Source organism: Aeromonas sp. Y293-4, from assembly GCF_027705905.1.
In the GTDB taxonomy this organism is placed as follows: Bacteria; Pseudomonadota; Gammaproteobacteria; order Enterobacterales; family Aeromonadaceae; genus Aeromonas; species Aeromonas veronii.
This window is the reverse complement of the sequence record NZ_JAPDCI010000003.1, coordinates 259,163-299,862: the sequence shown is the minus strand read 5'-3', so window position 1 is coordinate 299,862 and position 40,700 is coordinate 259,163. Positions and strand designations below refer to the sequence as shown.

Below are 40,700 nucleotides of genomic sequence, written 5' to 3'. Positions count from 1 at the left end.
GTTGGGGTATCGCCAAGCGGTAAGGCAGCGGGTTTTGATCTCGCCATCCCTAGGTTCGAATCCTAGTACCCCAGCCATTTTTCTGTTCTCTTCCACATCAGTGGTCGATAACAAACGGCTATGTAGCTCAGTTGGTTAGAGCATCGCACTCATAATGCGGGGGTCACAGGTTCGAATCCCGTCATAGCCACCATTAATATTGCGGAAGTGGCGAAATTGGTAGACGCACCAGATTTAGGTTCTGGCGCCCTAGGCGTGAGAGTTCGAGTCTCTCCTTCCGCACCATTAATAGCAGTACCAAACAGACCAGCTCACGCTGGTTTTTTTGTATCTGAAATTTGCCTCTCCCCAGTTTTTCTCTCGCTCCTCTATTAACCCAGCTCCACGTTAATTCCCGTTCACGTCACTCTTCACTGATTCCGATCACGCCTTGCCACTCTTGTCTCCCGGCCATAAAAAAGCGGCCCGCAGGCCGCTGGTGCACACATTCATCATCCCGGTTATCAGAACGGGAAGAACCAGGGGATCGCTACCACGCTCACCGCCATCACCAACAAGGTGAAGGGCACCCCGATACGGATAAAATCGGCAAACTTGTAGTTGCCCGGCCCCAGTACCAGGGTATTGACCGGTGACGAGACCGGCGTCATAAAAGCAGCCGAGGCGGCGATGGCAATGGTCATGGCAAACGGATAGGGCGATACCCCCATCTGCTGGGCCGTGCCCAGCGCAATGGGCGCCATCAGCACAGCAGTCGCGGTGTTGGAGATAAAGAGCCCGATCACCGCGCAGAGGGCAAACAGGCTGGCCAGCATGACCCGCGGCCCCATCTCCCCTACCGCATTGATCAGACCACCGACGATCAGATCCACCCCGCCGGTTTTTTGCAGCGCCAGCGCAAAGGGGAGCATGCCGACGATGAGGATCAGGGTCGGCCAGTGGATCGACTTGTAGGCACTCTCCATATCGATGCAGCGAAACTTGCCCATCAGCAGACAGGCGATCAGCGCCGCAATCACGTTGGGCACAGGATCGGTCACCATCAGCAGGATCATTACTCCAAGACAGAATAGGGCGTGAATAGCTTGGCTGCGGGCGGGGGCCATCTCGTCCACTTCAGCGGGCAACCCCATCAGCAGAAAGTCGCGGCTATGGGTCTGCAACTGTCTGATGTGGCTCCAGTTCCCTACCACCAGCAGGGTGTCCCCCATCTGCAGCGGCTCGTCCACCAGCTTGCCTGCCAGCGCTTCACCGTCGCGGCGCAGCCCCACCACGCTCAGACCATAGCTGGAGCGGAAGGTCACCTCACGCACGCTTTTACCCAGCAGCTTGGACTCGGGGATCAGCGACACCTCGGCCATCCCCACCTCCCGCGCCTGATCGGAGAAGTACTCCCCGCGCAGGATCATGGGTTCGAGCCGCGCTTCGCTGCAAAACGCCCGCACATCCACCTCGGGATCTGACATGTCGATCAGCAGCACATCCCTGGCCTGGAACTCACTGATCCCCGACACCGGCACCATCACCCGGCGAAACTTGCGCCAGCGCTCCACCCCGATGACGTGGGCACCATAGCGGGCACGCAGTTGCAGCTCGTCCAGGGTGTGACCAATCAGCGGGGAGTCAGGCCGCAGCGCCAGACGACGGGCCCGACCGGCCAGTCGGTAGTCTCGGATCAGATCGCGCAGAGTGCGGCGCCCGGCCGGCTTGCCTTTGCCCTCTTCCCCCTCGCCCACCAGGGAGCCGCGCACCAGCAGCATGTAGAGGATGCCCAGCCCCAGGATCAGCACGCCCATGGGGGTGAAATCGAAAAACCCGAAACCGTGAATGCCATGGCGCATCAGCTCGCTGTTGACCACCATGTTGGGGGGCGTAGCCACCAGCGTCATCATGCCGCTGATAAGGCCGGCAAAACCGAGGGACATCATCAGGCGACCGGCCGGGATCCCCATCCGGTTCGCCACGCTCAGCACCACCGGGATAAAGATGGCCACCACTCCGGTGCTGCTCATCACAGCCCCCAGACTCGCCACCGCTACCATCAGCAACACCAGCAGCTTGGTCTCGCTGCTACCCGCCACCTTCACCAATGCATCCCCCACCTGATAGGCGATGCCGGTGCGCACCAGCCCCTCACCCACCACAAACAGGGCGGCAATCAGGATAACGTTGGGATCGCTAAAGCCCGCCAGCGCCTCCGGCAGGGTGAGGGTGCCGCTCAGCACAAAGAGGATAATGATCAACAGGGCGACCACATCCATCCGCACCTTGTTGGTCATGAAGAGATAGATGGCGCCAGCCAGCAGACAGAGCACCCAGACAAGCTCGGAATTCAATACAACCTCCTTTTATCACGTGATTCTCCTCCCGGAGAGTGGACTCTATCAGACCACAGCCACGGAGCTATCATCTTGCTACATATCAATAAAGTCCGGCCCGCCGGGGCCCCATAACCCATCACTGCTGGAATAACCGGGCACCAGTGGCAATTTCTTTGATATGGGCCAAGTACGGGACGGACAAAAGTCCTGCCCCTCCTCCCCCTCACCCCTTAGAATGGCGCCCTCGCATACTAACCCTCATGTCCAAGGATCAGAAAATGAGCATATTCGAGCTGTTCAGCATCAATAACACGCTAGTGACCATACCGCTGGGTGGCGGCTATGCCATGTCATGGATTGAAGCCATCGGCACTCTGTTCGGGCTGGCCTGTATCTGGTTCGCCAGTCAGGAGAAGACCATCAACTACCTGTTTGGCCTGATCAACGTCAGCCTGTTTGCCATCATCTTCTTCCAGATCCAGCTCTACGGACTGTTGATGCTGCAGCTGTTCTTCTTCTGCGCCAACGTCTACGGCTGGTACGCCTGGACCCGCCCGGCCAACGATCAGGGAGATACCCTGCAGATCCGCTGGCTCAGCAGATCCAAACTGATGGTGACCGCCGCCGTGAGCGTGCTGGCCATCGCCCTGCTGACCCGTTATATCGACCCGGTCTTCGCCACCCTGGCGCGCACCTCGGTCTCCCTGCTCAACCTGTTTGGTGCCAACCTTGCCATCCCCGAGCCCTCCCCTGATGCCTTCCCCTTCTGGGATGCCAGCATGACGGTGCTCTCAGTGGTCGCCCAGATCCTGATGACCCGCAAATACGTGGAGAACTGGATCCTCTGGGTCGTCATCAACATCATCAGCATCGGTGTCTATGCCGCGCAGGGCGTTTACGCCATGTCGCTCGAATACCTGATCCTGCTGTTTATCGCCGCCAACGGCACCCGCCTCTGGGTGATTGCCGCCAAGCGCAAGCCACAAGGTCTATAAGCCATGACTCTGTTACCCCATCTTCAGTGCCGCCCCGAGCAGATTGCCGAGCGGGTGGTACTGTGCGGCGACCCGGCCCGAGTCGATCGCATCGCCAGCCAGCTCGAACAGTGTGAAGTGCTGGGGCAAAACCGGGAGTTTCGCCTCATCAACGGCCGCTATCAGGGGCTGCCCATCACGGTCTGCAGCACCGGCATCGGCGGCGCCTCGGCCATCATAGCGCTAGAGGAGCTGGTGCAAGCCGGTGCCCGCTCGCTTATTCGGGTCGGCTCCGCTGGTGCCCTGCAACACGACATCGGGCTGGGCGACCTTATCGTGGTAGAAGGCGCTGTGCGCAATGAGGGGGCCTCGCAGGCCTATCTGCCCCCTGAGTACCCCGCCTGCGCCGATATCTGGCTGCAAGCGGCCCTGCTCAACCATGTAGCGACCGGCAGCCAGCCTCATTGGCACGGGCTGGTGCGCTCCCACGACAGCTTCTATCGAGATGACGAGCAGGAGGTGTGCCGCTACTGGCATGCCCGTGGCGTGCTCGGCGCTGACATGGAGACTGCCTCCCTGCTGACGGTGGGTCGCCTGCGCAAGGTGCGGGTCGCCGCCGTGCTCTGCAACGTGGTGCTGTTCGAGCAGGATGTGCAACAAGGGGTGGCGGATTACGCCAGCGCCGAACAGGCGATGATGGTCGGTGAGCAGCAAGCCATCGCCGCCGCCCTCCACGCCCTGGTGCAATAAACCGCAAACCGTTAACTGCGGCACATCCGCTACCGTGCGGGCTGGTATCCGGCCCGCACTCTTGCTAGCCTCATGGCCCTCGTCATCCGGTGCGACAGGCAAGTCATGCAGCAACAGCCCTACCCCCTCGGCCGTTTTCACGCCGAACTCCAGCAGCTTGAACCCCGCTTTGCCGCGGCGCTCGACGCCTGCACCCTGTTTCTGCGCCGCTACCTGCCGGACGAATTGATCATGCGCCAGGGGGAGCAGAGCGAGCAGCTCTATCTGGTCGAACATGGCCGGGTCTCCCTCAACAGTACGGTGCACTCGGGCCGCATCTTCCAGCTCGGCGAGATTGAGTGTCACAGCCAGATCTTCGGTGAGATGGAGTTCTTCAGCGCAACCCCGGTGCAGTGGAACGTGGTGGCCGAGACCGAGCTGGATGCCCGGGTCATCTGTGCTCACAAACTGGCCCAGCGCCTGCTGACCGAGCCCGAGCTGACCCTCTTCTTCGCCGCGGCGCTGGCCAGCGACTATCTCGATACGCTGGAGATCACCACCAGCCGGCTGCTCCACCCCATCGCCTACAACATCGCCTACGAGTTGTGGCGAGAACGCCAGCGCACCCCCATGCTGGGGTCACGCAAACGGGCCCATGAAGCGGCGCGCTTCGGCACCACCGAGCGGGTTTACCGCCGCGCCCTCAAGGAGCTGGTCGAACAGGGCATAGTTGCCGACGGCAGCGACGGCCCCGTTATCGCCGATCTGGCCAAACTGCGCGCCTATCTCGACCTTTGATTTCCATTCATCCCATTTCGATTCACCCTGTCAGGAGTCACCATGTCTACTCACACCTATCCAGAGTTCACCTTCTTCAGCCGCTTCGTTGCCGACATTCAGGCGGGCCGCAAGACCATCACCATCCGCGACGAGAGCGAGGCCAACTGGCAGCCCGGCCAGCGGCTGGCCCTCTTCACCAACCCGGAGCACCAGCCCTTCGGCACCATCGAGGTGCTCTCCGTCAATGCTGTAGCCTTCGATGAATTGAATGACGAGCACGCCCGTCAGGAGAACATGACCCTCCCCGAGCTCAAACAGGTGATCCGCGACATCTACCCCGATCTGCCGCCGCTCTATGTTATTGAATTCAAACTGATTGCCTGAGCCGGATTTGGCCTTTGCCGAGCGATGTGTTAATAGTGTCCTCTTTTGAATCAGGGAGGTGACCCGAGTGTTTGAGATAGCGAGCCTGAAAGAGGGGATGATGCACGGGGTCGAGCTGTTCCAGCTGCTGCTGGAGACCATCTCCATCGCCTGTGTGGTCATTGGCCTTGGCAAGACCCTCTGGCTGGCGGCAAGAGTGCGGGATCACCAACCCGGCTTTCCGCGCATTCGCCTCTGTTTTGGCAGCTGGCTTATTCTGGCGCTGGAGTTCCAGCTGGCCGCCGACATCCTGGCCACCACGATCGCGCCGAGCAAGGAGGAGCTGATCCGCCTCGCCATCATTGCGGTGATCCGCACCTTCCTGAACTACTTCCTCGGCAAGGAGCTGGAAGCACAAGCGGAGCGCCAACAAGAGAAGGCAGAACGCCAGCAGGAGCAGCGCAGCGAGCAGGCCAAGGCTGCTCAATAACCTGTATTCCTGCATAGCATCAACGCTAAGTGCCGTGCCATCCCGACCACAGCCGTGGCCCGGGATGGCACCTTTGTGACCCTTCCCGCACTTTTGGCAATCAGCCAACTATGGAACCCTTTTCAAGGTTTCCCCTGCCCTGTCGAGTACCCGTTCATCTGCGTAAGATAGAAAATCTTCTCCCCTAACCGGCCACGCTGATGAATACGCACTCCCTTCACACGCCCGATATCGACCTCGATAGCTGCGTCATCTACCAGATCTACCCCATGAGTTTTCAGGACAGCGATGGCGACGGCATGGGCGATATCAACGGCATCCGTCAGCGCCTCGACTATCTGGCCACCCTCGGGGTCGATATGCTCTGGCTCACCCCCATCTATCGCTCCCCCAAACGGGACAACGGCTACGATGTGGCGGACTACCGTGCCATCGACCCCGCCTTCGGCACCCTGACCGAGATGGAGCTGCTGATAGCCGAAGCGGCCGCCCACGGCATCGGCATCATGATGGATATCGTCGCCAACCACACCTCCACCGAGCACGAGTGGTTTGTGCAGGCGCTGGCCGGCGATCACCATTATCAGGACTATTACGTGTTTCGCGACCAGGCCTTCGTTGATGCTCACCCCATCACCTCGATTTTTGGCGGTAGCGGCTGGCAGTATGTGCCAGCGCTTGATCGCTACTACCTGCACAACTTCGATCCCAGTCAGGCCGATCTGGACTGGGATAACCCGGCGGTACGCGCCGAGATGGCGGCGGTGATCAACTTCTGGCTGGGCAAAGGGATCAAGGGATTTCGCTTCGATGTTATCGACATGGTGAGCAAGGAGTGGGACCGACTGGCCATGAGCAATGGCCCGCGCCTGCACGACTATATCCGCAAGCTCAATGCCGCGAGCTTCGGCGGCAAGGGGATCATCACGGTGGGGGAGACCTGGGGGGCCGATCTCGCCCATATGCAGAACTATTCGAACCACGATGGCAGCGAGTTCAGCATGGTGTTCAACTTCGAGCATCTGGGGCTCGGCAGTGACAAGTGGTCATCCCGCTTTGATCCCCTCGCCTTCAAGCGAGCCATGGCCCGCCACCAGCAAGGGCTGCACGGGCGTGGCTGGAACAGCCTGTTTCTCGGCAACCACGACCTGCCTCGCGCCGTCTCCCGCTTTGGCGATGACAGGCCAAAGTGGCGGGAAACCAGCGCCAAGCTATGGGCCATGGTGCTGCACCTGATGCAGGGCACTCCCTTCATCTATCAGGGGGAGGAGCTCGCCATGACCAACCGCCACTGGCAGCCGGGCGAGCTGCGCGATGTGGAGGCCATCAACTACCGCGCCAGCCAGTCAGGGCTGGATCCTGCCGAGCTGAGTCGGCGGCTCGATGCCATCGGCCGCGACAACGCCCGCACCCCGATGCAGTGGGACGCAGACCCCCACGCCGGTTTCAGCACGGCCACACCCTGGATCGCTCTCAATGCAAACCACGTCGAGATAAATGCTGACGAGCAGCTGACCCGTCCCGACTCGCCGTTTCACTGCTATCGCCAGCTTATCGCCCTGCGCAAGGCTCACCCGGTCATTCGCCACGGCAATTTCGAGCTGCTGGATGGGGACGACCCCGAGCGCATCAGCTATCGCCGCCACTGGCAGGATCCGGCCAGCGGAGAGCGGCACACCCTGCTGCTACTCGCCAATCTCACGGCCAATCCCTTGACGATGCCCCACTTCGACAAGGTGGCAGACGAGATGCGGTTGCTGCTGGCCAATTACCCAGGTGAACCACTGCCGCTCTTCGCCCCTTATCAGTGCGCCATCTGGCTGCAAGTGGAGCAGGGTTAACCCCGTGCTGACGGGCCATACCAATGGCCCGTCAATCGCCCCACGTTGGCTACCAGCAGAAAATCACGCTCCCACGCAACGGGATTAAATTAACCACTATTACTGACTTATTAATTGATTATTTATCTCGTTTGATACGCTCTCATTGCCCCTCTTACTATGCCAGCGACCTATCCATTGCCGATGCAACTATCGGCCTTCAAACTGGCATAGCAAAGTGGAAAACAGATGATCACCACAGACGGGAATAACGCAGTCGCCTCGGTGGCGTACCGCACCAGCGAAGTCATCGCCATCTACCCCATCACCCCCAGCTCAGCCATGGCTGAGCAGTCGTCGGCCTGGTCGAGCGAACGGGGCAAGAACCTCTGGGGGGATGTGCCCCGGGTTGTCGAGATGCAGTCGGAAGGGGGCGCCATCGCCGCCGTCCACGGTGCCCTGCAGACCGGAGCGCTGGCAACCTCGTTTACCTCGTCGCAGGGTTTGCTGCTGATGATCCCCAACCTCTACAAGCTGGCGGGTCAGCTGATTCCCTTCGTGCTGCATGTGGCGGCGCGTACAGTGGCGACCCACGCGCTATCGATCTTTGGCGATCACTCGGACGTGATGGCGGTGCGCCAGACCGGCTGTGCCATGCTCTGTGCCAGTAATGTGCAGGAGGCGCAGGACTTTGCCCTGATCTCCCAGATAGCGAGCCTCAACAGCCGCCTCCCCTTTATCCACTTCTTCGACGGCTTTCGTACCTCTCACGAGATCGCCAAGATAGCGCCGCTCGCTGATGACACCCTGCGCGCCCTGCTGCCCGCAGATGCCATCCGTGCTCATCGTGACCGGGCGCTCACCCCCGACAAACCGGTCATTCGCGGCACCGCCGCCAACCCGGACACCTATTTCCAGTGCCGGGAGGCGAGCAACCCCTGGTATGACGCAGCCTATGGTCATGTGAGCGAGGCGATGCAGGCTTTTGGCAAACAGACCGGCCGCCACTACCGGCCGTTTGAATACGTCGGCCACCCGCAGGCGGAGCGGATTGTGGTGCTGATGGGCTCGGCGATTGGCACCTGTGAAGAGGTGATCGAGCGCCTGCTGGCCCAAGGGGAGAAGGTGGGGTTGGTAAAGGTGCGCCTCTACCGCCCCTTCTCGGCCAAGCACCTGCTGGCCGCGATTCCCGAGAGTGCCCACACCATCGCCGTTCTGGATCGTACCAAGGAGCCGGGCGCACAGGCCGAGCCCCTCTATCTCGACGTGATGACGGCGCTGGCCGAAGCGGTCAGCCGGGGCGAGCGGGCAAGCCTGCCGCGGGTCATCGGCGGTCGCTATGGTCTCTCCTCCAAGGAGTTCGGCCCCACCTGCGCGCTGGCGGTGTTTACCGAACTGGCGCAGGAGAACCCGCGCCCGCGCTTTACCGTCGGCATCTTCGATGACATCACAGGTCTCTCGCTACCGCTGCCCGCGCTGAATTCGCAAAGCCCGATCCACGGCCAGCAGCACAAGCTGGAGGCGCTCTTCTACGGCCTTGGCAGCGATGGCACCGTCTCGGCGGCCAAGAACAGCATCAAGATCCTCGGCAACCACACCGACCTCTATCCGCAGGGCTATTTCGTCTACGACTCCAAGAAGGCGGGCGGACTCACCGTCTCTCACCTGCGGGTGGGCGAGCGGCCGCTGCAATCGGCCTATCTGGTGGAAGAGGCAGACTTTATCGGCTGCCATCAGTGGCAGTTTGTCGACAAGTACCGGATGGCGGAACGCTTGAAAGCGGGCGGCATCTTCCTGCTCAACACCCCCTACAGCGAAGCGGAGATCTGGCAGCGCCTCCCCAGCGAGGTGCAGCATGCCCTGCGCGAGAAAGAGGCGCGCTTCTACATCATCAACGCCGCCAGGATTGCCCGCGATTGCCAGCTCGGCAACCGCATCAATACCGTGATGCAGATGGCCTTCTTCCAGCTCAGCGCCATCATTCCCCCCGCAGAGGCGACCAGCCTGCTGAAGCAGGCCATCGCCACCAGCTATGGCAGCAAGGGACAAGCGCTGGTCGAACGCAACTGGCAGGCACTGGAGGCAACCTGCGCTGCCCTGACCTGGGTGCCACTTGGCGAGCTGGATCCCGCCAGCCGCCCCCGCCCGCCGGTGGTTTCGGCCAAGGCCCCCGATTTTGTCCAGACCGTCACCGCCGCCATGCTGGCGGGACTGGGTGACAGCCTGCCGGTCTCCGCCTTCCCGCCGGATGGCACCTGGCCGGTCGGCACCACCCGCTGGGAAAAGCGCAATATCGCCAAGGAGATCCCCATCTGGGAGGCGGAGCTCTGCACCCAGTGCAACTACTGCGTCGCCGCCTGTCCCCACTCGGCCATTCGCGCCAAGGTGGTGGAAGCGGATGCGCTGGCCGCTGCTCCCACCACTCTCGATGCGCTGGATGTGAAATCCCGTGACATGCGCGGCCAACAGTACGTGTTGCAGGTGGCACCGGAGGATTGCACCGGCTGCAATCTCTGCGTCGAGGTGTGCCCGGCCAAGGATCGCAGCAACCCAGCTCGCAAGGCGATCAATATGGCTTCACGCCTCGATCACCTCGATGAGCAGAAGGCCAACTACGACTTCTTCCTCGACCTGCCAGAGCGCAGCGCCGAGCAGCTGGAGCGCATCGACATCCGCACCTCCCAGCTCATCTCGCCGCTGTTTGAATACTCGGGCGCCTGCTCCGGCTGTGGCGAGACGCCCTACATCAAGCTGTTGACCCAGCTCTATGGCGATCGGCTGCTGATAGCCAACGCCACCGGCTGCTCGTCCATTTATGGCGGCAACCTGCCTACCACCCCCTATACCACCAACGCCGAGGGGCGCGGGCCGGCCTGGGCCAACTCGCTGTTTGAAGACAACGCCGAGTTCGGACTGGGCTTCCGTCTTACCGTCGATCAGCACAGGGAGCGGGTGCGCCGTCTGCTGGCGAGCCTGGGCGACACCATCCCGGCAGCGCTGCGCGAGGCGCTCGGCGATGCCACCCTGCCGGTTTCCGAGCAGCGGGCCCATATCCAGCAGTTGCGAGTGCTGCTGCAGGAGAGCCCGATCCCGGCAGCCCAAGAGCTGGCTCGCGATGCGGACTATCTGGTGGAAAAATCGGTCTGGCTCATCGGCGGCGATGGCTGGGCCTACGACATCGGCTTTGGCGGGCTCGACCATGTGCTGAGTCTCGGGGAGAACCTCAATGTGCTGGTGCTCGACACCCAGTGCTACTCCAACACCGGCGGCCAGCAATCGAAGGCGACGCCACTCGGGGCCATCACCAAGTTTGGCGAGCAGGGCAAGCGTAAGGCACGCAAGGATCTCGGCGCCAGCGTGATGATGTATGGCCACGTCTATGTGGCGCAGATCTCCCTCGGCGCCCAGATGAACCAGACGGTGAAGGCGATTCAGGAGGCGGAAGCCTACCCGGGGCCGTCGCTCATCATCGCCTACAGCCCCTGCGAGGAGCATGGCTACGACATGGCCGAGAGCCATGAGCAGATGAAACAGCTGACCGCCACCGGTTTCTGGCCACTCTACCGCTTCGACCCGCGCCGCGCTGACGAGGGTAAATTGCCGCTGGCGCTCGACTCGCGGGCACCCAATGCCTCGCTGGCCGAGACCTTGCGCCATGAGCCCCGCTTCCAGCGGCTGGAACGCCAGCTGCCGGAGGTGGCCAGCCAGCTCTATGAAGAGGCGGAGCAGGAGGCCAATCGCCGCTTCGCCTGGCTGAGCCAGCTGGCAGGCAAGGAGAGTCCGGCGCAGGAGTAACTCGCGCATGGCTTGATGGCAACAGCCACTCTATTCGCCAAATAACAATCAGGGCTCCCCACGGGGAGCCCTGATGCTATCTATGGTGAGCCAATGTCGGCGCAGGCCAAATCAGGCGCTGATGGAGGCCAGCTCATGGCGCTTCAACGCCAGCAGGGTGATGAGCAGCGCCAGCGTGGCGATCAGTGCCATACCGATATAGGTCGCGCTGAACCCCGGGGCCAGCAGATCGGGGGCGAGCCGGCTCAGATCGCCATCGCTGCCGGCTGGCAGGCGGAAGTGAAACAGCATGGAGCAGATGGCCACGCCGACGGCACCGCCAAGCTCCCGCCCAAAGTTGAACAGCGACATACCGATGCCGCGATCTTCCCGTGGCAGGGCATTTTGCACCACCACCGAGAGGGCAGGCAGCACCAGACCGAGACCAATACCGGCAAACCCGAGTGCCAGCTTGACCCAGGCATCGAAGTGGATCTGCCACAGCGCCACTGCCGCCAGCGCAAACCCGACCGCAACAAAGCTTTTGTAGTGACCGGTACGGCCAATCAGCTTGCCGCCGACAAAAGCGCCGGCAGTGATGCAGATCATGAAGATGACCATGATGGCGCCGCTCTCGCTGGCGCTCATCCCCTTCTGCCACTGCATCTGCAACGGCAGATAGACCAGCACGGCAAACATCAGCAACTGGGAGAGCATCACCAGCAGCACGCTCACCAGATAGCCGGGCAGCCGCACCAGATGGGCGGGCAATATGGGGTCGTGGGCACGCCGCTCAATCAGAATGAGCAGCAGCGCAACACCCAGCGCCGCCGAGAGCCAGACTGCAGGCAGCGCCGCTTCCGGCGAGAGCAGCAACAGGGTGAGCGTGGTGACGGTAATCAGCAGACCCGCCCCCTTCCAGTCGAAGCGACTGTGGCGACGTACGTTGAGCTGCTTGAGGTTGCGGTTGATGAGAAAGACCGCCAGCGCCCCGAGCGGCAGATTGATCCAGAAGATCCAGCGCCAGCTGAGCTGCTCGGTGAAATAGCCGCCAAGCAAGGGGCCAGCGATGCTGGAGACCGCATAGACCGCCGAGATGTAGCCCTGATACTTGCCCACCTCCCGCGGCGGAATGGTGTCGGCAATCACGGTAAACGCGAGGGCAATCAGACCTCCGCCCCCCAGCCCTTGCAGCACCCGCGCCGCCAACAGGGTCGGCAAATCCTGAGAGAGCGCGCAGGCCACCGAGCCCGCCAGAAACAGGCCGATGCCGATATTGAGCATCCGCACCCGACCAAAGAGATCGCTCAGCTTGCCATAGAGGGGCAGCACGGCGGTGGCGGCCAGCAGGTAGGCGGTGACCACCCAGGTGAGGGCGGCACCGGCATGCAGCTCGGCGCCAATCATGGGCAGCGGGGTGGTGACTATGCTCTTTTCCAGTGAACCGAGCGCGATCACCAGCGCCACGCTAGAGAAAATGGTTTTGGGGGATATTTTCGAGGTCATAAGCGGACTCGCTGATCTGATATGCCAAAGTATCCGGCAATGAACGGATTATTGTCTCACAAATCAGCAAGAGATAGAAAAAACGGCGGCCACAATCTGCCCAACCATGAGGCCGATCCCACAAAACGCCGACCGTTTCTGCTAGCCTGCTCTATTTGATTCGAGGAGCCCCCATGAGCGAGCGTGAGCAGTACGGGTTTGATCACTACGATGCCCTGATTTTCGATATGGATGGCACTTTGGTAGATTCCATGCCCCTTCATCTGGATGCCTGGGAGCTCACCTGCGCCGAATTCGGCATCCCCTTCGAGCGGGATCAGCTCTATCAGTACGGCGGCATTCCCACCCGCAAGATCATCGCCATGCTGGCCGAGCAGCAGGGGCTGACGGTGGATGTCGAGGCTTTTACCCGTCGCAAGATTGCCCTCTATATGGAACATATCGACAAGGTCAGCGTCTTTCCCAAGATGTGGGAGCTGGTCAGGCACTATCACGGCAAGGTCAAGATGGGGATTGGCACCGGCTCACCGCGCAATCAGGCGGACTCCATCCTCAAAAGCACCGGACTCGACGCCTATATCTCTGTGGTAGTGAGCGCCGATGATGTCACCAACCACAAGCCGCATCCCGACACCTTTTTGCGGGTGGCCGAGCTGCTCGGCGCCAATCCAGCCAACTGTCTGGTGTTTGAAGATACCCGGATCGGGCTTGAGGCTGGCAAGGCGGCAGGGATGGATACCGTGCTGGTTATCGAAGGTGACCTGCACCAGCGCTAAACGGCTCAGGGGCAAGCAGGCAAACCGATAAGATGGTGCCATCACAGTGGCACCATTTTTTATTCAGGTGAGCATAGCGGCAGCGTCAGTGCCCGGACAGAGTTGCAATCACCGCCGGAATGCTGGCAACCGTCAGACAAAGGGCGTTGGCCTGCGCCTCATCCTGTAGTGCCTGATGAGTGCGAAGCAGCTCAAGGGCTTCGGCCGGAGTATCTGCAAAGGTGGGGGCGGCGATGGCGGCAAATCCCTGTTCGACCAGTTGACGACGCTCATCGCTATAGCTGGGTGCATTGGCATCTAGATAGGTAAGCGCCTGACCCTGCTTGAAAAAGTGATAGTTAGGCATCGATTGGCCCCGCAAAAATAAAGCGCCATTCTACTCCTTTTTGCTCCGCCGCCCGCGTCAATCTGTGTCGTCTAAAGTGATCTAGTTCACATTTTTATCAACAAATTTTCACCTGTTAGGCGCCGTCCAAATCCCCTCTTCACGCGGCGTCAGACAACACCCGATACCGTCACTCTGCGCCAAACAAAACGCCTCCACAAAGGAGGCGTTGCGACTGAAACAGGGTGGCTCCCGTTACATGGCATTCGTCGATTCGAAGATCTTGTCCGCCGAGGCCTCGACGAAGCCCGGATAGAGCACGCCATCGGCTTGCGGATAGCGCAGGGCAAACTCGTAGAAGCAGCTCGGGATGGTACGCACCCCATCGCTGAACGGCACCTCTGCTTTGTCGGCCATGGTGGAGGATTGCTCCAGCATCACCTGCGGATCCCCCTTCACCTCGCCACCCACACTGTTGAGGACAAAACCCGCCGCCTTGAGCGCCGCATTGACCTGATGGATGGTGTCGAAATCCTTCAACTTGTTGATATTGACCGTGAAGTGGTTGGCACGATAGCCCCAGGCTGCCATCCAGGCCGCATACTCGCTCTCCGCCAGCAGAGTCTGATAATCGGCATAGGAGACCTGCCAGGGGGCGCCGGTGTAGAGAAATGCCGAGGTATCTGTCAGATGATCGGGCACCTGATCGGCCAGCTTGTGGATGATGGCCTGCGCCGCTGGGGAGAGCTCTTCCACCTTCAGCTCGCTGATAAACACCTTGGGAGCGTCCGGATCCTGATGCTCGAAGTGCTTGGCATAGAGCTTCTTGGCCTTGAAAACGTACTCGCCCTTCTGCTCGTAACCGAGCGCCAGAAAGTGGGCCGCCAGCTTCTCCAGCCCCAGCTTGGGCAGGTTGTAGGTACGAAACGCCACGTGATCGTTGACGATGGGCTCGCCGCCACCCAGCAGGGTGTGCACCTTGAGGGCGCTCGGGGTCACCTTGATGTAGTTGTCCCACAGATGGCTGAACAGGGTGTCGATATCCTTTTGCATCTCTCTTTCCTTTGATTGCGGGTACAGATGGGGGCACCGCTGGATGCCCCGTGTCGTTATTAGAAACGCAGGCCGGGCGACAGCTGCTCCGGCATGGCGGCTTTGCTGTCTTCGACGGAGGCAACCGGATACGCACAGTAATCAGCGGCATAGTAGGCGCTCGCTCTGTGGTTGCCGGAGGCACCCACGCCACCAAACGGCGCGGCACTGGAGGCACCGGTAATAGGCTTGTTCCAGTTGACGATGCCAGCGCGGATCCGCTTGAAGAAGTGGTGCCAGTCCGCCTCCTTATCCCCCAGCAGACCGGCCGAGAGACCGTAGCGGGTGGCGTTGCCCTGATCGATGGCGGCATCGAAATCATCATAACGAATGAGTTGCAGCAGCGGGCCGAAGTACTCTTCGTCAGGCAGCGCGCTCACTGAGGTCACGTCGATAATGCCCGGGGAGACAAAGCCTGTGCCCGCTTCCAGGTGCTTGAGGGTAAGCAGGCTCTCGCCACCGAGGCGCTGCAGGTTGGCTTGCGCCTCGACCATGCCAATCGCAGCCTTCTCGCTTATCATCGAGCCCATGAACGGCTGCTCGGCTGCGTCATAGAGGCCGACCTTGATCTGGCTAACCACCTCGACCAGTCGATTGACCAGCGCATCGCCCCGCTCGCCGCGCTCGACAAACAGGCGGCGGGAGCAAGTACAGCGCTGACCGGAAGTGATGAACGCCGACTGGACGATGGCATGGACGGCGCCGTCGATGTCGCTCACGTCTTTCACGATCAGCGGATTGTTGCCGCCCATCTCGAGGGCCAGAATTTTGCCCGGCTGGCCGGCAAACTGTTGATGGAGGAAATGGCCGGTGCGGGAGGAGCCGGTGAAGAAGAGGCCGTCGATATCCGGGTTGCCAGCCAGCGACTTGCCGGTCTCGACCTCCCCTTGCACCAGATTGAGCACGCCCTTGGGCAGCCCCGCCTCCTGCCACACCTTGACCATGGCTTCGGCCACCATGGGTGTCAGCTCGGAGGGTTTGAACACCACGGCGTTACCCGCAATCATCGCCGGTACGATATGACCGTTGGGCAGATGACCCGGGAAGTTGTAGGGGCCGAACACCGCCACCACACCGTGAGGCTTGTGACGGACAAACGCCTTGGCGCCCGGCATGGCATTTTCAACGGTGCCGGTGCGCTCTTCGTGCGCCCGGATGGAGATGGCAATCTTGCCCTGCATGGCGGCCACTTCGGTGCGGGTCTCCCACAGCGGTTTGCCTGTTTCGCGGGCGATGGTCAGGGCCAGCGCCTCTTTCTGCTCGCCGAGCAGGTCGGCATAACGACGCACTATGGCCAGACGGTCCTCAAGGCTCATGTCCGCCCAGTGGTAAAAGGCGGCACGGGCGGCCTTGACGGCGGCATCCACTTGCGCCGCGCTGGCGGCAGCCCCCTGCCAGATCACCTCGTTCTTGGCCGGATCGGTTGACTCGAACGGCTTGCCTTCACCGGCAAGCCACTGACCGTCGATAAATTGCACTAACTGGCTCATCCATTCACTCCCTGTCGCTGGCAGGCAGCCTCGGCTGCCTGTCTGATAATCGGTTTGCTTGTCCTGTTTACCTCAGTCGAGGTCAACCACCCGCACCATGTCGCCATCCTGCACCTTGAGTGCCGCCGCCATCTTGGGCGGAATGATGGCTTCGTGCTTGTCGAGATCGACCCGGATATTGCCGTAGCAGGCGCGGTAATGTTCGAAACGGCTGTTGCAGATAAGGTGGGTCTTGCCACCGATGGGCTCGCCCACCAGCACCCGCAGTTTCTTGCTGCGGCGCACGCTGCGGATATTCTTCACGTCACACTCAACGGTGGGGCCCGCATCGAAGATATCGACATAGCCGCGATTCACGAATCCCTCGTCCTGCAGCATCTTGATGGCCGGGCGGGTCTTCTCGTGGGTCTGGCCGATAACGGCCCGCGCCTCTTTACTCAACAAATTGACGTAGATGGGGTACTTGGGCATCAGTTCGGCGATAAAACGCTTCTTGCCGATGCCGGTCAGATAGTCGACGGTAGGAAAATCCATCGAGAAGAAGTGGGTTTGCAGCCACTCGTAGAAGGGACTGTGGCCGTTGGCATCGGAGACGCCGCGCATCTCGGCGAAGACGGTCTCGTCAAACAACTCGGGGTGCTCGGCCATAAACAGAAAGCGGTGCTTGGAGAGCAGGCGGCCGTTGAGCCCCTCGCGGGCACATTCGCGCAAGAACAGGGTGCAGAGCTCGGAGTTGCCGGTGTAGTCGTTGGAGAGGGTCAGGGTTTCAACGACGTTGTAGATGCCGAGCTTGGGGGAAGAGTGCACCACTTTGCCGATGTGGTAGTTGTAAAACGGCTGGGAGAGGCCAACCGCAGCATCGATGGCACAGGTGCCGACCATCTCGCCGGTCTCCAGATCCTCGGCCACGAAGAAGTAGAGGCAGTCCCCCTTGCCGGCGGGCTTGTCGGAAAAAGTCTGGGTAGAGGCGTCAATCTTGCGCTGCAGCAGCTCATCGTTGACGGGCAACGAGGTCATGCCGGTGCCGGACTCGATGGCGCAGGTCTTGAGCCCGGCAAAATCTTTTTGCTCGATGGGACGGATAACCAACATAAATGACAACTCCCTTTCATTGACGACAGGTGGGGTCCCGGCTCCTGCCGGGAGAGCTCCCCACCTCAATTTGGAATCAGGCGTTAACCACCTGGGCAACCGCCTTCTCGAAGCGGGCCAACCCTTCCTTGATGTCCGCTTCCGGGATCACCAGTGAAGGGGCAAAACGAACCACGTTGGTACCAGCCACCAGTGCCATCAGCCCCTGATCGATGGAGGCCAGCAGGAAGTCACGGGAACGCCCCTTGTAGGCATCGCTCAGGGCGGCGCCCAGCAGCAGACCCTTGCCGCGGATCTCGCTAAAGCAGTGGTATTTGGCATTGATGGCTTCAAGGCCATCGCGGAACAGCTGTTCGCGCTGCTTGATGCCCGCCAGCACCTCCGGGGTATTGATCACGTCGATCACCGCCTCGGCGACCGCACAGGCAAGCGGGTTGCCGCCGTAGGTAGAGCCGTGAGTGCCCACTTTCAGGTAAGAAGCGATTTCGTTGGTGGTCAGCATGGCGCCGATGGGGAAACCGCCTCCCAGGGCCTTGGCGCTGGTGAGGATGTCCGGCGTGACGCCCAGACCCATATAGGCATAGAGATCACCGGTCCGGCCGACGCCGGACTGCACTTCGTCATACACCAGCAGGGCATTGTGTTTGTCGCACAGCTCGCGCACCCCTTTGGCAAACTCGTCGGTAGGACGAATGATGCCCCCCTCCCCCTGCAGCGGCTCCATCACCACGGCGCAGGTGTTGTCGGAGATCACTTCGGCCAGTGCCGCCAGATCGTTGTAGGGAACATGGGTAATGTCACCGGGCTTGGGACCGAAGCCATCTGAGTAGGCAGCCTGGCCACCGACGCTGACGGTAAAGAAGGTACGACCGTGGAAGCCCTGATTGAAGGCGATGATCTGGGTCTTCTGCTCACCAAACTTCTCGATGGCGTAGCGGCGAGCCAGCTTGAGGGCCGCTTCATTTGCCTCGGCGCCGGAGTTGCAGAAGTAGACCTTGTCGGCAAAGGTGGCGGCGACCAGCTTCTTGGCCAGACGCAGGGCCGGCTCGTTGGTCATGACGTTGGAGAGGTGCCACAGCTTCTCGCCCTGGGTTTTCAGGGCCTCGACCAGCTTGGGGTGACAGTGACCCAAACCGTTGACGGCGATGCCACCGGCGAAGTCGACATACTCGCGCCCTTCCTGATCCCAGACACGTGACCCTTCACCACGCACCGGGATGATCTTGGCGGGCGCATAGTTGGGAACCATCACTTCATCAAACACTTCACGTGTCACTGCCAACAACTCTGACATATAGCTCTCCTTCGATTCGGCGACAGAATAATCCACCGCCCAAAAGTTAAATCCGTGTAAACGTGACGGGATTATCACAGAAATAAAGTAAAAAGTCTGTAACAAGACGGCCTATAAGGAACAATGTTCGATTGCTCTTGAGATTTTAGGCAACCGCATTGCATAACGACTCAGGGGGGCTTGGCAAGAGATAATTTGGGCAGGAGAGGGGGTGAATAAAGTGTCAGGGAAATTTTTTTTGCCTTCTCTCGAACTTGAGAAGGCGATCACAACTTTTTATGAACGCGCCAGAAAGTTGGCCAGCAACTGATGGCCCTGCTCGCTCAAAATGCTCTCCGGATGGAACTGAACGCCCTCGACAGGGAGCGTCTTGTGGCGCAGCCCCATGATCTCGTCAAACGAGCCATCGGCATGCTCGCTCCAGGCGGTAATGTCGAAGCAGTCGGGCAGCGTGTCGCGCTCCACCACCAGCGAGTGGTAACGGGTCACCCGAAGCGGGTTGTTGAGCCCCTTGAACACCCCCTCATTGCAATGGCGGATGAGCGAGGTTTTGCCGTGCATTACCTGACGGGCACGGACTACGCGGGCGCCAAAGGCCTGCGCCAGCGACTGATGACCGAGACAGACGCCGAGAATGGGCAGCTTGCCAGCAAAGTGGCTGATGGCATCGAGAGAGATCCCTGCCTCATTGGGCGTACAGGGACCGGGAGAGATCACCAGAAAACGGGGGGAGAGCTGCGCTATGGCATCAAGCGTCAGTTCATCATTGCGCTTGACCACAACCTCTTGTCCCAGGGCGCCGAAATATTGCACCAGGTTCCAGGTAAAAGAGTCGTAGTTATCGATCAACAACAGCATGAGATAACCAACAGCGGAGAATTAACGATCGAGATAACGACCCTGTTCCATTTCCCGTTCACGCTGACACTCGGCCAGATAGATGGCGGCAGCAACGGCAGGGGTTTTATGGTGCTTGTCGATGGCATTGGAGACCATCAACTGCAGGGTATTGAGGTTTTTCGCCTTGCGAAATTTACGTAGCCAGTGACCTTTGTCACTCAGCTCTTCAGCAGAAATAGTTGGTTGAACAGGCATGCTTTCTCTTGGGGATATTACCCAGGTTGAAATAAAGAAATTAAACAAAATAGCCGGGCAGAAAATAAAGAAAGCCAGGCAAATACCCAGCTCTCTTCTACTACACCTTCCCAGTATGTCAGGCTCGAGGAACGAAGCCGACTACATCATATACGCTGGTCAGGGTTTTTTCAGCTCTTTCGCGCGCCTTTTGTGCGCCTTCTGCCAGAATCGCGATCAGATGGGCCTCATCCTGACGCAACTCGTGGAAACGGGCCTGGATCGGTTCCAGCAGCGCAACCACGGCTTCGGCGGTTTCGGTCTTGAGGTGACCGTACATCTTGCCTTCGAAGTGCTGCTCCAGCTCGGGGATGGAGCGACCCGTCACCCCGGACATCAGGGTCAGCAGGTTGGAGACACCCGGTTTGTTTTCCGGGTCGAAACGCACCACCGCCGGCTCGTCGGAATCGGTCACCGCACGCTTGATCTTCTTGACGATCTGCTTGGGATCTTCCAGCAGGCCGATGAAGTTGGCCTCGTTGTCATCCGATTTGGACATCTTCTTGGTCGGATCCTGCAGGCTCATCACCCGTGCCCCTTCGGTCGGAATGAAGGGCTCCGGCATGGTGAACACCTCACCATAGAGGTTGTTGAAACGGGTGCAGATGTCGCGGGTCAGCTCCAGATGCTGCTTCTGGTCGTTGCCGACCGGCACCTGATTGGCCTGATAGAGCAGAATATCAGCGGCCATCAGCACCGGATAACCGAACAGGCCGACGTTGACGTTGTTCTCGAAACGGGCGGACTTGTCCTTGAACTGGGTCATGCGCGACAGCTCACCCATCTGGGTATAGCAGTTGAGGATCCAGCCCAGCTCGGCGTGCTGCGGCACGTGAGACTGGATGAAGACGGTGCTCTTCTTGGGATCGATACCGACCGCCAGATAGAGGGCGGCTGCGTCCAGACAAGCCTTGCGCAGGGCAGCCGGGTCCTGACGAGTGGTGATGGCGTGCAGATCGACGATGCAGTAGAGGCAGTCGAACTCATCCTGCATGTTGACCCACTGACGCAGGGCCCCCATGTAGTTGCCGATGGTCAGTTGACCGGAGGGTTGCGCTCCGCTCAATACGATTGGTTTAGTCATGAGAGTGTTAATCCTTGTTATTCAGCCAGCCCAGCTGCGCTATTAGACCAAAAGTGCATCGAGCTGGGCAAACTGCTCGAATACCCAGTCTGGATGGGAGTCGGCGATGGGGCGGCCATAGTTGTAGCCGTATGTAAGACCCACCACCTTCATGCCGGCCGCCTTGGCCGCCAGCACGTCATTTTCGGAGTCGCCCACCATCAGGGTGCGAGCCGGGCTCACCCCCAACTCCTGGCAAGCGTGCAGCAAGGGCTCCGGGCTCGGCTTCTTGACCGGCACGCAGTTGCCGCCAAGCCAGAGTTCGAAGCAATCGCTGATGCCAAGGGCATCGAGGATAGGGGCCACGAAATCGCTCGGCTTGTTGGTGACGATCGCCTGCTTGTAGCCCAGGCTTTGCAAGCGACGCAGACTCTGGGCAACTCCGTCATACATAGCCAGCCCTTGCAGCAGGCAGGCGTTGTAGTGCTGGAAAAAGATCGGTCTGGCCTTGGCAAACAGCTCGGGATCGGCCTCGCGATAGGCGAGCGCCCGCTGGATCAGCTTGTCGGCACCATTGCCGACCCAGGTACGGATCACCGCTTCATCAGCCTGCGCCAGACCGAGGTCTGCCAGAGTCAGATTGACTGCCAGCGCCAGCTGGGCGGCGCTGTCAATGAGGGTGCCGTCCAGATCGAACAGCACCAAATCAAATGCGCGCTCAGCGTGTGACATGAGCCAGCTCCGCACGCATCTTGTCGATCACCGCCTTGTAGTCAGGCTGGCTGAAAATGGCCGAGCCAGCGACAAACATGTCGGCGCCCGCTTCGGCGATCTCGCGAATGTTGTCGACCTTCACCCCGCCATCGATCTCGAGGCGGATATCGCGGCCGCTCTCGTCGATCAGACGACGCACCTGACGCAGCTTGTCGAGGGTGCCGGGGATAAAGCTCTGGCCACCGAAGCCCGGGTTGACCGACATCAGCAGGATCACATCCAGCTTGTCCATCACATACTCGAGGCAGGAGAGCGAGGTAGCCGGATTGAGCACCAGACCCGCCTGGCAGCCCATCTCCTTGATGAGGCCCAAAGAGCGATCAACGTGATCGGACGCTTCCGGATGGAAGGTGATGAGGGAAGCACCGGCCTTGGCAAAATCGGGAATGATGCGATCCACCGGCTTGACCATCAGGTGCACGTCGATGGGGGCCTCGATACCGTAGTCACGCAGCGCCTGACAGACCATGGGGCCAATGGTCAGGTTGGGGACATAGTGGTTGTCCATCACGTCGAAGTGAACCACGTCGGCACCGGCAGCCAGTACCTTGGCTACATCGTCACCCAGACGGGCAAAATCGGCAGAGAGGATCGAGGGGGCAATCAGAAAGTCTTTCATCAGCATCATCCATTGGCAGCCAGGGAGAAAAAGCGGCGCAATTTTAACGTAAAAGGCGGGCGAAAACGACTCGAATGCGGGGTAAATGGGGCAATCACCTCCCCTCCCCCAGCCACCCGGATTTTGCGGCATCGGCACGGGCCCAGGGGCGCCCATAAAAAACGGCGCCCTGGGCGCCGCATGGTCTGTTACGTCAGTGGCAGCAGTTCACTGTCGCTGGGATAGTAGCCCTGCTCAGGTTCGATTCCGGGGGGATAGAGCGCCAACAACTCGGCCACCTTGTTGCGGGTGCCGCCGTTGCGACTGATGGTGCGCTTGACCAGGATTTCGTCGAGGCGGGCACCGCGATAAAGCTCACGAGTCAGCTCGATATCGTGGTTGCTGATCAGCACCGGCACTCCTTTGTGAGCGGCTGTGTGGCGGGCCAGCCGCGCCAGGATCGCCTGATCATCCAGGGTAAAACCGCCGGAGGCATAGGTAGTGAAGCTCGCCGTAGTGGAGAGCGGCGCATAGGGTGGATCACAATAGATAACCCAATCCTCTTCGGCACGCTTGATGGCGTCGGCGTAGCTCTCGCAGATAAAGGTCGCCTTCTGCGCCTTTTCGGCAAAGGCCCACAGCTCTTTTTCCGGGAAATAGGGTTTCTTGTAGGAACCGAACGGCACGTTGAAGCCGCCCTTCTTGTTGTAGCGGCACAGTCCGTTGAAACCGTGACGGTTGAGAAACAGGAACAAGAGTGCCCGCTCGAAGGTGGTCTCGGTCTGATTAAACTGGGTACGCAGCCGGTAATAGGCCGCCTTGTGGTTGTGTTCTGCCACAAACAGCTTTCGCGCCTCGGCAATGAAACTGTCCGGCGTCAGCTTGAGGTGGTTGTACAGGCAGATCAGATCCGGATTGATGTCGTTGAGCACATACGCGTCGTAGTCGGTGTTGAGAAACACAGACCCGGCCCCGACGAAGGGCTCCAGCAACACACGCCCGGCCGGCAGGCGCTCGGCAATCTCTTCAACCAGGGAGTATTTTCCCCCGGCCCATTTTAAAAAAGCGCGTGTTTTTTTCATGGAAATCCGGTGTGTAAGAAGGCAAGACCCAAAAAGGGGGACGATTCTACCCCCTTATCCGGTATCAAGGCTATTGCTTCAGCTCTTTTTGTACCTGTGCAAACGACTTGGGCCAGGGCTGGCCTTTCAGCAAGGCTGGCGGAAGCTTGCGAATGGCACTCTTGGCCTGGGTCAGACCGGCATAATCCCCTTGCAGCACCACATACCAGGGGCTGCCACGGAATTTGGTCTGATAGACCCATACCTTGCCCGCCAGACCATGCTCGGCGACAAATTGATCCACCGCCTTGGTGTTGCTCGCCCCCATCAGCTGGACGCTGTAGTGGTTACGCGGCTTCTTGTTCAAGGTGGCGACCGGTGTCAGGGCCACCTTGGGTGCTGGCGCGGCAACCGGCTCGTTGCTGGCGGTTTTGGTGGTGGCCGCAGGCGTTGCGGTTGTCGCCGGATTCAGTGCTTTGGAGGTACTGGCTGGCGCCGTAGTTGCAATTGCACCACTGGGGGCTGTGCCACTCGGGTTCTTGCCGGTCAGCTCGTCCACCACGTCAGTAGGCAGTGCGCCGCTCACCTTGGGTTCGGTCATCAGCTTTTGCACGACTTCGTCAGAGATCACCACCCGACGCCCTTCGTAATTGGTTGATTCGGTAGTCACAGTTTCGCTCTCCACCGATTTGGGCAGCACTTTCGCCTCCGGCTGCCAATCTTTCACAACCCCGTTGGGATTGCTGGCTGCATCGCTGTTTTGCGCGCCTTGTGCAGCGGCATCGGTATTCGAACCGCCTGCGGTGAGGGGATCGCCTCCCGCTACCGGGATCGGCAATGCCGTGTTCTGCGCCGGATCCGGCAGTGCCGGTTTGCTTTCATTGTCAAACAGCGCAGGCAGCAGGTAGCTCAACGCCAGCAGGCCGCCAGCGACCAGCGCGATAGCGGTGGCAATCTTCTTGACAGGCAACTCCGCCTGACGCTTCTTGGGCCTTCTGTCGGTCATGATATCCTCCAGTAACTGCATGATGGTGGACGGATGTCCGTTCGCCGTTTTCAGGATCTCCTCCACTTGCGGCTTGGGCAAGAGGGTCGCCGGGATCTTGAGCTCTTTGGCTTTCTCATACAAGAAGATGCGCTGCTCGGGCGGGCTCAGTGGCGGCACCTCCAGCTCAAGGGCTGGCATGGCACGCCCTTTGAGCTGCGGTCGTTGGGTACGACACCAGACGTCACTGCCCGAGACAATAATGGCCAGCTGATGGGGCGCCGCCAGGGTATCGTTATGACGTATGATCGCCCACAACTCTCCCAGCAATTCAGCTGGCAACTGGTCGGCCCGCTCTATCAGCAGCAACAGGGTGACTGGCTTGCTCCCCTCCAGCATGCGAAAGAAGCTCTCCGCCAGCGCATCCTGTGGATTGAAGAGCGGGCGCGCCACCACCTGTGGCAGCAACAGCTGACGCACATCCACCATCTTCATGGCAGGCGTACCAATCAGGCTTACCACCCGCACTTTTTCCGGCAACACGCCGAGCAGGGATTCGCACAGGGTACCGCGACCACACCCGGGTTTACCGGAGAGAAAAATGAAAGGGTGATTGAATTCAATCAGATGCAGCAGCCGGTCAACCAGCTGCCGCTGGGAAGGAAGTTTTAGCAGTTTATTCGTCACGACCAGACTCGATCACCGCCAGCAACTCGGCATCGGACACATCCCCCACCACCTGCGCATGGCCGATGCCAACCGGCAACACCAGACGCAGCTTGCCTTCCAGCACCTTCTTGTCACGGCGCATATGGCGAATAAAGGCGGCGAAATCCATCTCGGCAGGCGCATGAATGGGCAGATTGGCGGCCAGCAGCAGGGCGCGCACTCGCGCAACGTCCGCTTCGCTCATATCGCCACGGGCCTGCGCAGTCCAGGCAGCCAGCATGGTGCCAGCGGATACTGCTTCACCGTGCAGCCAGTTGCCATACCCCTGCTCGGCCTCGATAGCATGACCAAAGGTGTGACCCAGATTGAGCAGCGCACGGACGCCGTGCTCGGTCTCATCCTGACCGACCACATCGGCTTTGATCTCGCAGCAGCGTTTGATGGCGTAGGCCAGCGCGGCAGGTTCCAGCTGTTGCAGACGCACCATGTTCTGCTCCAGCCAGCTGAAGAAATCAGCATCCCAAATGATGCCGTACTTGATCACCTCGGCCATCCCTGCGGCAAATTCGCGGGCGGGCAAGGTACTCAGACATTCGGTATCGATAACAACTTGTTTGGGCTGATAAAAAGCCCCAATCATGTTCTTGCCGAGGGGGTGGTTGACAGCAGTTTTACCGCCAACAGAGGAGTCAACCTGGGAGAGCAGGGTGGTCGGGATCTGGATAAAAGGAATGCCACGTTGATAGCTTGCTGCCGCAAAGCCCACCACATCCCCGATCACGCCGCCCCCCAGAGCGATCAGTGTCGTATCGCGCCCATGGTTGGTTTCAAGCAGAGCAGACATGATCTGCTCAAAGGTCGCCAGGTTCTTGTACGCCTCGCCGTCAGGCAGGATCAGGTGTTCAACCTGAAAACCCGACAGCAGAGCGGTTACCCGTTCAAGATAAAGCGGAGCAACGACCGTGTTGGTCACTATCATCACCCGCTTGCCCTTGATGGTCGATACCAGCGCCTCGGGGCGCTGCAACAACCCAGCAGCTATCTCGATGGGATAGCTGCGTTCACCCAGTTCGACCTTCAACCGTTCCATGGACGTCCTCTAGATTACATACCGATCAGCTTTACAATTTGATTGGCAACGATTTTTGCGCTCTGGTCATCGGTGTGCACAACAAAGTCGGCAACCTCTTCATACAGGGCATTGCGCTCTTGTGCCAGACGTTCCAGCACTTCGCGTGCCGGTTCTTCGGTCTGTAGCAGAGGGCGGCGTTTGTCTCGCTGTGTGCGCGCCAGCTGCTTTTCGATAGTGGTTTCGAGGTAGACCACGATGCCACGAGCAGACAACTTGTTGCGGGTTTCGCGACTCTTGATGGCACCGCCACCCGTCGCCAGCACGATACCCTGCTGCTCTGACAATTCGCCGATCACCTTCTCTTCGCGAATCCGGAAACCTTCTTCGCCTTCAACATCGAACACCCAGCCGATATCAGCACCACTGCGGCGCTCAATCTCATGATCTGAGTCGAAAAACTCCATATGCAGTTGTTCTGCCAGATGTCTACCTATGGTGCTCTTGCCCGCACCCATGGGACCTATCAGGAAAATATTGCGTTTCTCAGCCATGTCTTTTCGTTAGTAATTACAAACTGTACGACCCCGATGAATACTGGATCGGGGTACCTATGAACCTTATCTTGCGATGGATCAGGAGGGGGATTATCTCAATAGATATCGGGACTGGCAACCGCAGCCCTTACGCCCCAGCCTCATTGGGGCGTAAGGTTATATGTGTTTTACCCTCACATGTAAAGCATTCAGAAGGCGTCGGTGACTATCTTGGGCGTCACGAAAATCAGCAACTCCCGCTTTTTGTTCTCGCTGGTGGTCTTGCGGAACAAGGCCCCCAATCCGGGAATGTCACCGAGCAACGGCACCTTGGTCACATCGCTCTTGATGGTCTGCTGATAGATGCCGCCCAGCACCAGGGTCTCGCCATTGTTCACCAGCACCTGAGTGGTGATGGACTGGGCGTTGATGGAAACAGCATCACCGGTACCGGTCGGTACCGTTTCACCCTTGGTATCCTGGGTCACGGTCAGGTCGAGAATCACCCGGTTGTCAGGGGTGATCTGCGGGGTAACCTTCAGGCTCAATACCGCCTTCTTGAAGGTGACCGAGGTGGCGCCACTGGAAGATGACTCCACATAGGGGATCTCGGTCCCCTGCTCGATCAATGCCGGTTTCTGGTTCGCCGTGGTCACCCGCGGACTGGCGATAATCTCGGCCTTGCTCTCTTTTTCCAGCGCCGACAACTCGAGATCCAGCAAGGTGCCATCAGCCAAACGGGCAACCTGGAAGGCCAAAGTACCGGCCGCATTGGTCACCGGCAGATTGACGTTCAACCGATCGTCTGCTGATGGCCGCGGGCTGGGATTAATCGCAGAACTGCCGTTGTTGTTACCAGAACCATCATTCCCCTCGATGGAACCGGACGTACTGTTGCCATGACCATCGTTTTTGGTCACTCCCCACCGTACCCCGAGCGCTTCATCAAAGCCGTCGTCAATGGTCACCATCCGCGCCTCGATCACCACCTGCTTGACCGGAATATCGAGGATATCGAGCATCCGTTTGATGCTGCTGATGACATCGGCGGTATCCTTGACCACCAGCACGTTGGTTCGCTCGTCCACGCTCACCGCACCACGGGGTGACAGCAACTTGGTACTTTCGGAAGAGAGCAGGGCAGCCACTTCCGAGGCCTTGGCATAGTTTATCTGCAGATACTCGGTATAGAGCGGAGCCAAATCGGCAACCTGATTTCGGCTCTCCAGCTGTTGCTTCTCGCGTGTTGCGATCTCTTCTGCAGGCGCTACCAGCAAGATGTTGTTATCCAGCCGCTTATCCAGACCCCGCACCTTCAAAATAATGTCGAGCGCCTGCTCCCACGGCACCCCATCCAGACGCAGGGTAATATTGCCTGATACCGAATCTGTGGTTACCAGGTTAAGGTTGTTGAAATCGGCAATAAGCTGCAATACGGTACGGACTGGAATATCCTGAAAGTTCAATGAGATGGGTTTGCCCTGATACTGCTTGGATGCCGTGGCCGTCGTCCGCTTTTTTACCTCGATAATGAAGAGCTTGTCCGCCTGATCGTAACGGTAATCAAACTGACCATTGATCGACAGTTCAAACAGGGTATCACTTGCCCTGCCGGGAGACTTCAACCTGAGAGACCGGCGTTGCGAAATCCTGCACATTGATCAGATTAAGCAAGCCATCCGGTACCCGAGTGCCATGAAACTTGGCCAGTACGGTCTGGCCTCGGCTGCTCACATCGACGGCGGCCGAGCTGTTATCCAGCGTGACCAGAAACTCCCCCTGACCATCCTTGCCACGACGAAAATCCACACCGGTAACCGAGTTGAAATAGGCGCCACCCCCACTGCTTTGATAGTTGTTGAGCACCGGCTTGCTGGCAGGCTGTGTGGCTACCGGCGTAGTCACGGGCGCAACAGGCATCGACCGGGCGACGACCTGAGGATTGAGCAGTGCCGAAGGAGAGGGTGTGGCCACCATCGCAGAGGGCGCTGGCACAGGAGTAGCCGAGGTTGCGGGTGCAATCAGGGCGCTCTCACCATTGATGAGCCCGGAAGAGGCCCCCTCGCCCAATGACACCAGTAATTTGTTCCCCTGTTGCTGAACCTGATAGGGGGCCAGCTGATCGAGTGAGATCTTGATATCCAGACCTGCGCCCTTACCCTCAACCTTGATATTATCTACCCCCAGGCGCTGGATCGGCAGCGGGTTCACTTTCAGCGCCCCTACCGCACCGGGAACATGCAACAACAGCTGATTGGGTTGGTAAGAGAGACGATCGGTAAAGCCTGTGACCGGCTCACTGAAACTGAGCTCCACCAGCAATTGATCGGCAAGCAGCGGATTGACCTTGATCTCCTGCAGGGTTGCCACTGCCCACGCCTGACTGAGGGCGCTGGCGCAAAACAGCAAAGCTACTTTGGATACACTCTCTATTGTTGTTCTCATTGCTGTTCGTCCCTGATTATTGTTTTTCTTGCACATTGGCCATCGCCAACTGGGTTTCTCTTGTTACCCAGCACCCCTTCCCGTCCGGAATGGTTTCCAGCAAATCCACGGCAGTGTCAGTGATCTTGATGACTCGACCCTGATCAAGCCCCATATACTGGTTGAGTCCGACCCGCATCGATTTGCCATCCGGGGTGCTGATCAAGGCCCACAACTGACCTGCCTTACCCAAAGAACCATGCATCGACAGACTGGCCAGCGAATAATTTTCCAGCACCTCTTTCTCACGATCCATCAGGGTCTGAGCACAATCCGGCTGGGCCTTGGCAGTGCTTGTACTTCCGACCGTCGCCTCAGGCTGAGGAACCATGAAGGGGCTGCGCAACTCGCGTTGCTGGTAGTGCATGGGGGCAAAAGGCTTCAGCTCGGGCAAGGGCTCGATAGGTATGGGCGGCCTTGCTTTGGTCTGGGCGACATAGCTATCCATGTCCTCCTGACCACCACACGCCGCCAGCAAGAGGGCAGGCAACAACCAGCAGATGCGTCTCATTGTTTCGGCTCCACTGTTTTACCGTTGTACTTGTAGGTCTTGGCCAGCATCGACATCGAAATCAGCTCCCCTTCATCCTTGCTCTGGCCCAGAGTGAAGGAGTCAAGGATGACGATACGGGGCAAGGCAGCCATGTCAGCGGTAAACTTGCCAATTTCATGGTAAGTGCCCACGACTTCGATACGCATCGGCAGCTCTGTCGAAAACTCGTGCTTGACCTCGGGTTCCCAGTTGATCCGGTTCAATTTCAAGCCATTGTCGGTAGCAATAAAGCTGATATCGTCCAGCAGACCGGCGACCTCATGGGTATTGGGCAACTGCTTGAGCTGGGTATCAACCAGTTGCTCAAGCTGAACCATTTGCGCCTTGTATGCCCCCAGGTTGGCAGCCAGCATCGCCTTGCTTTCAAACTGGGCTTTCAGTTCGGTCTCTTTCCCCGCTTCCTGAGTCAAACTGGTCAGTGAGTTGGCAATCACGTAGTAGTAGATGGCGCCGCCGGTCAACACGCAGCAGAAAAAGATGAAGACCCCTTTTGCCCATTTTGGCCAGCTTGCTATGTCATTGATATCCAACTCGTTGAGTTGCTGAAGGTTCATTGTTGCTCCTTGGCCACATTCCCTGCAGCCGCAGCATTGTTGGCGATCAGGAACATCATGGAAAACTGGCTCAATGACACTGGCGCAACATCAGCCGCAAAAATAGTGCTTATCTTTGCCTGACCCAACCAACCGGAACCATCAATCCGCCGCATCATGCTGGCCACCCGACCATATGCTTCAGTCTTGCCATTAACATCAATAATATTGTTTTGCATCGAAAGGGTGTTGAGGTAAACCCCGTTGGGTACCAATGAAGGCAGTTGATTAAAGAGGCGAACGGGCACATTGCGGCGCATCTGCAACTGCTCGATGAGCTGCATCCGATCGATCAGTTCCTTGCGACGCTCTTTGAGCAGACGGATCTCCCCCAGCTGGGCATCGAGAATAGTCATCTCCTGAACCAGCCGCTGGTTGCGCTGCTGCTGGGCGACGATCTGGCGATCAACCAGCCAGTTGGCAAAAAATCCCAGCGCGACCGTGGCCAGCACAAAAATCCCCAGCAAGGCCCCGAACTGTTTCTTTTGGCGCTGGGCCCGGGCTTCACGCCAGGGTAAAAGGTTTATATTTGACATGGTGTGAAACTCCTCAGAGCCAACCCGAATGCCGTCATATATTTAGCACCATGTACCAGCTCGGCCTCCCCTTTCGGCTTGCCAAACAGGGCGAACAGATCCGGGTGCAACACCTCGCAATTGACCTCTTCTTTTACCTGTACCAACAAACCGGGTAGCAGACTGCCTCCCCCCGTCAGCACCAGTTTTGCGATGTCGCGATAACCGGATGAACTGCAAAACAGCTGGATATTGCGCCGCACTTGCTGCAGCAGCGAGTTGATGTGGGGCATCAAGACATCCAGCTCATGGTCAACAGGCAAGGTACCTTTGGTTTTAGCCTGCTCAGCCTCATCCAGCGTCATGCCATAAAAGGAGGAGAGCGCCTGGCTGTACTGATCGCCGCCGAAGTTTTGCAAGCGGGAGTAGATCACCTCTCCCTTGACCAGCGCCGCAAAGGTCATAGCACTGGCACCGATATCTATCACCCCGATCGGCCGTTCACTCTCCTGCAATTCGGGCAGACAGGCCACCACGGCACGGCCCAGCGCATGGGCGCCCACATCCACCACCTTGACGGCAATACCGGCTTCGGCAAGGGCGCTGACCCGGCCGTTGACACTCTCGGTGCGGGCTGCGCTCAGCAGCACATCTTGACGATCTTCGCTATTGTTGGTGCTCAGCACCTCAAAATCGAGACTCACTTCATCAAGGGGGAAGGGAATGATCTGCTCGGCCTCCAGCTGCACCTGACTCTCCAGCTCCTTGTCGCTGAGGCGGGCATCAATCTGGATCACCTTGGTTATCACGTTGGAGCCGGTCACCGCAGTGGCGGCATAGTCGCTGTGAGCAGGGATCAGGCGCTTGAGGCTCTTGAGAGATTGGCTGACACGCTCGATATCCTGCAATTGATAGTCAACCAGCGTCCCTTTCGGGGTGGCAATATCGGCGACCGACTCGAGATGAAGCTTGCCAGGTCGGCCACTGAGGGTAACGGCCTTGATGGTCTGGCTACCAAAATCAATGCCCACCAGAGGGAGGAGGGATCCCTTGTTAAAAAGCCCAAACATATACACATCCATGCGTTATTTGGTTTTATTCCTGAACAGAGTGTAGGACACCCGATCAGAGGAGTGCTTCACTCATCCTAAATGCTCTAACTATCAATGTCATAAAGTTTATGCCGAAAAGTGACCCATCTCGCTTTCTTCATGGCAAGTGGCCCTCCTTGGTTATTGCTCCCCGTAGTGCTAACCTCTCGCATCCTTTTGAGGTGGGTGGCTCGCCACAGGAAAACCTCGAATTCCCGATGGCAAAAGGGCTATACTCTGCGCCCGTTGGCTAATTTTAAGACGATTGGTAGTTCTTCCATGCTGAAATGGCTCGTTCGCCTGTTTATTGTCATGATGCTGGGTGCTGTGCTGGGTGTTGCCAGCCTCATCGGTATCTACTTCTATATCAAACCCCAACTGCCCGATGTCACCGCACTGCGTGACGTCAAGCTGGCAACCCCGATGCGGGTTTACAGCCGGGATGGGGAGTTGATCGCCCAATATGGCGAAATTCGTCGCATTCCGCTGCGTCTGGACGAAATTCCGCAACCCATGATCGATGCCGTACTGGCGACCGAAGATGCACGTTTCTATGAGCACCCGGGCATTGACCCGATTGGTATCATTCGAGCCGCATCCGTCTGGGCTGTTTCCGGCCATGCCCGTCAGGGGGCCAGTACCATCACCCAGCAGGTTGCCCGCAACTTCTTCCTGAGCAATGAGAAGACCATCATCCGCAAGATCAAGGAGGTCTTCCTGGCCTGGCGGATCGAGCAGAATCTCTCAAAAGACGAGATCCTCGAACTGTACCTCAACAAGATCCCCCTCGGTTATCGCTCCTTCGGGATCGGTGCTGCGGCACAGGTTTACTTTGGTAAAGAGGTCAAGGATCTGGGACTGGACGAGATCGCCATCATTGCAGGTCTGCCGAAAGCCCCCTCCATGCTCAACCCCATCCGCTCCCCCGAGCGCGCCTTTGCGCGCCGCAACGTTGTGCTGGGCCGGATGCTGGAAACCGGCAAGATCACCCAAGCCCAGTTTGACGAAGCGTCCAAGATGCCGATCAAGGCCCGTTTTCACGGCGCCGAAGTGACCCTGCACGCCCCCTATCTGGGGGAAATGGTGCGCCAGAAGATGGTCGAGCAGTTCGGTGAAGATGCCTACACCATGGGCCTGCACGTCTACACGACCGTCTCTGCCGAACGTCAGCGGGCGGCAAGACAGGCACTGCTGGATGGCGTTTTTGCCTATGACATGCGCCACGGCTATCGCGGCCCGACGGCTCAGTTGTGGAAGGCTGGCGAGACAGCCTGGGATTACGAGCAGATCGTCGCTCACCTTGGCAAACAACCCACTTACGATCCGCTGATGGCGGCGGTCGTGACCAAGCTCGGTGATCGCAGCGCCACGCTGGTACTGAAGAATGGCAAGGAAGCAGAGCTCGGCTGGAACGGCATTAAATGGGCTCGCTCCTTTATTACCGACGACCGTCAGAGCTATGCCCCGAAATCGGCGCGAGATGTGCTGAAAGTCGGCGCCCAGATCTGGGTGCGGGAAGAGGGCGAAGAGTTGCTGCTGGCCCAAATCCCGGACGTCAACGCCGCGCTGGTTGCCATGAACCCGAAAAATGGGGCTCTGGAAGCACTGGTCGGTGGTTTCAGCTTCGAACTCTCCAAATTCAACCGGGTCGATCAGGCGCGTCGCCAGATCGGTTCCAATATCAAGCCTTTCCTCTATGCGACCGCTCTGGAACATGGCTATACCCTGGCGTCGCTCATCAACGATGCGCCGATCAACCAGTGGGATCCATCCAAAGGGCCCATGTGGCAGCCCAAGAACTCCCCGGCCGTTTATGATGGCCCCACCCCGCTGCGTCTGGGTCTGGCCAAGTCCAAGAACGTGATGTCGGTTCGACTGATGCGCGCCATCGGTCTGGATACCTATATCGACGGTCTGACCCGCTTTGGCTTCCCCCGCGACTTCATCTCTCCCCATGAGTCGCTGGCACTGGGCGCTGCCGAATTCACCCCTCTCGAAGTGGTGCGTGGTTACTCGGTACTGGCCAACGGTGGCTTCCTGGTGACCCCATACTTCATTGACAAAGTGACCGACAGCCTAGAGAACACCCTCTATCAGGCCAATCCTGCTATTGCTTGCACCACCTGCGAGCAGCAGGCCGCGCCCGAGCAGAGCACACTGCCAGAGCCAACTGTTGATGGAGCCGCACAAGATGGCACGCAGACCCCTCTCGCGCCAACCATCGCCCCGCATACCATCAGTGCCCAGAGCGCATTCCTGATCACTGACACCCTGAGCACGGCCATCTGGGGGGGCAACGGCTGGCGTGGTACCGGCTGGCGTGCAGCCCGCGACCTGAAACGTCACGACATCTCCGGTAAAACCGGTACCACCAACGAATCGCGGGATGCCTGGTTCTCCGGCTACACCCCGGACATCGTAGCTACCTCCTGGATCGGTTTTGACAACCACCAGCGTGGTCTTGGCCGTGCCGAATTTGGCGGTGGCGCCGCGCAGCCTATCTGGATCGACTTCATGAAAGTCGCCCTCAAAAAGCTGCCGGAGCACAAGATGCCGGTTCCCGAAGGGATCATGACAGTGAAGATTGATAGCGAAACCGGCCTGCTGGCAACCAGTGGCGGCACCGACGAATACTTCAAGGAAGGGACCGAGCCGACCCGCTATGCAGCACCGAGCTCGGATGGCAATCAGGTCTACGGCGGTGACAACCCCGATGTGGAAGGGCCTGTCTCAACCGACGATATCTTCTAAGCTGCTCTTACGGCAGAAGCAAAACCGGCAGCCTTGGCTGCCGGTTTTTTTATTGGGCCAACTGCTTGCTCATCAGCGTGGCGATCGAGGCCGCCAGCTCATTGAAGCAGGGGCGACGCACCGAGTAGTGGCGATAGAGCAGCGAGATGGTACGCCCCGGCACAGGGTCAACCACAGGTCGATAGCTCACCCCGCCTTCATCATGATCGGCAGGTACGGCCAACTTTGGCACCAGGGTCATGCCGCTACCGGCGGCCACCATGTTGCGCAGCGTCTCCAGACTGGTCCCCTTGAAGCGTTGATCCTCACCTATCCCGCCGGCGAAACAGAATCCCATCGCCTGATCCCGCAAACAGTGGCCATCGGCCAGCATCAGCAATTTCTTGCCCTTGAGATTACCGAGTGGCACCTGTCTGGCCTGTGCTTCGGGGTGATGGCAAGGCACAGCCAACCACATCGGCTCATGATAGAGCTGGATTGAACCAAACCCTTCCATCCCCGGCATCTCGGCCAGAATGACGCAATCCAGCTCCCCCTCTTCCAACCGCTTGAGCAGGGTTTGGGTCTGCTCCTCATAGAGGTAGAACTCCAGCTGGGGGAAACGCTCACGCAGGGTCTGGATAATGCGGGGCAACAGGTAGGGGCCCACGGTCGGAATGAAACCGATATGGATCTCCCCGGACATCGGCTCGGAGAAGTGCTGACCGATGCTCTTGAGCTCGCGCACCTCCTTGAGCACCCGACGCGCCTGATGGGCCATGGCATCGCCAGCCGGAGTAAACAGCACCTTGCGCGAGGTACGTTCGATCAGAATGACCCCGAGTTCATCTTCCAGCTTGCGCAGCTGGCCGCTCAGGGTGGGTTGACTGACAAAGCAGCGTTCAGCGGCTTTGCGAAAATGTTTTTCCTCATCCAGCGCCACCAGATATTCGAGATCGCGAAGATTCATACAGCAAGAGTCCTGCCTGGAAAATGGGCCATCAGCATGCACAATATCGTCCGGCGGGACAAGTCATCCACTTGCAGTGAGCCTCTCTGGCTGCCCCTCCAAAACAGAAAAGCCCGACCACCTTGCGGTAATCGGGCTGTTTGACTCGCCGATGGATTACACCCTGAAACGGCGCACCATATCCTGCAGTTGGGTAGCCAGGTGGTTCAACTCGTTGCACGCCTGAGCCATCTGGGTGGCACCGGCGGCCACCTCTTCGGAAGCATGGCTGATATTGACCACGTTACGGTTGAGCTCCTCGCTCACCGCTCCCTGCTCTTCGGTGGCCGTTGCAATCTGGATGTTCATGTGGGAGATGCTGCTGACCGAGCCACTGATCTGGGAGATAGACTCGCCCGCTTCCCGCGCGGTAGCAACTGTGGTGTTCATCAGCTCCTGACTCTGTTGCATGGTACTGCCGGCCTGTTCGGCACGCTGCTGTAACTCGGCAATAATGGTGTTGATCTGGGAGGTGGAATCCTGAGTGCGCTTGGCCAGAGTACGCACCTCATCGGCCACCACCGCAAACCCCCGCCCCTGCTCACCGGCACGGGCCGCTTCAATGGCTGCGTTCAATGCCAGCAGGTTGGTCTGTTCGGCAATGCCACGGATCACCTCTAGCACCATACCGATATTGCGGCTGTCATCGCCCAGTTGGCGGATCACCACCGCAGTGCTCTCGATAGCACCGGCGACCCGCTCGATGCGCAGAATGGAGTCATTCACCGTTTGCGCACCAATCTCTGCCGTTTCGCTGGCCGAGGTGGCGGCACTGGCCGCATCGCTGGTGTTGCGAGAGACCTCCTGCACCGTAGCCTGCATCTCGTTCATCGCCGTCGCCAGCTGGTTCAGCTCATGTTGCTGAGCATTCATATTGTTGGCTGACTGGCTGGCAACAGAGCTGATCTCCTCCGCAGCGGAACTCAGTTGAACCACAGAGCCCGACACTTCACTCACCAGAGTGCGCAGATTGGTCTGCATCTCACCAAACCCTTTGGCAAGGGTTCCCAGTTCATCATTGTTGAACTGCTGCATATCGATACGGGAGGTAAGATCACCAGAGGAGACACGACGGGTCTGTTCCAGTAACGCCATCACGGGGTTGCGGATCTGACCAGTCAGCAGCCATGCAATTGCCACCACAAAACCCAGCGTCACCAGACTGACGATGACGCTCATGGTTCTGGCACTGCTGTAGAGCGCCTCCACATTTTTTGTCATCTGGGCCGCAATCTCGTTATTGATTTCCCGCAAGCGGAAGGATTTTGCTCCCACCTCCTCCAGCGCGACCCGGGTTTCGTTTTTGCGCAGACTTCTGACTCGCTCCAGATCGCCAGCAGCGAAGGCGCTCAACAGTTGGTCATGCACCGCAAAATACTTGGCCCCCGCCGCAACCACCTGCTCATAAACCTGTTTCTCTTCACCAGTAGTGAAAGGTAAAGCACCGTATTTTTGGGCGGCCTGTTCAAATTCCTGCCTGGCCTTATTGAAGGTCAGGGTGCGCTCGCTTACCTCTTGATCATCTTTGTTTAGCCCCGCAATCACCTGAGACAGCTCGGAGCGGCGCGCATCCAGAATGGCCACGTGCATCTGGCTGGCATAGCGGGTTGACGGGAGCAGGTTGTCAGTAATGGTTTCGGTATCACCATAGAGCTTTGCCAACTGGCTGATGGAGAACCAGGCCAAGCCCAGTACCAGCAGTGCCAGGATGGCGAATCCGGCACTCAGTTTCTGGCCGATAGACATGTTTTTGAACATATGGGGGCTTCCTTGAAATGAGTCTGCACTCCCGCAACATCCGCCGGGAATGGTCACATAGAGCATAGTCTGCAAGCAGAAAGTCGAAGGCTTTCATATCGCTTCTGCATACAGGAATATCGGCCCATTCACTCCACTTCTAAAGAGACCTTGTCCGTTCACATTCTAATAACTATTCCATCAACTCAAGAAGATGCTGACGCAACCCGGCAGGATCGCCCAAAAAGTCAGCCACTCGCACAGCACTCACCTTACCGTTGTGCATCAACCCAAGGGTGGGATAACCCTGACCGCCCAGCCGTTTCATCCAGCCCTGGCTATCTGCCAGATGTTGCAGCAAGGGGGCCTGCAGATAAGCTTGCTGAAATGCCTCGGCTGCAATCCCCTGCTCTGCCGCTAGCGTGGCAAGAAACGCAGGCTCACCAATCCAGATCCCGTCCCGATAGTGGGATTGCTGGATCCGGTGCAACATGACCAGCCCATCGCCCCCCAACGCCGTGACGGCCAAAACCGCACGGATCGGCGGCTCGGAGTCCAGCAGACACCCTTCCCGCAGCAGCAGTTCGTTAAAGTAGCGTTCGCCAAAATGCTGGCCGGTCAGCGCTTCGATCCGCTGATCATGGGGTCGCACATAATCACGCAATGCCTCGCCCATCGGCTGACGGCGACTACCCAGCCAGAGACCGCCCGCATGCAGCTCGATCTTGAGTCCGGCAATAGTTGCTGCCGCCTGCAACAGGGGGGCGGCACCGTAGCACCAGCCACAGAGCGGGTCATAGACATAATGGAGGGTGGTTTGTTGTTCGCTCATCTTCATTCTCACTTCGATCTCGGATAAAAAACCGGGCCCTTAGGCCCGGTAAAAAAACACAGGGAAAGCAGGCTCAGTGGCTTACCACTTCATCTCGCCGGTATTGACCTTGGCACCGATGGCCAGACCATCGTCAACCGGCAGTGCCGGATAGGCCTTCTTCAGAGCCTCAATCAGCTCACCGGAATTTTTCGCCTTGGCCAGCTCCTGTTCGAAACGCTCTACATAGTCACGGGTAAAGGTCACAGCAGCAGTGCCTTTGGGAGCAGTGCCCAGGAAGTGGCCCGGTACCACGCGCTCGGGTTTCAGGGCCAGCAGGTTGTCCAGCGCCTTGACCCAGTTACTGCGGGCCGCCTTGGTCTGGCTATCCGCCATCCAGACATGCACCCCGTGGTAGACCGGCACACCACCAAAAGCAGTCTTGATGGAAGGGGCCCAGAGGTAGGCATTCGGGGTATTCATCTCTTTGATTTCAATCTTCTCGCCATCCAGCGTCAGGTGGCTGGCGGTCATCACTTGCGGCACGGTCAGGCTCTTCGGTGCGCCCTTGCCGAGGATCGGGCTCCAGTAGCTCAGCTTGGCATCCTTGGTCTGGTTGATGTGGTCAACCACGTGCTGATCGGCCAGCACTTTGACATCCGGGAACGCCGCCATGACCGGCTCCAGACCGAAGTAGAAGTCGGGGTCACCGGCACTGATATAGACTGTGGTCAGCTTCTTGCCACTCTTCTTGATCATGTCGACCAGCGCCTGACCATTTTGCACGTCGAACTGGGCATCGATCAGGATGGCCTCTTTGTCACCGGTCACCAGTGAGGAGGAGACCGGGAAGATCGCCTTCTCGCCAGGGTTGTAGACGGTCACGCTCAGGGGGGCGGCCAGTACGGCGCCACTCAACAAGGTAGTCGCCAGAGTCAGGTTGCGGATCAGGGTGTTGTTCATCATCTATTCCTCATTAAGTATTCGGGGGTTCATTTGATGGACACAGTGTATTGGATCACTTAAGGTGCAAATACAGCATAAAAAGCGCATCACTGTTGCACATATCGAACATATAGAGAGCCATACATGGATCGACTGACCGCCTTGCGGGTCTTTGTCAGCGTAGTCGAACAAGGGAGCCTGAGCGGCGCCGGAGAGAAACTGGATATGTCGCGCGCCATGGTGTCGCGCTATCTCGCCGAGCTGGAGAGCTGGATGGGCGCCCGCCTGCTGCACCGCACCACCCGTCGTCTGAGCCTGACCGGTCCAGGAGAGGAGGCGCTGAACCGGGCCCGCGCCATGCTGGCGCTCGGCGAAGAGATGGAGCAGATCGCCGTGAAGGGGGATGACGCCCCAAAGGGGCAACTGCGGATCACCAGCAGCTACTCCCTGTCGGAAGCCTTGCTGGTCGGGGCTGCCAACGACTATCTGGCGCAATACCCGGGGACGGCCATCGACATTCTGCTGCTCGACAGAACCGTCAATCTGGTGGAGGAGCGGATCGATCTGGCGGTGCGCATCACCAACGACCTCGACCCCAATCTGGTGGCGCGCCGTCTCGGCACCTGCCACTCGGTAGTCTGTGCCAGCCCGGCCTATCTGGCCCGTCATCCGATGCCACACAAGGTGCAGGATTTGGCGCTGCACAACTGCCTCACCTACACCTACTTCGGCAAGAGCCTGTGGGAGTTCAATGGACCGGACGGTCCCGAGTCAGTGCCGGTCAGTGGTAACCTGAGCGCCAATATCTCCAACCTGCTGCTGGAAGCAACGCTGGAAGGCGCAGGGATCAGCCTGCAACCCCGCTACTCAGCACAACCCTATCTGGAGCGCGGGGAACTGGTACCCCTGCTGACCGACTGGCAGCCCAAGCGGCTCGGCGTATACGGGGTATATGCCACCCGCAAGCAGATGTCGCCACTGCTGCGCAGCTTCCTCGATTTTCTGCTGGCTCGCATGGCGGCGGATCCCATCTGGCAGGAGTGAACACACCTCAAACCCGATCATGAAGAAGGGGCCTCTGCGGGCCCCTTCTTCAATCTGATCCCTTGATCAGGCTTCAAATCCGAATGGTTCTGAGTGCGGCGCTTCCGGCTGCGCACTCTCGTCCAGGAAAATATCCCGATAAGCCACATAGATGGAGTAGTTGAGCGCCGGGATCACCACCAGCAGACCTACCAGTAACAGCACAGCGCCAAACAGCAACAAAATAGCTGAGAGCAGCCCCCACCAGAAGAAAGGCCACATATTGCGCCAGCAGCCAGCGAAGCTCAGCCGTACCGCCTGGATGATGCCGATATCGTGGTGGTAGATCAGCGCCGGAGCAAAGGTGACCCCCATCAGCACGGGAATGATGAGCAGCATCCCTACCAGCAATACCAGCAGCAGTTGTTGCAACTGGCTGGCTGAGACCACCATGCTTTCGGGATCCTGCGTCAGCAGCGGGAGTAGCCCCCACA

The 40,700-nt window shown here is 58.9% G+C and carries 35 protein-coding genes, 3 tRNA genes and 1 pseudogene (1 of these 39 cut by a window edge); 13 read left to right on the top strand and 26 right to left on the bottom strand.

Features of this window, described 5'->3' with window-relative positions; translation table 11 throughout:
* Positions 1–2: 2 nt before the first annotated feature.
* The 3 genes from OKC31_RS05320 to OKC31_RS05310 all read left to right on the top strand — a co-directional run bounded on the left by OKC31_RS05320 (position 3) and on the right by OKC31_RS05310 (position 285).
* A tRNA-Gln gene (locus OKC31_RS05320) sits at positions 3–77 on the top strand.
* 39 nt (positions 78–116) lie between these two features.
* Positions 117–193: transfer RNA gene (locus OKC31_RS05315), tRNA-Met, on the top strand.
* 8 nt (positions 194–201) lie between these two features.
* Positions 202–285: transfer RNA gene (locus OKC31_RS05310), tRNA-Leu, on the top strand.
* A gap of 218 nt (positions 286–503) precedes the next feature.
* On the opposite strand, the gene OKC31_RS05305 is transcribed toward OKC31_RS05310, so the two are convergent.
* Positions 504–2,336 carry an SLC13 family permease gene (locus OKC31_RS05305; RefSeq protein WP_270656446.1) on the bottom strand — a complete coding sequence of 611 codons (1,833 nt, stop codon included), beginning with the start codon at positions 2,334–2,336 and terminating at the stop codon, positions 504–506.
* Positions 2,337–2,599: 263 nt separating this feature from the next.
* Here OKC31_RS05305 and pnuC point away from each other — a divergent pair, with 263 nt between their 5' ends.
* The 7 genes from pnuC to nifJ all read left to right on the top strand — a co-directional run bounded on the left by pnuC (position 2,600) and on the right by nifJ (position 11,272).
* Positions 2,600–3,316, top strand: coding sequence for a nicotinamide riboside transporter PnuC (gene pnuC, locus OKC31_RS05300; RefSeq protein WP_021229812.1), 717 nt, complete (start codon positions 2,600–2,602; stop codon positions 3,314–3,316).
* A 3-nt stretch (positions 3,317–3,319) separates the two neighbouring features.
* On the top strand, positions 3,320–4,045 hold the full coding sequence (locus tag OKC31_RS05295) for a nucleoside phosphorylase (RefSeq protein ID WP_158109813.1): 726 nt from the start codon (positions 3,320–3,322) through the stop codon (positions 4,043–4,045).
* A 105-nt stretch (positions 4,046–4,150) separates the two neighbouring features.
* Positions 4,151–4,822, top strand: a complete 672-nt coding sequence (locus OKC31_RS05290; RefSeq protein WP_201932433.1) for a Crp/Fnr family transcriptional regulator — start codon at positions 4,151–4,153, stop codon at positions 4,820–4,822.
* Positions 4,823–4,864: 42 nt separating this feature from the next.
* Complete coding sequence (gene yqfB / locus OKC31_RS05285) at positions 4,865–5,188, top strand: N(4)-acetylcytidine aminohydrolase (RefSeq protein ID WP_159164136.1); 324 nt, start codon at positions 4,865–4,867, stop codon at positions 5,186–5,188.
* A gap of 67 nt (positions 5,189–5,255) precedes the next feature.
* A complete protein-coding gene (locus OKC31_RS05280; protein WP_042054549.1) occupies positions 5,256–5,657 on the top strand; it encodes a DUF1622 domain-containing protein in 402 nt (133 codons plus the stop codon).
* A gap of 200 nt (positions 5,658–5,857) precedes the next feature.
* Positions 5,858–7,498, top strand: a complete 1,641-nt coding sequence (locus tag OKC31_RS05275) for an alpha-glucosidase (RefSeq protein ID WP_270656445.1) — start codon at positions 5,858–5,860, stop codon at positions 7,496–7,498.
* A 228-nt stretch (positions 7,499–7,726) separates the two neighbouring features.
* Positions 7,727–11,272, top strand: a complete 3,546-nt coding sequence (nifJ, locus tag OKC31_RS05270) for a pyruvate:ferredoxin (flavodoxin) oxidoreductase (protein ID WP_270656444.1) — start codon at positions 7,727–7,729, stop codon at positions 11,270–11,272.
* A 111-nt stretch (positions 11,273–11,383) separates the two neighbouring features.
* Here nifJ and OKC31_RS05265 read toward each other — a convergent pair whose 3' ends face one another.
* Entirely contained in the window at positions 11,384–12,757 is a 1,374-nt protein-coding gene (locus OKC31_RS05265; RefSeq protein ID WP_270656442.1) for an MDR family MFS transporter, read from the bottom strand.
* A 173-nt stretch (positions 12,758–12,930) separates the two neighbouring features.
* Between OKC31_RS05265 and OKC31_RS05260 the strand changes: the two genes are divergently transcribed.
* Positions 12,931–13,533, top strand: coding sequence for an HAD family hydrolase (locus OKC31_RS05260; protein ID WP_005334990.1), 603 nt, complete (start codon positions 12,931–12,933; stop codon positions 13,531–13,533).
* Positions 13,534–13,618: 85 nt separating this feature from the next.
* On the opposite strand, the gene OKC31_RS05255 is transcribed toward OKC31_RS05260, so the two are convergent.
* The 19 genes and pseudogenes from OKC31_RS05255 to tapM form a co-directional block, all read right to left on the bottom strand.
* Positions 13,619–13,879, bottom strand: a complete 261-nt coding sequence (locus tag OKC31_RS05255) for a hypothetical protein (RefSeq protein ID WP_042082617.1) — start codon at positions 13,877–13,879, stop codon at positions 13,619–13,621.
* Positions 13,880–14,113: 234 nt separating this feature from the next.
* A complete protein-coding gene (locus OKC31_RS05250) occupies positions 14,114–14,911 on the bottom strand; it encodes a DUF1338 domain-containing protein (protein ID WP_219264315.1) in 798 nt (265 codons plus the stop codon).
* Between the two features lie 59 nt (positions 14,912–14,970).
* Complete coding sequence (gene astD / locus OKC31_RS05245) at positions 14,971–16,440, bottom strand: succinylglutamate-semialdehyde dehydrogenase (protein ID WP_167571077.1); 1,470 nt, start codon at positions 16,438–16,440, stop codon at positions 14,971–14,973.
* A 72-nt stretch (positions 16,441–16,512) separates the two neighbouring features.
* Positions 16,513–17,532, bottom strand: a complete 1,020-nt coding sequence (gene astA / locus OKC31_RS05240) for an arginine N-succinyltransferase (protein ID WP_005334994.1) — start codon at positions 17,530–17,532, stop codon at positions 16,513–16,515.
* A 76-nt stretch (positions 17,533–17,608) separates the two neighbouring features.
* Complete coding sequence (locus OKC31_RS05235) at positions 17,609–18,826, bottom strand: aspartate aminotransferase family protein (RefSeq protein WP_058055649.1); 1,218 nt, start codon at positions 18,824–18,826, stop codon at positions 17,609–17,611.
* Positions 18,827–19,102: 276 nt separating this feature from the next.
* Positions 19,103–19,684: an aminodeoxychorismate synthase component II gene (locus OKC31_RS05230; protein WP_201946256.1), complete on the bottom strand. Its 582-nt coding sequence runs from the start codon at positions 19,682–19,684 to the stop codon at positions 19,103–19,105.
* Positions 19,685–19,705: 21 nt separating this feature from the next.
* Positions 19,706–19,921: a hypothetical protein gene (locus OKC31_RS05225; RefSeq protein ID WP_005334997.1), complete on the bottom strand. Its 216-nt coding sequence runs from the start codon at positions 19,919–19,921 to the stop codon at positions 19,706–19,708.
* Positions 19,922–20,039: 118 nt separating this feature from the next.
* Positions 20,040–21,044 (bottom strand): tryptophan--tRNA ligase, encoded by a 1,005-nt coding sequence (gene trpS / locus OKC31_RS05220; protein ID WP_005362251.1) that lies wholly within the window; start codon positions 21,042–21,044, stop codon positions 20,040–20,042.
* Positions 21,045–21,086: 42 nt separating this feature from the next.
* The gene (locus tag OKC31_RS05215) at positions 21,087–21,755 is read right to left on the bottom strand and encodes a phosphoglycolate phosphatase (RefSeq protein WP_042082626.1); all 669 of its coding nucleotides are present in this window, start codon (positions 21,753–21,755) and stop codon (positions 21,087–21,089) included.
* Positions 21,742–22,416, bottom strand: a complete 675-nt coding sequence (rpe, locus tag OKC31_RS05210; RefSeq protein WP_005335006.1) for a ribulose-phosphate 3-epimerase — start codon at positions 22,414–22,416, stop codon at positions 21,742–21,744. The genes OKC31_RS05215 and rpe overlap by 14 nt, the downstream gene beginning before the upstream one ends.
* Before the next feature lie 188 nt (positions 22,417–22,604).
* Positions 22,605–23,477: a Dam family site-specific DNA-(adenine-N6)-methyltransferase gene (locus OKC31_RS05205; protein ID WP_005335008.1), complete on the bottom strand. Its 873-nt coding sequence runs from the start codon at positions 23,475–23,477 to the stop codon at positions 22,605–22,607.
* A 70-nt stretch (positions 23,478–23,547) separates the two neighbouring features.
* Positions 23,548–25,128 (bottom strand): SPOR domain-containing protein, encoded by a 1,581-nt coding sequence (locus OKC31_RS05200; protein ID WP_216961319.1) that lies wholly within the window; start codon positions 25,126–25,128, stop codon positions 23,548–23,550.
* Complete coding sequence (gene aroB / locus OKC31_RS05195; RefSeq protein WP_021229792.1) at positions 25,118–26,200, bottom strand: 3-dehydroquinate synthase; 1,083 nt, start codon at positions 26,198–26,200, stop codon at positions 25,118–25,120. The genes OKC31_RS05200 and aroB overlap by 11 nt, the downstream gene beginning before the upstream one ends.
* A 14-nt stretch (positions 26,201–26,214) precedes the next feature.
* Positions 26,215–26,733 carry a shikimate kinase AroK gene (gene aroK / locus OKC31_RS05190; protein WP_005335014.1) on the bottom strand — a complete coding sequence of 173 codons (519 nt, stop codon included), beginning with the start codon at positions 26,731–26,733 and terminating at the stop codon, positions 26,215–26,217.
* 191 nt (positions 26,734–26,924) lie between these two features.
* A pseudogene (gene pilQ, locus OKC31_RS05185) lies at positions 26,925–29,160 on the bottom strand (type IV pilus secretin PilQ).
* A gap of 16 nt (positions 29,161–29,176) precedes the next feature.
* Entirely contained in the window at positions 29,177–29,710 is a 534-nt protein-coding gene (locus OKC31_RS05180; protein ID WP_005335020.1) for a pilus assembly protein PilP, read from the bottom strand.
* The gene (gene tapO, locus OKC31_RS05175; RefSeq protein ID WP_019446350.1) at positions 29,707–30,306 is read right to left on the bottom strand and encodes a PilO family type IV pilus biogenesis protein TapO; all 600 of its coding nucleotides are present in this window, start codon (positions 30,304–30,306) and stop codon (positions 29,707–29,709) included. Before tapO ends, OKC31_RS05180 begins: the two co-directional genes overlap by 4 nt.
* The gene (gene tapN, locus OKC31_RS05170; RefSeq protein ID WP_005353997.1) at positions 30,303–30,881 is read right to left on the bottom strand and encodes a PilN family type IV pilus biogenesis protein TapN; all 579 of its coding nucleotides are present in this window, start codon (positions 30,879–30,881) and stop codon (positions 30,303–30,305) included. Before tapN ends, tapO begins: the two co-directional genes overlap by 4 nt.
* On the bottom strand, positions 30,869–31,930 hold the full coding sequence (gene tapM, locus OKC31_RS05165; protein ID WP_005362273.1) for a PilM family type IVa pilus assembly protein TapM: 1,062 nt from the start codon (positions 31,928–31,930) through the stop codon (positions 30,869–30,871). The genes tapN and tapM overlap by 13 nt, the downstream gene beginning before the upstream one ends.
* 300 nt (positions 31,931–32,230) lie before the next feature.
* On the opposite strand from tapM, the gene OKC31_RS05160 reads away from it, so the two are divergent.
* Entirely contained in the window at positions 32,231–34,702 is a 2,472-nt protein-coding gene (locus OKC31_RS05160) for a penicillin-binding protein 1A (RefSeq protein ID WP_042054572.1), read from the top strand.
* Positions 34,703–34,751: 49 nt separating this feature from the next.
* Here the strand turns inward: OKC31_RS05160 and oxyR are convergent, their stop codons facing one another.
* From oxyR to OKC31_RS05140, 4 genes are all read right to left on the bottom strand, one after another.
* Complete coding sequence (gene oxyR / locus OKC31_RS05155) at positions 34,752–35,651, bottom strand: DNA-binding transcriptional regulator OxyR (RefSeq protein WP_005354003.1); 900 nt, start codon at positions 35,649–35,651, stop codon at positions 34,752–34,754.
* A gap of 156 nt (positions 35,652–35,807) precedes the next feature.
* Complete coding sequence (locus OKC31_RS05150) at positions 35,808–37,448, bottom strand: methyl-accepting chemotaxis protein (RefSeq protein ID WP_201987336.1); 1,641 nt, start codon at positions 37,446–37,448, stop codon at positions 35,808–35,810.
* A 172-nt stretch (positions 37,449–37,620) separates the two neighbouring features.
* Complete coding sequence (locus OKC31_RS05145; RefSeq protein WP_216961311.1) at positions 37,621–38,265, bottom strand: DsbA family protein; 645 nt, start codon at positions 38,263–38,265, stop codon at positions 37,621–37,623.
* Positions 38,266–38,340: 75 nt separating this feature from the next.
* Positions 38,341–39,201, bottom strand: a complete 861-nt coding sequence (locus tag OKC31_RS05140; RefSeq protein WP_042054609.1) for a Vmh family MBL fold metallo-hydrolase — start codon at positions 39,199–39,201, stop codon at positions 38,341–38,343.
* A gap of 126 nt (positions 39,202–39,327) precedes the next feature.
* On the opposite strand from OKC31_RS05140, the gene OKC31_RS05135 reads away from it, so the two are divergent.
* Positions 39,328–40,227, top strand: coding sequence for a LysR family transcriptional regulator (locus OKC31_RS05135; protein WP_005362277.1), 900 nt, complete (start codon positions 39,328–39,330; stop codon positions 40,225–40,227).
* A gap of 66 nt (positions 40,228–40,293) precedes the next feature.
* Here OKC31_RS05135 and OKC31_RS05130 read toward each other — a convergent pair whose 3' ends face one another.
* Positions 40,294–40,700 carry the 3' portion of a BPSS1780 family membrane protein gene (locus tag OKC31_RS05130; protein WP_108541833.1) on the bottom strand. The gene runs 373 nt beyond the window's last position, so only the last 407 of its 780 coding nucleotides appear in the window; its start codon lies beyond the right edge, outside the window; it ends in the stop codon at positions 40,294–40,296.

Excerpts from the sequence above, each read along its gene's own strand:
- OKC31_RS05140 (WP_042054609.1), bottom strand. The coding sequence starts at position 39,201 with ATGAACAACACCCTGATCCGCAACCTGACTCTGGCGACTACCTTGTTG.
- trpS (WP_005362251.1), bottom strand. The coding sequence starts at position 21,044 with ATGACTAAACCAATCGTATTGAGCGGAGCGCAACCCTCCGGTCAACTG.
- OKC31_RS05250 (WP_219264315.1), bottom strand. The coding sequence starts at position 14,911 with ATGCAAAAGGATATCGACACCCTGTTCAGCCATCTGTGGGACAACTAC.
- OKC31_RS05265 (WP_270656442.1), bottom strand. The coding sequence starts at position 12,757 with ATGACCTCGAAAATATCCCCCAAAACCATTTTCTCTAGCGTGGCGCTG.
- tapM (WP_005362273.1), bottom strand. The coding sequence starts at position 31,930 with ATGTTTGGGCTTTTTAACAAGGGATCCCTCCTCCCTCTGGTGGGCATT.
- tapO (WP_019446350.1), bottom strand. The coding sequence starts at position 30,306 with ATGAACCTTCAGCAACTCAACGAGTTGGATATCAATGACATAGCAAGC.
- yqfB (WP_159164136.1), top strand. The coding sequence starts at position 4,865 with ATGTCTACTCACACCTATCCAGAGTTCACCTTCTTCAGCCGCTTCGTT.
- aroK (WP_005335014.1), bottom strand. The coding sequence starts at position 26,733 with ATGGCTGAGAAACGCAATATTTTCCTGATAGGTCCCATGGGTGCGGGC.
- OKC31_RS05205 (WP_005335008.1), bottom strand. The coding sequence starts at position 23,477 with ATGAAAAAAACACGCGCTTTTTTAAAATGGGCCGGGGGAAAATACTCC.
- OKC31_RS05230 (WP_201946256.1), bottom strand. The coding sequence starts at position 19,684 with ATGCTGTTGTTGATCGATAACTACGACTCTTTTACCTGGAACCTGGTG.
- oxyR (WP_005354003.1), bottom strand. The coding sequence starts at position 35,651 with ATGAATCTTCGCGATCTCGAATATCTGGTGGCGCTGGATGAGGAAAAA.
- OKC31_RS05290 (WP_201932433.1), top strand. The coding sequence starts at position 4,151 with ATGCAGCAACAGCCCTACCCCCTCGGCCGTTTTCACGCCGAACTCCAG.
- OKC31_RS05255 (WP_042082617.1), bottom strand. The coding sequence starts at position 13,879 with ATGCCTAACTATCACTTTTTCAAGCAGGGTCAGGCGCTTACCTATCTA.
- OKC31_RS05225 (WP_005334997.1), bottom strand. The coding sequence starts at position 19,921 with ATGCCTGTTCAACCAACTATTTCTGCTGAAGAGCTGAGTGACAAAGGT.
- OKC31_RS05145 (WP_216961311.1), bottom strand. The coding sequence starts at position 38,265 with ATGAAGATGAGCGAACAACAAACCACCCTCCATTATGTCTATGACCCG.
- rpe (WP_005335006.1), bottom strand. The coding sequence starts at position 22,416 with ATGAAAGACTTTCTGATTGCCCCCTCGATCCTCTCTGCCGATTTTGCC.
- OKC31_RS05160 (WP_042054572.1), top strand. The coding sequence starts at position 32,231 with ATGCTGAAATGGCTCGTTCGCCTGTTTATTGTCATGATGCTGGGTGCT.
- pnuC (WP_021229812.1), top strand. The coding sequence starts at position 2,600 with ATGAGCATATTCGAGCTGTTCAGCATCAATAACACGCTAGTGACCATA.
- OKC31_RS05295 (WP_158109813.1), top strand. The coding sequence starts at position 3,320 with ATGACTCTGTTACCCCATCTTCAGTGCCGCCCCGAGCAGATTGCCGAG.
- OKC31_RS05215 (WP_042082626.1), bottom strand. The coding sequence starts at position 21,755 with ATGTCACACGCTGAGCGCGCATTTGATTTGGTGCTGTTCGATCTGGAC.
- nifJ (WP_270656444.1), top strand. The coding sequence starts at position 7,727 with ATGATCACCACAGACGGGAATAACGCAGTCGCCTCGGTGGCGTACCGC.
- aroB (WP_021229792.1), bottom strand. The coding sequence starts at position 26,200 with ATGGAACGGTTGAAGGTCGAACTGGGTGAACGCAGCTATCCCATCGAG.
- OKC31_RS05150 (WP_201987336.1), bottom strand. The coding sequence starts at position 37,448 with ATGTTCAAAAACATGTCTATCGGCCAGAAACTGAGTGCCGGATTCGCC.
- tapN (WP_005353997.1), bottom strand. The coding sequence starts at position 30,881 with ATGTCAAATATAAACCTTTTACCCTGGCGTGAAGCCCGGGCCCAGCGC.
- OKC31_RS05135 (WP_005362277.1), top strand. The coding sequence starts at position 39,328 with ATGGATCGACTGACCGCCTTGCGGGTCTTTGTCAGCGTAGTCGAACAA.
- astA (WP_005334994.1), bottom strand. The coding sequence starts at position 17,532 with ATGTTGGTTATCCGTCCCATCGAGCAAAAAGATTTTGCCGGGCTCAAG.
- OKC31_RS05260 (WP_005334990.1), top strand. The coding sequence starts at position 12,931 with ATGAGCGAGCGTGAGCAGTACGGGTTTGATCACTACGATGCCCTGATT.
- OKC31_RS05275 (WP_270656445.1), top strand. The coding sequence starts at position 5,858 with ATGAATACGCACTCCCTTCACACGCCCGATATCGACCTCGATAGCTGC.
- OKC31_RS05180 (WP_005335020.1), bottom strand. The coding sequence starts at position 29,710 with ATGAGACGCATCTGCTGGTTGTTGCCTGCCCTCTTGCTGGCGGCGTGT.
- OKC31_RS05235 (WP_058055649.1), bottom strand. The coding sequence starts at position 18,826 with ATGTCAGAGTTGTTGGCAGTGACACGTGAAGTGTTTGATGAAGTGATG.
- astD (WP_167571077.1), bottom strand. The coding sequence starts at position 16,440 with ATGAGCCAGTTAGTGCAATTTATCGACGGTCAGTGGCTTGCCGGTGAA.